General features: G+C 66.5%; 44 protein-coding genes (1 of these 44 cut by a window edge). 15 read left to right on the top strand and 29 right to left on the bottom strand.

The window, feature by feature from the left end; genetic code table 11:
- The 6 genes from lgt to A5699_RS27105 form a co-directional block, all read right to left on the bottom strand.
- The coding region (gene lgt, locus A5699_RS27130; protein ID WP_067776683.1) for a prolipoprotein diacylglyceryl transferase at positions 1–1,396 on the bottom strand (1,396 nt) is incomplete at its 3' end.
- Positions 1,393–2,181 carry a tryptophan synthase subunit alpha gene (gene trpA / locus A5699_RS27125; protein ID WP_067776630.1) on the bottom strand — a complete coding sequence of 263 codons (789 nt, stop codon included), beginning with the start codon at positions 2,179–2,181 and terminating at the stop codon, positions 1,393–1,395. The genes lgt and trpA, both read right to left, overlap by 4 nt.
- On the bottom strand, positions 2,178–3,443 hold the full coding sequence (gene trpB, locus A5699_RS27120) for a tryptophan synthase subunit beta (RefSeq protein ID WP_067776627.1): 1,266 nt from the start codon (positions 3,441–3,443) through the stop codon (positions 2,178–2,180). Before trpB ends, trpA begins: the two co-directional genes overlap by 4 nt.
- 37 nt (positions 3,444–3,480) lie before the next feature.
- Positions 3,481–4,299 carry an indole-3-glycerol phosphate synthase TrpC gene (trpC, locus tag A5699_RS27115; RefSeq protein ID WP_067776624.1) on the bottom strand — a complete coding sequence of 273 codons (819 nt, stop codon included), beginning with the start codon at positions 4,297–4,299 and terminating at the stop codon, positions 3,481–3,483.
- 93 nt (positions 4,300–4,392) lie between these two features.
- Positions 4,393–4,992, bottom strand: a complete 600-nt coding sequence (locus A5699_RS27110; RefSeq protein ID WP_067776621.1) for a TIGR02234 family membrane protein — start codon at positions 4,990–4,992, stop codon at positions 4,393–4,395.
- Complete coding sequence (locus A5699_RS27105) at positions 4,989–6,518, bottom strand: anthranilate synthase component I (RefSeq protein ID WP_067776618.1); 1,530 nt, start codon at positions 6,516–6,518, stop codon at positions 4,989–4,991. Before A5699_RS27105 ends, A5699_RS27110 begins: the two co-directional genes overlap by 4 nt.
- Positions 6,519–6,589: 71 nt before the next feature.
- Here A5699_RS27105 and A5699_RS27100 point away from each other — a divergent pair, with 71 nt between their 5' ends.
- Positions 6,590–7,045, top strand: coding sequence for a peroxiredoxin (locus tag A5699_RS27100; RefSeq protein ID WP_197508413.1), 456 nt, complete (start codon positions 6,590–6,592; stop codon positions 7,043–7,045).
- Here A5699_RS27100 and A5699_RS27095 read toward each other — a convergent pair.
- Positions 7,032–8,690 (bottom strand): 2-isopropylmalate synthase, encoded by a 1,659-nt coding sequence (locus A5699_RS27095; protein WP_067776680.1) that lies wholly within the window; start codon positions 8,688–8,690, stop codon positions 7,032–7,034. The two genes, A5699_RS27100 and A5699_RS27095, sit on opposite strands and share 14 nt — an antisense overlap.
- 248 nt (positions 8,691–8,938) lie before the next feature.
- Between A5699_RS27095 and A5699_RS27090 the strand changes: the two genes are divergently transcribed.
- Complete coding sequence (locus A5699_RS27090) at positions 8,939–9,610, top strand: FadR/GntR family transcriptional regulator (RefSeq protein ID WP_067776612.1); 672 nt, start codon at positions 8,939–8,941, stop codon at positions 9,608–9,610.
- A complete protein-coding gene (locus tag A5699_RS27085; protein WP_067776608.1) occupies positions 9,607–10,404 on the top strand; it encodes an ABC transporter ATP-binding protein in 798 nt (265 codons plus the stop codon). The genes A5699_RS27090 and A5699_RS27085 overlap by 4 nt, the downstream gene beginning before the upstream one ends.
- A gap of 7 nt (positions 10,405–10,411) precedes the next feature.
- Here A5699_RS27085 and A5699_RS27080 read toward each other — a convergent pair whose 3' ends face one another.
- Both A5699_RS27080 and A5699_RS27075 read right to left on the bottom strand, forming a co-directional pair.
- On the bottom strand, positions 10,412–11,410 hold the full coding sequence (locus A5699_RS27080; RefSeq protein ID WP_067776605.1) for a hypothetical protein: 999 nt from the start codon (positions 11,408–11,410) through the stop codon (positions 10,412–10,414).
- Entirely contained in the window at positions 11,400–13,022 is a 1,623-nt protein-coding gene (locus tag A5699_RS27075) for an N-6 DNA methylase (RefSeq protein ID WP_231965852.1), read from the bottom strand. The genes A5699_RS27080 and A5699_RS27075 overlap by 11 nt, the downstream gene beginning before the upstream one ends.
- A 562-nt stretch (positions 13,023–13,584) precedes the next feature.
- On the opposite strand from A5699_RS27075, the gene A5699_RS29415 reads away from it, so the two are divergent.
- Both A5699_RS29415 and A5699_RS29410 read left to right on the top strand, forming a co-directional pair.
- Positions 13,585–13,725 carry a hypothetical protein gene (locus A5699_RS29415; RefSeq protein WP_157561472.1) on the top strand — a complete coding sequence of 47 codons (141 nt, stop codon included), beginning with the start codon at positions 13,585–13,587 and terminating at the stop codon, positions 13,723–13,725.
- 182 nt (positions 13,726–13,907) lie between these two features.
- Positions 13,908–15,233: a hypothetical protein gene (locus tag A5699_RS29410; protein ID WP_157561471.1), complete on the top strand. Its 1,326-nt coding sequence runs from the start codon at positions 13,908–13,910 to the stop codon at positions 15,231–15,233.
- A gap of 128 nt (positions 15,234–15,361) precedes the next feature.
- Here A5699_RS29410 and hisI read toward each other — a convergent pair whose 3' ends face one another.
- The 8 genes from hisI to hisD are packed head-to-tail and all read right to left on the bottom strand — an operon-like array spanning position 15,362 to position 21,761.
- Complete coding sequence (hisI, locus tag A5699_RS27070; protein ID WP_067776599.1) at positions 15,362–15,709, bottom strand: phosphoribosyl-AMP cyclohydrolase; 348 nt, start codon at positions 15,707–15,709, stop codon at positions 15,362–15,364.
- Positions 15,706–16,491, bottom strand: coding sequence for an imidazole glycerol phosphate synthase subunit HisF (gene hisF, locus A5699_RS27065; RefSeq protein WP_067776596.1), 786 nt, complete (start codon positions 16,489–16,491; stop codon positions 15,706–15,708). Before hisF ends, hisI begins: the two co-directional genes overlap by 4 nt.
- Positions 16,488–17,318, bottom strand: a complete 831-nt coding sequence (locus tag A5699_RS27060; protein ID WP_157561474.1) for an inositol monophosphatase — start codon at positions 17,316–17,318, stop codon at positions 16,488–16,490. Before A5699_RS27060 ends, hisF begins: the two co-directional genes overlap by 4 nt.
- The gene (gene priA, locus A5699_RS27055; protein WP_067776593.1) at positions 17,315–18,049 is read right to left on the bottom strand and encodes a bifunctional 1-(5-phosphoribosyl)-5-((5-phosphoribosylamino)methylideneamino)imidazole-4-carboxamide isomerase/phosphoribosylanthranilate isomerase PriA; all 735 of its coding nucleotides are present in this window, start codon (positions 18,047–18,049) and stop codon (positions 17,315–17,317) included. The genes A5699_RS27060 and priA overlap by 4 nt, the downstream gene beginning before the upstream one ends.
- Positions 18,046–18,663, bottom strand: coding sequence for an imidazole glycerol phosphate synthase subunit HisH (gene hisH, locus A5699_RS27050; protein WP_067776590.1), 618 nt, complete (start codon positions 18,661–18,663; stop codon positions 18,046–18,048). The genes priA and hisH overlap by 4 nt, the downstream gene beginning before the upstream one ends.
- A complete protein-coding gene (gene hisB / locus A5699_RS27045; RefSeq protein WP_064958646.1) occupies positions 18,660–19,268 on the bottom strand; it encodes an imidazoleglycerol-phosphate dehydratase HisB in 609 nt (202 codons plus the stop codon). Before hisB ends, hisH begins: the two co-directional genes overlap by 4 nt.
- Positions 19,265–20,404 (bottom strand): histidinol-phosphate transaminase, encoded by a 1,140-nt coding sequence (locus A5699_RS27040; RefSeq protein WP_067776674.1) that lies wholly within the window; start codon positions 20,402–20,404, stop codon positions 19,265–19,267. The genes hisB and A5699_RS27040 overlap by 4 nt, the downstream gene beginning before the upstream one ends.
- 28 nt (positions 20,405–20,432) lie before the next feature.
- A complete protein-coding gene (gene hisD / locus A5699_RS27035; RefSeq protein WP_067776587.1) occupies positions 20,433–21,761 on the bottom strand; it encodes a histidinol dehydrogenase in 1,329 nt (442 codons plus the stop codon).
- Positions 21,762–21,865: 104 nt separating this feature from the next.
- Between hisD and A5699_RS27030 the strand changes: the two genes are divergently transcribed.
- On the top strand, positions 21,866–22,276 hold the full coding sequence (locus A5699_RS27030) for a nitroreductase family deazaflavin-dependent oxidoreductase (RefSeq protein WP_067776671.1): 411 nt from the start codon (positions 21,866–21,868) through the stop codon (positions 22,274–22,276).
- Positions 22,277–22,297: 21 nt separating this feature from the next.
- Positions 22,298–22,933, top strand: coding sequence for a homoserine/homoserine lactone efflux protein (rhtB, locus tag A5699_RS27025; RefSeq protein WP_067776584.1), 636 nt, complete (start codon positions 22,298–22,300; stop codon positions 22,931–22,933).
- A 94-nt stretch (positions 22,934–23,027) separates the two neighbouring features.
- On the opposite strand, the gene nadC is transcribed toward rhtB, so the two are convergent.
- From nadC to nadA, 3 genes are read right to left on the bottom strand one after another with little or no spacing between them, the layout of a single operon-like run.
- A complete protein-coding gene (gene nadC / locus A5699_RS27020; protein ID WP_067776668.1) occupies positions 23,028–23,885 on the bottom strand; it encodes a carboxylating nicotinate-nucleotide diphosphorylase in 858 nt (285 codons plus the stop codon).
- Positions 23,885–25,459: an L-aspartate oxidase gene (locus A5699_RS27015; protein ID WP_067776581.1), complete on the bottom strand. Its 1,575-nt coding sequence runs from the start codon at positions 25,457–25,459 to the stop codon at positions 23,885–23,887. Before A5699_RS27015 ends, nadC begins: the two co-directional genes overlap by 1 nt.
- Positions 25,456–26,514 (bottom strand): quinolinate synthase NadA, encoded by a 1,059-nt coding sequence (gene nadA / locus A5699_RS27010; protein ID WP_067776578.1) that lies wholly within the window; start codon positions 26,512–26,514, stop codon positions 25,456–25,458. Before nadA ends, A5699_RS27015 begins: the two co-directional genes overlap by 4 nt.
- A 31-nt stretch (positions 26,515–26,545) precedes the next feature.
- Here nadA and A5699_RS27005 point away from each other — a divergent pair, with 31 nt between their 5' ends.
- Together A5699_RS27005 and A5699_RS27000 are read left to right on the top strand one after the other, a co-directional pair.
- A complete protein-coding gene (locus A5699_RS27005) occupies positions 26,546–27,238 on the top strand; it encodes an NUDIX domain-containing protein (protein ID WP_067776575.1) in 693 nt (230 codons plus the stop codon).
- Positions 27,239–27,280: 42 nt separating this feature from the next.
- A complete protein-coding gene (locus tag A5699_RS27000; protein ID WP_067776572.1) occupies positions 27,281–28,612 on the top strand; it encodes a lipase family protein in 1,332 nt (443 codons plus the stop codon).
- On the opposite strand, the gene A5699_RS26995 is transcribed toward A5699_RS27000, so the two are convergent.
- From A5699_RS26995 to bioB, 3 genes are read right to left on the bottom strand one after another with little or no spacing between them, the layout of a single operon-like run.
- On the bottom strand, positions 28,578–29,216 hold the full coding sequence (locus A5699_RS26995; RefSeq protein WP_067776569.1) for a DUF2567 domain-containing protein: 639 nt from the start codon (positions 29,214–29,216) through the stop codon (positions 28,578–28,580). The genes A5699_RS27000 and A5699_RS26995 overlap by 35 nt on opposite strands.
- A complete protein-coding gene (locus A5699_RS26990) occupies positions 29,213–29,458 on the bottom strand; it encodes a hypothetical protein (RefSeq protein ID WP_067776665.1) in 246 nt (81 codons plus the stop codon). The genes A5699_RS26995 and A5699_RS26990 overlap by 4 nt, the downstream gene beginning before the upstream one ends.
- Before the next feature lie 25 nt (positions 29,459–29,483).
- Positions 29,484–30,491 (bottom strand): biotin synthase BioB, encoded by a 1,008-nt coding sequence (gene bioB / locus A5699_RS26985; RefSeq protein ID WP_067776566.1) that lies wholly within the window; start codon positions 30,489–30,491, stop codon positions 29,484–29,486.
- Positions 30,492–30,636: 145 nt separating this feature from the next.
- Here bioB and A5699_RS26980 point away from each other — a divergent pair, with 145 nt between their 5' ends.
- Positions 30,637–31,254: a TetR family transcriptional regulator gene (locus tag A5699_RS26980; RefSeq protein ID WP_067776563.1), complete on the top strand. Its 618-nt coding sequence runs from the start codon at positions 30,637–30,639 to the stop codon at positions 31,252–31,254.
- A gap of 10 nt (positions 31,255–31,264) precedes the next feature.
- Here A5699_RS26980 and A5699_RS26975 read toward each other — a convergent pair whose 3' ends face one another.
- The 4 genes from A5699_RS26975 to A5699_RS26960 are packed head-to-tail and all read right to left on the bottom strand — an operon-like array spanning position 31,265 to position 34,942.
- On the bottom strand, positions 31,265–31,774 hold the full coding sequence (locus A5699_RS26975; RefSeq protein ID WP_067776560.1) for a 2'-5' RNA ligase family protein: 510 nt from the start codon (positions 31,772–31,774) through the stop codon (positions 31,265–31,267).
- Between the two features lies 1 nt (position 31,775).
- The gene (gene bioD / locus A5699_RS26970) at positions 31,776–32,453 is read right to left on the bottom strand and encodes a dethiobiotin synthase (protein ID WP_067776557.1); all 678 of its coding nucleotides are present in this window, start codon (positions 32,451–32,453) and stop codon (positions 31,776–31,778) included.
- Positions 32,450–33,598 (bottom strand): 8-amino-7-oxononanoate synthase, encoded by a 1,149-nt coding sequence (locus tag A5699_RS26965; RefSeq protein ID WP_067776554.1) that lies wholly within the window; start codon positions 33,596–33,598, stop codon positions 32,450–32,452. The genes bioD and A5699_RS26965 overlap by 4 nt, the downstream gene beginning before the upstream one ends.
- Before the next feature lie 45 nt (positions 33,599–33,643).
- Positions 33,644–34,942, bottom strand: coding sequence for an adenosylmethionine--8-amino-7-oxononanoate transaminase (locus A5699_RS26960; RefSeq protein ID WP_067776552.1), 1,299 nt, complete (start codon positions 34,940–34,942; stop codon positions 33,644–33,646).
- A gap of 91 nt (positions 34,943–35,033) precedes the next feature.
- Here A5699_RS26960 and A5699_RS26955 point away from each other — a divergent pair, with 91 nt between their 5' ends.
- Genes A5699_RS26955 through treZ form a run of 4 tightly spaced genes read left to right on the top strand, consistent with a single transcriptional unit; the run spans position 35,034 to position 43,375 of the window.
- The gene (locus A5699_RS26955; protein ID WP_067776549.1) at positions 35,034–37,199 is read left to right on the top strand and encodes an acyltransferase family protein; all 2,166 of its coding nucleotides are present in this window, start codon (positions 35,034–35,036) and stop codon (positions 37,197–37,199) included.
- 3 nt (positions 37,200–37,202) lie between these two features.
- Positions 37,203–39,371, top strand: a complete 2,169-nt coding sequence (gene glgX, locus A5699_RS26950; protein ID WP_067776546.1) for a glycogen debranching protein GlgX — start codon at positions 37,203–37,205, stop codon at positions 39,369–39,371.
- Position 39,372: 1 nt separating this feature from the next.
- Entirely contained in the window at positions 39,373–41,640 is a 2,268-nt protein-coding gene (gene treY / locus A5699_RS26945; RefSeq protein WP_067776543.1) for a malto-oligosyltrehalose synthase, read from the top strand.
- The gene (gene treZ / locus A5699_RS26940; protein ID WP_067776540.1) at positions 41,633–43,375 is read left to right on the top strand and encodes a malto-oligosyltrehalose trehalohydrolase; all 1,743 of its coding nucleotides are present in this window, start codon (positions 41,633–41,635) and stop codon (positions 43,373–43,375) included. The genes treY and treZ overlap by 8 nt, the downstream gene beginning before the upstream one ends.
- Positions 43,376–43,421: 46 nt before the next feature.
- Here the strand turns inward: treZ and A5699_RS26935 are convergent, their stop codons facing one another.
- Entirely contained in the window at positions 43,422–43,850 is a 429-nt protein-coding gene (locus A5699_RS26935; protein WP_197508410.1) for a helix-turn-helix domain-containing protein, read from the bottom strand.
- Positions 43,851–43,963: 113 nt separating this feature from the next.
- Between A5699_RS26935 and A5699_RS26930 the strand changes: the two genes are divergently transcribed.
- Positions 43,964–45,118: an MFS transporter gene (locus A5699_RS26930; RefSeq protein WP_231965851.1), complete on the top strand. Its 1,155-nt coding sequence runs from the start codon at positions 43,964–43,966 to the stop codon at positions 45,116–45,118.
- A 29-nt stretch (positions 45,119–45,147) separates the two neighbouring features.
- On the opposite strand, the gene ilvA is transcribed toward A5699_RS26930, so the two are convergent.
- Positions 45,148–45,843: the 3' portion of a threonine ammonia-lyase IlvA gene (gene ilvA / locus A5699_RS26925; protein WP_067776534.1), read on the bottom strand. 597 nt of this gene lie beyond the right edge of the window; the window shows 696 of its 1,293 coding nt (coding positions 598–1,293); its start codon lies beyond the right edge, outside the window; it ends in the stop codon at positions 45,148–45,150.

The following is a 45,843-nucleotide window of genomic DNA, read 5'->3' as shown; positions in this document are numbered from 1 at the left end:
CGCCGCCGGCTTCGGCTTCAGCCGACTCGTCAGCACCTTCGTCGACCGCGTCCTCGCCAGCAGCGGCCGGCTCGTCCGATTCGCCGACGGCTTCGGCCTCGGCCTCGACCGCTTCGTCAGCGGGCTCATCGACGCCGTCCTGATCGTCGGGCTCCCCGTCCTCCTGGGCGGGCTGTTCCTCAGCGGTCTCGTCTTCGACGGCCTCTGCGGCTTCTTCCTCTGCCTCGTCTGACGCGTCGCCGGCTTCGGCTTCAGTTCCGGGCTCGCCGGCCTCATCAGCAGGCTCTGCGGACTCGTCCTCGTCGGGCTCGGTCGAGATCGCCTTCAGTTCGATCGCGGCGGCGGCTTCGGCCCCGTCGTCTTCACTGGCACCGACCTCGTCAGGATGCATGTGGTCGGCATCTTCGGCGTTCTCGTCGTCATCGTCCTGGCCGGCGACCGTCGCAGCGGCCACTACACCTGTGGTGGCCGCCGCGGCAACGAGCTCCTTGCCGAGCTCATCTACCGCCGCTTCGGCCTCTTCGTCTTCATCGCGCTTACCCGCCAAGGTCGCCGGGTCTTCCCGACCCTTGGTGGCCAGCATGATGTAGATGATTGCGCCGATGAAAACGAACGTCGAGGTGAAGGTATTGACCCGGATCCCGGCGAATTCGGTGGCCGGGTCACTGCGCATCAGTTCGACGAGGAAACGGCCCGCACAGTAGCCGGCCACGTAGAGCGCGAACAGCCGTCCGTGGCCGAGATTGAACCTACGGTCAGCCCAGATCAGCAGAGCGAAAACCAGGAGGTTCCAGAGCAACTCGTAAAGGAATGTGGGATGGACCACCCGCAGCACCTCACCGGTGGAAACCCCGTTGAGATAGTCGACGTTGCCGGCTGCATTGACGCGCTGATAGATCTCCAGACCCCACGGCAGCGTGGTGTCTCCGCCGTAGAGCTCCTGGTTGAAGTAGTTGCCGAGCCGGCCGATGGCCTGGGCCAGGATGATTCCAGGTGCAATCGCATCGCCGAAGGCAGGCAGCGGGATACCGCGGGTTCGGCAGCCGATCCAGGCGCCGACACCGCCCAACGCGACGGCGCCCCAGATACCCAAACCGCCTTCCCATACCTGGAATGCCGCGCCGAGTCCCTTGCCGCCGGGACCGAAGTAGGTCGGCCAGTCCGTCAGGACGTGATAGAGCCGGCCGCCGACGAGTCCGAAAGGCACCGCCCACAAGGCGATGTCATAGATGACGCCGGCTTCACCGCCCCGCGCTTGCCAACGTCGGTCGCCGATGATCAGCGCGGCGACGATGCCGACGATGATGCACAGCGCGTATGCGCGGATCGGCACCGGGCCCAGATGCCAGACGCCCTGTGACGGGCTGGGCAAATACGCGAGCACGGTAGTGGTCAAGCTGAGATCCTCTGCCTAACGCCGTTGGCCAGTTCCTCGGTGAGGCGACGCACCGCATCCAGTCCGTCGCTGAGGGCCGACACCAGAGCCGACCCGACGATCACGCCGTCGGCGTATGCACCGATCTCGGCTGCCTGCTGTCCCGACCGCACACCGAGTCCGACCCCGACCGGGATGTCGGACACTTCTTTGACGCGGCGCACCAGTTCTGGGGCCGCGTTCGAGACAACGTCACGGGCCCCGGTCACGCCCATGGTGGAGGCGGCGTAGATGAAACCTCGCGACGCCTTCACCGTGGCCGCGAGCCGCTCCGGCGTCGAGGACGGGGCGACGAGGAAGATCCGGTCGAGGCCGTGAGCCTCGGACGCCGCGATCCAATCGTCGGCCTCCTCGGGGATCAGATCGGGTGTGATCAAGCCGTAGCCACCGGCCGAGGCCAGATCGCGGGCGAATGCGTCAACACCCTTGCGCAACACCGGGTTCCAGTAGGTCATCACCACCGCGCGACCGCCGGCATTGCTGATCGCCTCGACCGCGGTCAGGGTGTCACGCACCCGTACCCCGCCGGCCAGCGCAGCCTCAGCGGCAGCGGCGATGGTCGGTCCGTCCATCCCGGGGTCCGAGTACGGCACGCCGACTTCCACCAGATCGCAACCGGATTCGACCATTGCCGTCATCGCGGCGATCGACGTCTGCACATCGGGAAAACCCGTCGGCAAGTAGCCGATCAGTGCGGCGCGGCCTTCGGCCCGGCAGCCGTCGAACAACTCTGCAAGCCGGCTCATTCGGCGCTCCCCTCGTCGAGCAGTCCGAACCACTTGGCCGCCGTCGCGACGTCTTTGTCACCGCGTCCGGACAAGTTGACCACGATGATCGAGCCGCTGCCGAGTTCTTTACCGAGTTTGAGTGCTCCGGCCACCGCGTGGGCCGATTCGATCGCCGGAATGATGCCCTCGCAGCGACACAGCAGGGAGAAGGCGTCCATGGCCTCGGTGTCGGTGACCGGGCGGTACTCCGCGCGGCCGGTGTCCTTGAGGAAGGCATGTTCCGGGCCGACACCCGGGTAGTCCAATCCTGCTGAGATGGAATGCGATTCGATCGTCTGACCGTCCTCGTCCTGCAGCAGATAGGAGAACGATCCCTGGAAGGCACCCGGCGAGCCACCGGCGAAGGTTGCGGCGTGGCGCCCGGTCTCGACACCGTCACCTGCGGCCTCGAAACCGACCAACCGCACCGCTGGATCGTCGATGAAGGCGTGGAAAACGCCGATGGCATTCGAGCCGCCACCGACACATGCGGTCACCGCGTCCGGGAGCCGGCCGGCCTGGTCGAGAACCTGTGCCCGTGCCTCCATGCCGATGATGCGCTGGAAATCGCGAACCATGAGCGGGAACGGATGCGGGCCCGCCGCCGTCCCGAAGCAGTAATAGGTGTTGTCGGCGTTGGTGACCCAGTCGCGGAACGCCTCGTTGATCGCGTCCTTGAGGGTCTTGGACCCGGCCTCGACCGAGACCACCGTGGCCCCGAGCAACCGCATCCGCGCGACGTTGAGCGCCTGGCGGGCGGTGTCCACCGCGCCCATGTAGATGATGCATTCGAGGCCGAGCAGCGCACACGCGGTCGCGGTGGCCACGCCGTGCTGACCGGCGCCGGTCTCGGCGATGACGCGGGTTTTACCCATCTGGCGGGCCAGCAGGGCCTGCCCGAGGACGTTGTTGATCTTGTGCGAACCGGTGTGGTTCAGGTCTTCCCGTTTGAGGAAAAGCCGCGCGCCGCCGGCATGCTCGGACAGCCGGGTCGCCTCGTACAGCGGAGAGGGCCTGCCGCTGTAGTGCCGCTGCAACCGGTCGAGCTCATCGAGGAACGTCTGATCACCACGGGACTTCTCGTATGCCGAAGTGACTTCCTCGATCACCGCCATCAGCGCCTCGGGAACCAATCGGCCACCGTAGGCACCGAAGTGACCCCGAGCGTCGGGATCGTGAACGGTGGGCTCGGCAACGCCTGCGCTGGACCGGGGCAACTCAGGCCCCGAGAGATCCGCCATCAAAATGCCTTTTCGTGCAAGCGGCTCACTGCCTGGTTCAGCGAGCCGGTTTCGGGCAGGACGGGTGTGTGCCGGCGGTAACCAGGTCGGCGACCGCGGTGCGGGGATCGCCGCTGGTGACAAGCCCCTCACCGACCAACACAGCATCAGCACCCGCGCCGGCGTACGCCAGCAGATCAGCGGTTCCACGGACGCCGGACTCCGCGACGCGGATGACATTGCTCGGCAAGCCAGGAGCGATACGGCCGAAGCAGTTGCGGTCGACGTTCAGCGTCTTGAGGTCCCGGGCATTGACGCCGATCACGGTGGCCCCGGCGCTCAGGGCGCGGTCGGCCTCCTCCTCGGTGTGCACCTCCACAAGTGCCGTCATGCCAAGGGATTCCGTGCGCTCCAGCAGTGATTCGAGCACCGACTGCTCCAACGCGGCCACAATCAGCAACAACATGTCGGCGCCGTGCGCTCGCGCCTCGTGGATCTGGTAGGGCTTGACGATAAAGTCCTTGCGCAGCACCGGAATTGACACTGCGGCCCGCACCGCGTCCAGGTCGGCCAGGGAGCCGTTGAACCTGCGCTGCTCGGTGAGCACGCTGATCACCCGCGCGCCGCCGGCCTCGTACGCCTGTGCCAACTCGGCCGGGTCGGCGATATTGGCCAATTCACCCCGCGACGGGCTGGCTCGCTTCACCTCTGCGATGACGGCAATTCCCGGTTCCCGCAACGCCGCCATCACGTTGAGCGGAGGGGGTGCGTCCTGGGCCCGCGCCTTGATGTCAGCCAGGCTGATCACGGCCTCGCGGGCGGCTACGTCGGCGCGGACTCCCTCGATGATGGAGTCGAGCACTGTGGCCGAACTCATCGCCCGTCGGTTCCTTTCTGGTGCCTCCGGGCCGGTCCCGGTTGCCCTCCCTCGAAGGGTAGCCGTCGCCACTCCTTCAGCTTTCACCGGCCCTTATTGTCTCGAATCACTGCCGTCGCCGGTCGGATCTTGCCCTTCGTCGAGCGCATCCCACAGCATTCGCTCCGACATCGGCTCGTCACCGTCGTCGCGCTTGACCGCATCGCGCCGTGCGGCCGGCGTGGCGTAGCGGCCCGCAACCCCACGTTTGGCGCTGTTGGCGGACCGCATCAGCAACACCGCACCTGCCAGCGCACACACCGCGGCGACCAGGGTCAGCACCGCCCCGCCATACGAACGGGTTGTCCCGGTGAGCTCAGCGACCGGGACGAAGGCCAGGTCAGCGGCTCGAACCGCGACATCTTTGACCACCCACAAACTGATTGCCAGGTACCCCATGCCGGCACTGGCCACGGCGATCAGCAGGGCCAGCAACCGCAGGGGCCAGCCGCGCACGGCCAGCGCGGCGACGGCTGCCGCCAGCACCAGCAACGCCAGCGGAATCAGCGCCGTCGACCACGACGCGCCCGTCAGCGTGGACGTTTTGGGTTGGCCGAGGCCGTCAAACGAGCGCACTTCGACCCAGGTCATCCGAGACGCCACCCACAGCAGCACGGCTGACACGACGAAGAGTCCCTGCGCCGCCCGCGTCACGGTTCGGCCAATGTGTCGGCGGCAGCAATGGCGTTGAGCACGGCTTTGGCCTTGTTCGCCGACTCGTTGTACTCGTAGGGGCCGTTGGAGTCGGCCACGACTCCCCCGCCGGCCTGCACGTAGGCCGTGCCGTTGCGCATCAGCGCGGTGCGGATGGCGATGGCGAAGTCCGCGTTGCCGGCGAAATCGAGGTAACCGAGCACTCCGCCGTAGAGGCCGCGTCGAGTCTTCTCGACCTCCTCGATCAGCTCCATCGCCCGCACCTTGGGCGCCCCGGACAGGGTGCCCGCCGGGAAGCAGGCGGTAACCGCGTCCAAGGCGGTCTTGTCCGCGGCGAGCTCACCGGTCACGGTCGACACCAGGTGCATCACGTGGCTGTACCGCTCGATGTGGCTGTAGTCCTCGACGCGGACTGTGCCGGGGCGGCATACCCGGCCCAGATCGTTGCGCCCCAGGTCGACCAGCATCAGATGCTCGGCGCGTTCCTTGTCGTCGGCCAGCAGCTCCTTTTCGAGCAGCACGTCTTCTTCCTCGGTGGCACCGCGCCAGCGGGTCCCGGCAATCGGGTGGGTTGTCGCCCGACCGTCTTTCACCGTGACCAACGCCTCGGGACTGGAGCCGACCACCGAGAAATCCAGCCCTCCCTCGGCGTCGGGGACGTTGAGCAGGTACATGTACGGGCTGGGGTTGGTCACCCGCAGCATGCGGTACACGTCCAGCGGATCGGCAGCGGTATCCATCTCGAACCGCTGTGACGGCACCACCTGGAAGGCTTCGCCTGCTTCGATATCGCCGACGAGCTTTTCGACGATTGCGGTGTACTCCTCGACGGTGCGCTGGGCCCGATGCTCGGGGGCCGGCCGGCTGAAGGTCGCCACTGCCGACGGCAGCGGCTGCCCCAGCGCTGCGGTCATCACATCGAGGCGTCGCACCGCATCCTCATAGGCCTCGTCGACGCGTTCGTCGGTGCCGTTCCAGTTCACCGCGTTGGCGATCAGGGTGATGGTGCCCTCGTGGTGGTCGACCGCGGCAATGTCGGTGGCCAACAGCAGCACCATGTCCGGCAGGCCAAGATCGTCGACCGCCAACTCCGGCAGGCGTTCCAGCCGACGCACCATGTCGTAGGCGAAGTACCCGACCAAACCCGAGGACAGCGGCGGCAGATCTGGCACCGCCTCGGTCTGCAGCAGCTCCAGGGTGGCTCGCAAGGCGGCCAACGGCTCCCCTCCGCTGGGCGCGTCTTTGGGGGCGGTCCCCAGCCACACGGCTTCGTCGCCGCGCACCGTGAGCGCCGAGGGCGAGCCGGCACCGATGAACGACCACCGCGACCACGACCGGCCGTTCTCGGCCGATTCCAGCAGGAACGTGCCCGGGCGGTTGGCGGCAAGCTTGCGATACGCCGACAGCGGTGTCTCACTGTCGGCCAGCACCTTGCGGGTCACCGGGACCACGCGATGCCCGGCGGCCAGCGCCCGGAAATCCTCCCGTGACGTGGTGCGGGTGAGGCTGTCGGGGGTGGTTTGCACAGACCAATCCTCCCAGATGGACCGAGCAGCACTGGCATGCAGACGGCGTAGCGTGAGCGACCATGACACAGATCAGGACGGGTGACACCGCTCCCGAGTTCGAACTCCCGGACCAGACCGGCACGATCCGCAGCCTGACCAGCCTGCTGGCCGACGGACCGGTCGTGCTGTTCTTCTATCCGGCGGCCATGACTCCCGGATGCACCAAGGAGGCATGTCACTTCCGCGATCTGGCCGGCGAGTTCGCCGCGGCCGGTGCGAACCGGGTCGGCATCAGCACCGACCCGGTCGCCAAGCAGGCGAAATTCGCCGACATCCAGAACTTCGACTATCCGTTGCTCTCGGATGCCGAGGGCACGGTGGCCGCCCAGTTCGGCGTCAAGCGTGGCCTGCTCGGCAAGCTCATGCCGGTCAAGCGGACCACCTTCGTCATCGACACCGACCGCACCGTCCTGGCGGTGATCTCCAGCGAGATCAGCATGGACACCCACGCCGACAAGGCGCTGGAAGTGCTCAAGGCGCGTTGACCGCCCGCAGCACCGCCGCCATCGACGCCGCGAGTACCGAATCGCTGCGACCGCACGCCCATCCGGTGCGAACTCCCGATCGATACTCCAGATAGCTGACGGCAGTGCTGCCGACGGATTGTTGGGTCAGGCTCAACACCTGCACCGGATGGCCGATCTCGGCCAGTGCCGCGCACAGCGCGTCGACCGGACCGATGCCGCGGTGGCTGCTGGTGGTGGTGCGACCGTCGCAGACCAAGGTCAGGTCGGTCACCGCCGCCGCGCCGTCACCACCGGTGTGCCAGTCCTTGAGTTGCACCGGGCCGGACGGATCCAGGTAGGCCGCCTCGAACAGGTCGAACAGTTCTGCGGCAGTCACCTCCGCACCGCTTTCATCCGTGTGGGCCTGGACGTGACGGGCGAAATCGATCTGCAGCCGACGCGGCAGGTCCAGCCCGTACTCGGTGGCCAGCAGATAGGCGATGCCACCCTTGCCCGATTGGGAATTCACCCGGATCACCGCATCGTAGGTGCGGCCGATGTCGGCCGGGTCGATCGGCAGATACGGTACTCGCCAATCGATTTCGTTCTCCGGTTGACCGGTGGCGACGGCCCTTGCTCGATGTTCGGCGAAGCCCTTCTTGATCGCATCCTGGTGCGTCCCGGAGAACGCCGTGTGCACCATGTCCCCGACATACGGGTGCCGTTCGTGGATCGGCATGCGGGTGCAATAGCTCACGGTTCGCGCGATCTCGTCGATGTCGGAGAAGTCGATCATCGGATCCACGCCCTGGGCATGCAGATTCAGCGCCAGGGTGGCGATGTCGACGTTGCCGGTGCGTTCGCCGTTGCCGAACACGCAGCCCTCCACCCGCTGCGCACCGGCCAGCACGGCGAGCTCCGCGCAGGCGATGCCGGTGCCCCGGTCGTTGTGCGGATGTACCGACAGGATGACGCTGTCGCGGCGGGACACGTTGCGGTGCATGTATTCGATCTGATCGGCGTAGACGTTGGGGGTGGCGATCTCGACCGTGGCCGGCAGGTTCAGGATGACGGGGTGGTCGGGGCTGGCCTGCCATAGCTCGGTCACCGCGTCGCACAACTCCAGCACGTAGTCGGGCTCGGTGAGGTTGAACACCTCCGGGGAGAACTCGAACCGCACATTCGGGATGCCGTCGGTGAACTCGAGGACGTCACGGGCGCCGGCATAGATGAGCTGGCTCAGCTCGCCCCTGTCCTTGCCCAGCACAATGTCGCGCCAGGTAGGCGCGGTGGCGGTGTACATGTGGATGACGACGTCGTTGCCGATGCCGCGTACCGAGCCCACGGTCCGTTCGATCAGGTCGCGACGCGCCGGGACGAACACCACGATGGTGACGTCCGGCGGGGCGATGTCGGACTCAACCAGCAGGCGGACGAAGTCGAAGTCGGTCTGCGAGGCGGACGGGTAGCCCACCTCGATCTCCTTGTAGCCCATGGCCACCAGCAGCTCGAAGAACCGGCGCTTGCGGGCGGGGTCCATCGGCTCGGCCAGCGCCTGGTTGCCGTCGCGCAGGTCCACCGGCACCCACAGGGGTGCGGCTTCGATCCGGGCGGTGGGCCAATGACGTTGAACCAGTGGAACTTCGACGCGCTCGTAGACGCTGGTGTAGCGGTGCGACGGCATTTGCGAATGCCGCTGCCGGTTCCACGTCGGTGCGGTGGCCGGGATTTCCCCCGCCGGGGTGCTGATGGTGGGAAATGCAGAAGTGCTCATGTGAGGGTGCCTTCGGTCGGATTGGAGTTCGACCGGCGCGACACAGCCCCACGGCAGGGGGCCGGTCGATTCAGGCCCCGCCGCGGCGGCTAAGCAGGAGGACGCGCGTCATGATGGTTAGACTGTACACAACTCCTCAGACAAGTAGATAGGTTTCGATGACCTCCCAAGTTCAGCGTCACCCGCTGGCCGCCCAGACGGCCCAGCTTCTGCTGGCCCGAATTCGACAGGGCGAATGGCCGCTGGGCCATCGGCTTCCCGGCGAGACGACCCTGGCCGCGCAGCTCGGCGTCGGCCGTTCCACCTTGCGCGAAGCCATCCGTGAACTGTCCGGCAAAGGCGTGCTCGAAAGTCGTCAGGGCGCCGGGGTGTTCGTGACGGCGCTGGACGCCACCGAAGACTGGGACACCGTGCTGCGCCGGGCGACCATCGTCTCGGTGATCGAGGCCCGCATCGCCATCGAGGCCGAGGCCGCCGCATTGGCCGCGAATCGCCGCACGCCCGCCGATATGCGCGCGATCCGCCGCACGCTGGCCGCCCGCGGTGTGGTGGGTCAATCGGTACCCGATCATGTGGATGCGGACATGGCGTTTCACCGCACAGTGATCGCCGCCGCCCATAACGAGGTACTGATCCAGCTGTTCGACGCGTTCCTGCCGCGGCTGCGGTTGGCGATGATCGACATGCTCAGGATCCGGCCGATTGCCTCCGAGCCGTGCGATCACGAGCTCCATCAGCGGTTGGCCGAGGCGATCGTCGACCGCGATCCCGAGGCCGCCGCGGCGGCCAGCAGAACCCATCTGAGCTCGTTGAAGGAGTCTTTCGCATGACCCCGGTCCTCGACATCGCCGATGTGACCTTCCGCCGCGACGGCAAACAGATCATCGACGGCATCTCGCTGACGGTGCAGTCCGGTGAGCACTGGGCGCTGCTTGGCCCCAACGGCGCCGGCAAGAGCACGCTGCTGGGTTTCTGTGCAGCGGTGACGTTTCCGACGTCGGGTACCGTGCACGTGCTCGGCGGCCAGATGGGTCGCACCGATCTGGCCGTGCTGCGCCGCTCGATCGGGCACGTGAATCCCCGGCACCGCCTGCAGTACCCACTCACCGTCCGCGAGGTGGTGCTCACCGGGATCACCGCCACCATCGACATCGCGGCGCACTGGACGCCGACGGCCGAGCAGGTGCGCCGAGCCGACGACCTGATCGACACCGTGGGACTGTCCGCGCGGGCCGACGCGATCTGGCCGACGCTATCCCAGGGGGAACGAGGCCGCACCCTCATCGCGCGCGCTCTGATCTCCGACCCTCAGCTGCTGTTGCTCGACGAGCCGACCACCGGCCTGGACGTGGCCGCCCGTGAGCAACTGTTGGAAACTCTTGACACCCTGGATGATTCACATCCGGAGATGGCCTCGATCCTGGTCACCCATCACCTCGAGGAGCTGCCCACGACCACCACGCACGCGCTGTTGATCGCCCACGGCCGCACCGTGGCCAGCGGACCGGCCCGCGATGTCGTCACCACCGACCACGTCAGTGAGGCGTTCGACCATCCCGTGGTGGTGGGCTATCACGACGGGCGGTGGAGCGCACGGGCCAAGGCCAGCTCGCGGGTCTTGTAGTCGTCGCTCAGGCTTCGGCCGGGGTGTTGCGACGCCGGCGGGCCTCACGGTGCCGGGTCACCGGCGTGGTGTCGATGACGCGGTTGACCATCGTCGCCAGAAAGCGCGACGGCTGCAATTCCGGCGGCACCGTGTCATGGCGGATGGCGATGTCGGGTAGTGCGGCCATCGCTTCGTCGACAGCTGCGGTGGCGACATCCACGATCTCGAAAAGAGCGTCGGGCTCGGCCTTTTCGATGCTGTCCACCTCTTCGTCCGCCGCTTCGGCGGGCCTGTCGAGGTCGTAGTCGATCATCACCAGGGCCACGGCGTGATAGGCGTCGTCCTCGGTGCCGAGCTTGCCCAGCAGGTCGATGAGCCATTCGGCCTTGTCCGGTTCGGTGCTGAGGATCGTCGAACGCAGGCCGTAGACAAACCCGAGAGCGGCCATCGGGTGACGCAGCCGCAGGTTCTTGGCGTCGCCGTAGCTTTCCTCGACCCGGTTGGCGGCGTTCTTGCCGAAGCTGGAATCCATCCGCTTGGTGCTGATGAGCAATTCCGGACCGGTGTCCCAGTCCGACATCACCACGTCGACCTGCTTCATATAGTGCTTGCCCAGTACGCTGGCACTTGACGCGGCAACGCCTTTCATCGACCGGCGCAGCCGTTGCTCGATCAACTGGCGTTCCTTCTGTGGCAGCGCTTCGAGAAGGTTGGCGATGGCGCTGGGCATGATGCGCGGATCGGTGGCTCGCGGCCAGACCGCGTCCGGGTCGAAACCGGCCCGCCGCAACTCGTAGGCCAGCCACACATCCAACGCCAGTGCCGGAACCCCGGTGGTCGACGGCGCATCGAGATACAACGGCACGCCGAGTAGCTTGCGCAACACCCGGAAGTCGGGAACGAAGCTCAGCTCCCCCGCAGTGCGTACCCAGGGATTGGTGTGCGTGCCCTCCGGCGCCGCGTCGGCCACGATGCGGTCGAAGATGGCCCACGCGGTGGCCTTGGTCGAGGGTTCAGCGGGCACGCCGAGACCTTACCGTCCGCCGCGTCGCCAACGAATCGCGCGCCGTCCGAACGGGTTCCAGGGCGACGTGGTGCGCCAGGCTCAACGCGTCATCGACGATGTGGGTCGCCTCGAGTAGTTGGCCGCGCTCCAACAGCACCCCGACGCGCCGGCGTACGGCTCGCAATTCATCGGCGCGAGCGGCCACCAGCTCGGGTGACGGAACCAACCAGCGGTCGGCCTCACGCGGTTCGATCTTGAGAATTCCGCCGCCGTAGGAGCGGCCGACGATCTCGGCGTGCAGAACCGTCACCGAATTCAACGCGGCCAATCCCAATAGGTCGCGACCCACGGAGCGCACGTCGTCCTGCAGATACACGCCGTGCACCGAGTTGAGGTGGTGTGCCTTGGCCCGATTGCTGACCAACCGCGGGGTGTCGGCATTCATACACGTCAGCAGCAGGTCGGCCGGCCGTACCAGCGGCACCAGATACCACGGCTGACGCACCCGGCACTTGTAGGCCAGATGCACCCCGGCGGCGTGCCCGGCGTCGATGTAGCGCTGTGCGGGTGCTGACGGGGTGCCGGCCGGCCGGAACAGGTGAATGGAGCGGCCGTCCTCCCCCAGCTTCATCAGCTGCTCGGTGGTCAGCGTCAGGCCACGAAGGTGCGCACTGCCCGGCGGGGACAGCGGTAGCAGATCGGTGCGCCGCAGCCCCAGTTCTCGTACGCGATCTGGGGACAGCGCGAAGAAGCTGTTGTTGCCCGTGACCATACCCAGCGTGGTGTCACCCCAGGTCTCCAGCGTGGTGAACTGCCCGCTGTCGTGCAGACCGTGGAGCGCATCCACCGGTGCGTTGCCGATCAGGCCGCTGACCCATTTGTCGGCGGGATCGCGGGGCGACCAACGACGTTGCGCCAGTTCAGATGTCAGGGAGTCAGCATTGCGGGCCCGGTGAATGACGGCGTGACCGGTCGGCCCGCCGCCGTAGCCGTCGGCCAGGAGCAGGACGACGTCGGCCTCGGCCTCGGGGAACACCTGCTCGTCGAACATCACCAACTCGACGCTGGCGAACCGGTCGAAGAGGAACTTGCGCACGGCCGCCGCATAGTTGACGCTCAGCAGTTCGGCCGGCAGTACGAGGGCCAAACGCCCGCCCGGCTTGAGGAACAGCGCGGCATGCACGGTAAACGCGGCCCAGCTCGAGGCCAGCCCAGACAGGGTGACGCCCGCCTTGAGTGCGGCACAGCGCGACTGCGCCCGGGTGGCACCCCGGAACTCCTGGTAGCGGATGTAGGGCGGGTTGCCGATCACGGCGGTGTACTCGGCCCGCGGGTCGATTGTGAAGAAGTCGGCCGTCCTGATGCGGGCCGTGCCGCCGGCGGCGGCAACGCGCTTGCGCGCGGTGGTGGCGCTGGCCGCATGAAGTTCCACCCCGTCGACCCTTGGCAGGTCAGTCCCCAATTCGGCCAGCCGGGTGACCGCCTCGACCACGAACGCCGCCTCCCCGGCCGCAGGTTCGAAGACCTCATCGTCAGCGGACCGGATTGCCCACCGGGTCAGATACCGCGTGATCTCGGGCGGGGTGAAAAACGCACCGCGCGCTTTGCGGGTCGCGGCGGTGTCAGTCACCCCGTCATTGTTGCCGATGACACCGACAAGTTCAGACACCGCAACGCCCGATAGCGGGTGATACAGACAGGCTCAACTCAGAACCATGGTTCGTCGGGGACGGCGTCTAATGCGGGTGAGGGTTTCCAGGTCGCGGGGAGGTTCTCGGGTTCGGGTGGTAGTAGTTTGATTCACGGCGAACTGGCTGGAACTGAGGTCGTGACCGTTGAACAGGAGCTCGCCGCAGCGTGTGATCGAGTTTCAGCGGATCGGCGTGCCATCGATGCTGGTAGGGCATGGTGAAACGACTTGCCACAGGAGTAACTGGTTGCGGTCTACATATCCACGGCGTAGCATGCACTGCGACGGGCCCAACGGGTCGACTGTCTTGCTCTCGGTTCTTCTCCTGCGGCTTCTCCGCATCTACCGCTAATCGCTGGCGTCTCGTCGCCTTTGGCTAGTTTTCCACAGCTGAATATCTTGCGTCTGACAGTTGGCGGCCTGCGACATTTGCATCCGGCTTCTTGCGTTCACTCCTCCCGGTGTCGACTCGGTAAACCCTTGAGTCGAAAGGTTGAGGTGGATGAGCAAACGCCTTCTGGCTGCGACAGCAGTCACACTGGCGCTTCTGATCGCGTTCGTGGTGGACCCTGCATTGGTCCCGCACGTTCTGATCGCTCTCTTCATCTTTGCTGTGCAGGAGTTCCTGCACACAGATGACTGACGAGCTCGAACAGTTCGTGGAGCGCGATAACCAATGACGATCGGTCCTCTGACCGTCATCGGCGTTACAGAAAGCCCTCCTACGGCTTACACCCTCAGCAGGCTGGCGGTGTGAGCTAGGACACTGCAAAGAGCCGCCCCGTCTTTGAGTCGGGGCGGCTCTCCGCGGTTTAAAGTGCGTGAATGGAAAACCTGGTGTTGGTGGAACTGTCCCGCGCCTTCGCGGGTAGCGAACTTGGACTGGTCGAGGCGGCACAGCAGTCACTCACCCCAGCACCCAAGATTGTGGTTGTTGGATTAGAACCCCAGCGCGAGCTCCTCAACAGCCCGGACATTACTTTCGAAGTGACCGATGGCTACGACGCAAATGTGCAGCAAGCGGTCGCCAAAGCTATCAGTGAATACGGTGAGGGACGGACATGCACGGTCTATTCCTTTCATCCCGAGATCTCGAGCGGTCGATCTCCGATATTGGAGCCACTCTCAAATCAAGTAACCTTTACGCAGGCGGGAAAACTACTTTCACCAAGCTCCAAGCCTGCCTACCCAGACCCAAGAGACGCCTTCGAATGGCCCGAAGAGTTGATGTCATTAGACGATGCGCTGGTCGCACTTCAATCAGTTCTCAGTAGCAACAACGCGGATCAGAGACCTGTTCTAAAGACTTACATTCGTCCGTGGCTTAATCTCAAAGACCCGCGATTCAATCCAGAAAACCGGCACCCGGGCGTGGACTCGCCGCGTTTGATGACGCGGCTGCTTCACCATGCAAAACTCAGGGGAATTATCCAAGTGATTGGCGCAGAACCCCGCGTTAGCGTGCGACTTCTGCAGCATGTAGAACGAACGGTAACTCCGACTTCGATCCGTGACCATTCATCCGACAGTGAAAGACTTGCATCGAAGGAATCGCGAGGATCGCGCTCTGAACAGTTCCAAACGATCCTTCTGCAAACCGTAGGTTTGTTCCCCGACGTGCGTGAACTACTCCTGGATCACATAGAAACCACTCAGAAAGCGCAAGCAGGTAAAGCAACAGCTGGTCAGGTCATAAAGCAAGCCATCAAATTGACTCTAGAAGCATCGCCTGATGCCTTTCCTCGTAAGAATAACGATGACCTACCTAAGGATAAGTACCCTTGGCGTAAGGTCGAGGGATTCGCCCTGAATATTCTGGCGAGAGCAGGATTGATTGTAGATGCCGATGGCCAGACGTTGGCGAATGCCAGCCCATGGGCGATTAGATCAGGCTATTTTAGTCACTTCCCGCCAGAATGGAAGACTCTAGTTGACGCGGAACTAGTGTATGAACTAGTTGCTGCGCAAGCGGGCGTTAGTTGGAATGATGGCGAAGATCTGGCAGGTGCGCTTTGGTGTGCGCGCGACGAAGACTACATTCATCGGGTAGATGCAGCTATTGACCACTTATTCGCCGAAAATCGAGTGGTGATGGCGAAGGCTGGCCAAGAACTTCAGGTCAATCGCGACGAGGGGCGGCATCGAGCGTAGCGGCCGTCTGGCAGGTGCCAGCCGCTCGCGGCCCTTCTAAGTCCCGGCTCGGCAGGGCACAACGGTCCTCTGAGGTAGGTCGCAGACTGGCTACAGACCGATACTCCGACGACTACAGCCACACCCAGTCAGCCCTCGGACAGCAACACGTCCGCGTCGAAGCAAGTGTGCGCACCGGTGTGGCAGGCGGCACCGGTCTGGTCGACCTCCAGCAACACCGTGTCGCCGTCGCAGTCCAGCCGCACCGAGTGCACATATTGCGTGTGCCCGGAGGTCAGGCCCTTGACCCACTGCTCGCCGCGGGAGCGCGAAAAATAGGTGGCCTCACGGGTTTCCAGAGTGCGGGCCAGCGCGTCGTCGTCCATCCAGGCGACCATCAGCACCTGGCCGGTGGACCGCTCCTGTGCCACGGCGCTGAACAGTCCGTCGGCGGTGCGCTTCAACCGCGCCGCAATCGCCGGGTCAAGAGCGCTCATCGGACCGTGATCCCTTCCGCCGCCATCGCCGCCTTCACCTGGCCGATGGTCAGCTCCCGGAAATGAAACACACTGGCGGCCAGCACCGCATCCGCACCGGCCTGCACGGCGGGCGCGAAATCGGCCACCGCTCCGGCACCACCGCTGGCAATCACCGGAACCCCCACGGCGGCACGGACCGCCCGCAACATCGGCAGGTCGAAACCGGCCTTGGTGCCGTCCCGGTCCATCGAGTTCAGCAGGATCTCCCCGACGCCGAGTTCAGCGCCGCGGATGGCCCATTCGATCGCATCCAGCCCGGTTCCGCGGCGACCACCGTGGGTGGTCACCTCCCACCCCGACAGGGTGGGAGCATCACCGGCCGGCACGGTTCGCGCGTCGACACTGAGCACGATGCACTGTGAACCGAACTGCCGGGCCAGCTCGGCCAACAGTTCCGGGCGCGCGATCGCGGCGGTGTTGACCGACACCTTGTCGGCGCCGGCGCGCAACAGCATGTCGACGTCGTCGACGGAACGCACCCCACCACCGACGGTCAGCGGGATGAACACCTGCTCGGCGGTGCGCTTGACCACCTCGAGCATCGTGGACCGGCCCGACGAGGATGCGGTGACGTCGAGGAAGGTCAGCTCGTCGGCGCCTTCGGCGTCGTAAGCGGCCGCCAGCTCGACGGGATCACCCGCGTCGCGCAGGTTCTCGAAGTTGACCCCCTTGACCACCCGGCCGGCGTCGACGTCGAGGCACGGGATCACCCTCGTCGCAACGTCACTGATGGTGCTCACAGATAGTCCTCCGGATTGCCTGCGGATTTCACGATTTCCAGCATGCGTTCGTGCACACCGGGCGCAGCGGCCAAGGCTGACTTGGATTCGGCCGTCCACGGGTCACCGGCCAGATCGGTCACGATGCCCCCGGCGGCGCGCACCAGCGCCACGCCGGCGGCGTGGTCCCAGATGTGATGGCCGAAACTGATCGCCCCGCCCAGGATTCCGGCGGCCACGTAGGCCAGGTCGACGCCGGTGGCCCCGTGCATCCGCACCCGTGAGCAGACTCGGCTGAGATTCGACAGCACCTCGACCCGGTAGCGGCCGGGGAACCGGCCGCGAGAGTCGATGTTGAAGGTCTGGATTCCGACGATCGAGTCGGTCAACGTCGGCGACCCCAGCGGCGGCAGCGCGGTTCCGTTGTCCCGCACCGGTCCCCCGGCCAGCGCCGAATACCGCTGTCCGGTGAAGGGCAACCAGGTCAGGCCGGCCACCGGCTCGCCATCGGCCAACAGTCCGAGCAGAATGGCAGCCATCGGCGACCCTGCCGCGTAGTTGAACGTGCCGTCGATCGGGTCGAGCACCCACACCAGCGGCGAATCGATCGGCTCGCCGCCGAATTCCTCACCGTGGACGCCGATCCCGGTAGCCTCGGTCAGCGCTCGTACGACCTGCCGCTCGATCGCGAGATCGACTTCGGTGGCGAAGTCGTTGCCCTGCTTGGCGACCGCGGAATCGGCCCGGTGCCCGGCAATGAACGGCACCGACGCGGCGTCGAGAATCTCAGTCGCCGCATCGACCAGCGCGGCCAGCTTCGACGGGTCCAGGGCGCCCACCTCTCTTATCCGCTGACCGCAGCCAGTGCCTGCGGCAGAGTGAATCGTCCGGCATACAGCGCTTTTCCGACGATCGCACCTTCCACGCCGTGCCCGGTCAGGGTGGCGATCGCCTGAAGATCGTCGAGGCTCGACACTCCGCCCGAGGCGATCACCGGGGCGTTGGTGCGGTCGGCGACCGCTGCCAGAAGTTCCAGGTTTGGCCCGGTGAGGGTGCCGTCCTTGGTGACGTCGGTGACGACGTAACGCGAACACCCTTCGCGGTCAAGGCGATCCAAGACTTCCCACAGATCACCGCCATCGGTTTCCCACCCACGGCCCCGCAAGCGCCAGCTGCCGTTCTCGAACTGCACGTCGAGACCGACGGCCACGCGGTCGCCATATTCGGCGATGGCACCCCGGCACCACTCGGGGCTCTCCAGCGCGGCGGTGCCGATGTTGACGCGGGCGCAGCCGGTGTCCATGGCGGCCTTCAGCGAGTCGTCGTCGCGGATGCCGCCGGACAACTCCACTTTCACGTCGAGTTTGCCGACCACCTCGGCCAGCAATTCTCGGTTGGAGCCGCGACCGAACGCGGCGTCCAGATCGACCAGGTGGACCCACTCGGCGCCGTCACGCTGCCACGTCTGCGCTGCTTCCAGCGCCGAGCCGTAATCGGTCTCGCTGCCGGCCTTGCCCTGCACCAGGCGCACCGCCTTGCCGTCCACCACGTCGACGGCCGGCAAAAGAATCAAACTCACAGTCCCTCAACCCAATTCGCGAGAAGCGTCGCACCGGCGTCGCCACTCTTCTCCGGATGAAATTGCGTGGCCGACAACGCGCCGTCTTCGACGGCGGCGATGAACGGCACGTGGTGCGTCGCCCAGGTCACCAGCGCGTCCGGATTACCGGACCACTCCTGCGCGGCGTACGAGTGCACGAAATAAAAGCGGGTGTCGGCGTCGAGGCCCTTGAACAGCGTGCTGCCGTTCGGTGCCTCGACGACGTTCCAGCCCATGTGCGGGATCACCGGGGCGTCGAGTCGGGTCACCGATCCGGGCCATTGCCCACAACCGGTGGACTCCACGCCGAACTCCACCCCGCGGGTGAACAGGATCTGCATCCCGACACAGACGCCCAGCACCGGCCGCTCGTGCTGCAATCGGTTGGCGATGATCTTCTCGCCGCCGATCGCCCGCAGCCCCGTCATGCATGCCTCGAACGCTCCGACGCCCGGCACCACCAGTCCGTCGGCGTCGGCAGCCGCCGCCGGATCTGCGGTCACCTCCACATCGGCGCCGGTACGTTCCAGCGCGCGCTGGGCCGAGCGCAGATTGCCCGACCCATAGTCCAATACGACGACTTTCTTGGTCACAACGTCCCTTTGGTCGACGGGACGCCGGTGACGCGAGCGTCGTATTCCACGGCCTGGCGCAGTGCGCGGGCCACTGCTTTGTACTGCGCCTCGGTGATGTGGTGCGGGTCGCGGCCGTACAGCGTCCGTACGTGTAATGCGATGCGGGCGTTGAACGCCAGCGATTCGAACACATGCCGGTTGATCACCGTGTGGTACGGCGCGCTGGAACCGGCAATGGTGAATTCCACCATGAACTCGGGCTCGCCGGTGTGCACGAAGTAGGGCCGGCCGGACACGTCGACAGCTGCATGCGCCAGCGACTCGTCCATCGGAATGAACGCATCACCGAAGCGGCGGATGCCCTTCTTGTCGCCGAGGGCCTCCCCCAGCGCCTGGCCCAGCACGATCGCGGTGTCCTCGATCGTGTGGTGACCCTCGATTTCGATGTCGCCCTTGGCGTGCACCGTGAGATCGAAGCTGGCGTGGGTGCCCAGCGCGGTCAGCATGTGGTCGAAGAACGGGACGCCGGTGTCGATGTCGACGACACCGGTGCCGTCGAGGTCGATCTCGACGGTGATGTCGGATTCCCTGGTCTTACGTTCGACTTTCGCGCGACGGGTCACGATGCTCCTACCGGGCTGTTGGCGGGCTGAAGTTCGGTGGCGGCCAGATCGGCGCTGGCGGCCAGGAATGGGTCGTTCTCCTCGGCCAGCCCGATCGTGGTGCGCAGGAAGCCGGGGATGCCGACGTCGCGGATCAGGATTCCCTTGTCCAGGTAGCGTTGCCACGTCGCGGGTGCATCGGTGAACTCGCCGAACAGCACGAAATTCGCGTCGCTGGGGATCACTCGATAGCCCAGGCGGGTCAATTCGGCGCTCACCCGGTCGCGTTCGGCAGCCAGGGTCGCCACGCTCCCCAGGGTGTCATCGGCATGACGCAGTGCCGCACACGCGGCCGCCTGGGTGAGGATCGACAAGTGATACGGCAGGCGCACCAACAGCAGCGCATCGATCACCGCAGGCGCGGCCGCCAGGTAACCGAGCCGACCGCCGGCGAACGCGAAGGCCTTGCTCATCGTGCGGGTGACAATCAACTTGGCCGGGAACTCGTCGATCAAAGTCACCGCGCTGGGCTGCGACGAGAACTCGCCGTAGGCCTCGTCGACGATCAGGATGCCGCCTGGCATGGCTTGCAACAGCCGGCGCAGGTCCTCGATCGAAACACTCTGTCCGGACGGGTTGTTGGGGCTGGCGACGAACACGACGTCGGGGCTGCGCTCCGTCACGGCGGCCACGGCCACGTTCATGTCAAGCCCGAAATCCGCGGCGCGAGCCGCCTGCAACCACTCTGTCTGGGTGCCGTCGGAGATGATCGGGTGCATCGAGTACGACGGCACGAACCCGATCGCAGTGCGTCCCGGCCCCCCGAAGGCCTGCAACAACTGCTGCAGAATCTCGTTCGAACCGTTTGCCGCCCACAGGTTGTCGACGGTGAGCGGCACCCCGGTGGCTGCGGTGAGGTAGGCGGCCAGATCGGTGCGCAACTGAACCGAATCCCGGTCGGGATAACGGTGAAGCTCGGCCGCGGCCTCGCGGACCGACGCGGCGACGTCGTCGATCAGGGCCTGGGTCGGCGGGTGCGGGTTCTCGTTGGTATTGAGCCGCACCGGAACCACCAATTGCGGTGCGCCATAAGGCGACTTCCCGCGCAGGTTGTCGCGCAGCGGCAGATCGGCCAGCGTCACATCCCGTGCGCTCATGATCGCCTGTTCTTCGCGCAAGCGCTCATCACCGTTCGAACCTCCGTCGTACCGCCTCGCCGTGCGAGGGCAGGTTTTCCGCCTTGGACAGCGTGATCACGTGTCCGGACACGTCTTTGAGCGCAGCCTCGTCGTATTCCACGACGTGGATGCCACGGAGGAACGTCTGCACGGACAGGCCGCTGGAGTGCCGCGCGCAGCCCGCGGTCGGCAACACGTGGTTGGAGCCGGCACAGTAGTCACCCAGGCTGACCGGCGACCAAGCGCCGACGAAAATGGCGCCGGCCGAACGAATCCGGTCGGCCACACCGGGCGCGTCCTCAGTCTGGATCTCCAGGTGCTCGGCGGCGTAGGCGTTGACCACGCGCACGCCGGCCTCGATGTCGTCGACGAGCACGATCGCGGACTGCTTGCCCGAGAGCGCTGCGCGGACTCGGTCGACATGCACCGTGGTCTCCAGCTGGCGCGTGAGCTCGCGGTCGGTGGCCTCGGCGAGCGCCTCACTGTCGGTGACCAGCACGCTGGCCGCCATCTCGTCGTGCTCGGCCTGGCTGATCAGATCCGCGGCGACGTGCACCGGATCGGCCGTGTCGTCGGCCAGGATCGCGATCTCGGTGGGCCCGGCCTCGGCGTCGATACCGACCTGCGAGCGGCAGATGCGCTTGGCGGCGGTCACGTAGATGTTGCCGGGGCCGGTGATCATGTCGACCGGAGCCAGCTCCGCGCCATCGGTGTCCGTACCGCCGTAGGCCAGCAGTGCCACCGCCTGGGCGCCACCGACGGCCCAGACCTCGTCGACGCCGAGCAGCGCTGCGGCAGCCAGGATGGTCGGGTGCGGCAGCCCGTCAAACTCCGCCTGCGGCGGGCTCGCGATCACCAGTGAATCGACACCGGCGGTCTGAGCCGGCACCACGTTCATCACCACGCTCGACGGGTAGACGGCGTTGCCGCCCGGTACATAGAGCCCGACCCGCTCGACGGGCACCCAACGTTCGGTGACGGTGGCGCCGGGCGCCAGCGTGGTGGTCGTGTCGGTCCGCCGTTGATCGGCGTGCACCGCGCGAGCCCGGTCGATGGAGACCTGCAGCGCGGTACGCACGTCGGGATCGAGTTCGGCCAGGGCCGCGGCGAGCCGCGCCCCAGGCACCCGCACGGTTTCGGGACGAATACCGTCGAACGAATGGCCGTAGTCGAGGGCAGCCTTCGCGCCGTGCTCGGCGACGGCCTCCACGATCGGGCGGACCTTGGGCACCACTGCGTCCACGTCGACCCCGCCGCGAGGCAGCGCAGTTCGCAACTGCGCAGCGTTCAGCACGCGGTTACGCAGGTCGATACGGGACATCTGAAACTCGGCCATCGGTTCAATTGTCCCTGATCAGTCCAGTTGATAAAAATCCGTCGTCGGTTGCCGCCGGCACGACCCGCCGTAAGGTGGTTCCAGCCTGCCGAATGGAGCCCCAGATGTCCGCAAACGACCACCCGAACAACGCTCCCGGCGTACCGATGCTCGTGCCGCCGGCGCTCGAGCGGTTCCAGATCAAGTACATCAACCCGCTGGTGAAACCCTTCTCGAAGCGACTGCCGGGATTCACCGTGATCAAGCATCGGGGCCGTACCTCCGGTACGCCGTACGAGACGATCGTGACCAGCTACCGCAAGGGCAATGTGTTCGCGGTGACGCTCCTGCACGGCAAGACCAACTGGGTGAAGAACGTGCTCGCCGCCGGTGAGGCGGACGTGCACCTGTTCCGTGACGACATCAAGATCACCAATCCGCGGGTGCTGCCGGCGGGCACCGACGATCCAACGCTCCCCCGGATCCCCCGCAACGCGGCCCGCCGGATGGGCGTCTTCGTCGCAGATATCGTTTGACACGGTCGCCAGACTGCACCTATGACCTGGCAGATCTGGCTCGCGTTTCTCGGCGCGTCGATCGTCATCAGCTTGTCCCCCGGCGCCGGGGCGATTCAGTCGATGGCTACCGGCCTGACCCATGGCGTACGCCGTGGGTCATGGAGCGTGCTCGGACTCCAGTTCGGGCTACTCGCACAACTGCTGCTGGTCGCCGTCGGCCTGGGAGCCGTGGTCGCGAAGTCGATGCTGGCCTTCCACATCGTCAAGTGGATCGGTGTGGCGTACCTGATCTATCTGGCGATCCAGCAGTGGCGCAGCGCCTCGCAGGATCTGCGCGACCGGATGGGCGGCACGGGTGAACGCGGCCGACTGTCCCTGGTGATGCGCGGATTCCTGGTGAACACGACCAACCCCAAAGGCTTGGTGTTCCTCGTCGCGGTCCTGCCGCAGTTCGTGGTGCCGACGGCGCCGTTGCTGCCGCAGTACCTGGCGATCGGAGCGACCATGGTGGTCGTCGACGTGGTCGTGATGAGTCTCTACACCGGCCTGGCGGCGCGGTTGCTCAATTGGCTGCAGACACCGCGTCAGCAGACGATGCTCGGCCGGGTGTTCTCCGGGCTGTTCGCCACAGCTGCGGTGGTGTTGTCGTTGGTCCGCCGCGGCGCGACCGCCTAGCCACCCGTCGTAGCCTCCAGCGCCTTCTGGATGATCGGTGCTGCCGTTTCCATCGCAGTCTGCAGCGGACGTGCTCAGGCCGCGCCGCAGCGGATTAAGTGTCCAGGCCGATATCGAGCACTCGTACCGAATGGGTGAGCGCCCCGATCGCCAGGTAATCCACCCCGGTGCCGGCGTAGTCGGCCGCGCTGTCCAGCGACAGGCCGCCCGAGGATTCCAGCAGCGTCTTGGGTGAACGGGTATCGCGGCGCTGCACCGCGATCTGGGTCTGCCACACCGGGAAGTTGTCCAGCAGCACCAGTTCCACGTCGGCCCCGAGCACCTCGTCGAGTTGTTCGAGGGAGTCCACCTCGACCTCGCAGGGCAGATCGGGCGCCTCGGCCCGGACCGCCTTGAGCGCGGCGAGCACCGACCCTGCGGCAGCCACGTGGTTGTCCTTGATCAAGGCGGCGTCACCGAGTCCCATCCGATGGTTGACGCCACCGCCGACGCGCACCGCGTACTTCTGTAAGGCGCGCAGACCCGGAAGCGTCTTGCGGGTGTCGCGGATCTTGGCGTGGGTGCCGGACACCGCATCCACCCAGGCGGCGGTCGCGGTGGCGATTCCCGAGAGATGACACATCAGGTTGAGCAGGGTGCGTTCGGCGGTGAGTAGACCTCGTGTCGGGGCCTCGACAGACAGGATCGTCGAACGGGCGTCCAGCCGGGCACCGTCCTGGACGCGGTCGATCACGCGGTATCCGTCGGCGCCGAGCACCTCGTCGAGCACCAGCAACGCGATGTCCACCCCGGCGATCACGCCGGGCTCCCGGTTGACCACTGCGGCGGTGGTCATCGCCGCGGCGTCTACGGTGGCGATCGTCGTCACGTCGGGGCCGTACCGCAGGTCTTCCTCGACTGCGCGGGCGATAGTGGCCCGAGCCTCGGCCAGTTCGGTTTCGGAAAGCGCCATCAGCACACCGCCGTCGGGGTGTCGAGGGCAAGACGGCCGGCTGCGGCACGAACTGTCACGGGATGCTCCTGAGCGGGATCGGTTTCGGGGTGGTCGCCGCGGTGGTGGCAGCCACGGCTTTCGGTGCGGGCCTGGGCTGCGACGGCGATGGCGCCTGCGGTCGCGGTCAGTGCGGCGTCCTCGAACTCCTGGCGACCCGCAGGCCGCACGGGTCGCGCCTCGGCGAGGATGTCACCGAGCCGGCCCAGACCGTCACCGTGACGAACCACCGACGCGTGCGCGGACATCGCGCGCTGCAAGACATTTCGATCGAGTGCATCGCGCCGATGCTCCTGCGGCGTCTGGGCCCGGACGGTACCGGCCACACCGGCATGCTCAGCTGCCTCGACACCGGCTCGACCGCCGACAACCAGCCCTTCCAGCAGACTGTTGGAGGCCAACCGGTTGGCCCCGTGCATGCCGGTGCGGGCCACTTCTCCCGCGGCGAACAGCCCGGACAGTTCGGTGCGTCCGTGCACGTCGGTGACCACTCCACCGCAGCTGTAGTGCGCGCCGGGAACCACCGGGATAGGTTGCCGGGTGGGGTCGACCCCGGCCGCCGCGCAGGCCGCTGCGACGGTGGGAAACCGGTCGGCGAACCGGTTGACCGCACGCGCGTCCAGATATACGCACCGGTCGCCGGTTGCACTCAATCGGGCGTTGATGGCCGCCGCGACCACATCGCGTGGGGCCAAGTCGCCCATCGGGTGCACGCCGTCGGTCACCGAATCACCGTGTGCATCAACGAGTATCGCGCCTTCACCGCGAAGCGCTTCGGTGATGAGCGGACGTCGCCCGGCACCGCCCTCGGCATACAGCATGGTCGGATGGAACTGGACGAACTCGATGTCACGGACCGGCACACCGGCCCACAACGCCAAAGCAATGCCGTCCCCGGTCGATCCGCCGGGATTGGTGGTGGCCGCATAGGCATGACCGAGGCCGCCGGTGGCGAGGATCACCGACGGTGCGTGCACGATGCCCAGGCCGTCCTCATTGCGGACCAGGACCCCGTTCACCGCTGAGTCATCACGCAGGATCTGCAGGGCCACATGGTTGCGGCGGATGTCGAGGGTGGCGGTGGCAACGTCGAGAGCGCGCTGCACCTCCGCGCCGGTGGCATCCCCGCCGGCATGAATGATGCGGCGCCGGCTGTGCCCACCCTCGCGGGTCAACGCCCACCGGCCGGGGGCGGCCTCGTCGAACCTGGCGCCATCGGCAACCAGATCGGCCACCGCGTCGTAGCCGGCCGCAACGATCGACCGCACGGCGTCGGGATCGCACAGCCCACCGCCGGCGGCGATCGTGTCGGCAACGTGTGCGTCCACGGAATCGTCGGTGTCGGGCAGCACCACGGCGATCCCACCCTGGGCGTGGAACGTGGCCGTCTCACGTGCCTTGCTCAGCACCACCACACGACGGCCACGCCGCTGCGCCGCCAACGCGGCGACCAGACCGGCCACCCCGGTCCCTACGACGACGACGTCAGCCGGCTGTTGCCACAGCGTCGAACCGCCGCACGCGAAGGTGGTCACTCCCCGCCGCCGGGCTGACCAATCGCAATCATCCGCTGCACGCTGGCACGACCCAGGCGGGCGGTCTCGGGATCGACATGCACCTCGTCGGCACCTTCGATCAGACTGCGCAAGAGCGCAGCCGGGGTGATCATCTTCATGAACGTGCACGAGGCCCGGTCATTGACCGCCAGGAAGTCGACTTCGGGTGCGGCCCGGCGCAATTGGTGCAGCATGCCGACCTCGGTCGCAACCAGAACCTGCCGGGCCCGGGTCTCGCGGGCCGCGTCGAGCATGCCTCCGGTGGACAGGATCTTCACCCGCTCCTCGGGCACAGCGCCTTCGCCGGCCAGATACAGCGCAGAGGTGGCACACCCGCATTCCGGGTGCACGAACAGTTCAGCGTCGGGGTGTGACCGCGCCTGGTCGGCGAGCTCGTCGCCGTTGATGCCGGCGTGCACGTGGCACTCCCCTGCCCACACGTGCAGGTTCTTGCGGCCGGTGACGCGCCGGACATGTGCGCCGAGGAACTGATCCGGGCAGAACAACACCTCGCGGTCCTCGGGGATCGAGGCCACCACCTCGACGGCATTGGACGAGGTGCAGCAGATGTCGGTCAGCGCCTTCACCGCGGCGGTGGTGTTGACGTAGGAAACGACGACCGCACCGGGGTGCTCATCCTTCCAGGCCTGCAGCTCGTCGGCGGTGATCGAGTCGGCCAGCGAGCAACCGGCGCGCTGATCCGGGATCAGGACGGTCTTGTCCGGGCTGAGGATCTTGGCCGTCTCGGCCATGAAGTGCACGCCACAGAACACGATGGTGTCCTCGGGCGCCTCCGCGGCGATGCGCGAGAGCGCCAGCGAATCGCCGACGTGGTCGGCGATGTCCTGGATCGCCGGCAGCTGATAGTTGTGCGCCAGCAGCGTCGCCCCGCGCAGGTCGACCAGTCGACGAATCTCAGCGGCCCACTTCTCGTCGCCGTCGACACCGGAATAACCGTCGGGACCATCGACGATCTGACCCGCCAGGCCCCCCGCGAGGGTGTCATCGATAGCGGTCACGTCGACCTCCTCCATTCCGTCAGGTTTTCGACTTATAATCGAAAACATGCCACATGGTAACACCGCGCACGAAGTCCTTGCCGCCGTGTTCCAGGTTCGCGACGTCGACTCCCGCCACCCCAGCCTCAACGTGCTGCTCTGGCAACGCGCCCTCGATCCCGAACAGGGAAAATGGTCCCTGCCGGGTGGACGACTGGACGACGACGAGGACTTGACGACCTCGGTTCGTCGACAGCTGGCCGAAAAGGTCGATCTCCGTGAGTTGGCCCACCTCGAACAACTGGCGGTGTTCTCCGACCCGCGGCGGGTTCCGGGCACACGAACCATCGCGTCGACCTTCCTGGGGCTCGTGCCCTCCCCCGCCACCCCGGCACTGCCCTCGGACACCCGATGGCACCCTGTCAATGACCTGCCGGAAATGGCCTTCGACCACGCCCCGATGGTCGAACACGCGCGCAACCGACTGGTCGCCAAACTCTCCTATACCAACATCGGATTCGCCTTGGCACCAAAGGAATTCGCCATCTCCACCCTTCGGGACATCTATAGCGCCGCGCTCGACTACCAAGTCGACGCGACCAACCTGCAGCGGGTCCTGGAACGCCGCAAGGTCATCACCCGCACCGGCACCACAGCGCGATCCGGCCGCAGCGGCGGCCGGCCGGCGGCGCTGTACCGCTTCACCGACTCCCGTTACCGCGTCACCGACGAGTTCGCCGCGTTGCGGCCGCCCGGGTGAGTCGACTGGATTCTTAGACCCTTCTTAAGTAAGAATGCCGGGATGGACTTGGGCAGTGCGGCCAGCATCTCCGCCGCCGAATGGATCGGTCGAGCACCACACGAGGAACTCGACCGCACGGCGCGACCCGACCTGCCCCACGACGACGACTTCTACGTACCGCCCGCGGGCTTCCAGCACGCCGAGCCAGGCACCGTGCTGCGCAGCCGCGACGTCGAACTGGCCTTCCTGGGGCTGATCCCGCAACGCCTCCACGCCACGCAACTGCTGTACCGCACCACTGACCGCAACGGCATTCCAGAGGCCGCCGTCACCACGGTGATCGTCCCGCCCGACGCCGTACCGGATTGTCCGATCGTGTCCTACCAGTGCGCCATCGACGCCATCACCGGCCGCTGCTTCCCTTCCTATGCGCTTCGCCGTCACGCCAAGGCCACCGGCTCCCTGGCCCAGCTGGAACTTCTGCTGATCTCCGCCGCGCTGGCGGAGGGCTGGGCGGTGTCCGTGCCTGATCATGAAGGCATCAACGGTATGTGGGGCGCGCCGTACGAACCCGGCTATCGGGTACTCGACGGTTTACGGGCGGCACTCAACACCGAGCGGTTGGCGTTGTCGCGCTCCGCCCGCATCGGGCTCTGGGGCTACTCGGGCGGCGGACTGGCCAGCGCCTGGGCCGCCGAGATGGCCGGCAGTTACGCCCCGGAACTCAATATCGTCGGCGCCGTCCTTGGCTCGCCCGTCGGTGACCTCGGGAACACCTTCCGCCGTCTCAACGGCACCATCTTCTCGGGACTGCCGGCCCTGGTCGTGGCCGCCCTCGCCGACATCTATCCCAACCTCAACCAGGTGGTCACCGACCATGCCACCGCCGAGGGCCGCAAACTCTTGGACCGGCTGCACCGGATGACCACGGTGCAAGCCCTGGTGCGGATGTTCCGGACCGACATGGGTGACCTCGTCGACATGCCCCTGGACGAGATCCTCGACACCCCCGAGGTCAGCGAGGTCTTCCACGACACCAAACTCGGCGTGGCCACCCCGGTTCCGCCCGTGCTGATCGTGCAGGCCGTGCACGACGAGATCATCTCCGTCGACGACATCGACACCCTCGCCGATACCTACCTGGCCGGCGGCGCCGACGTGACGTACCACCGCGACATGTTCAGCGAACACCTGTTGCTGCACCCGATGTCGGCTCCCATGGCGCTGCGCTGGCTGACCGACCGGTTCGCCGACCGTCCACTCACCGCAAACATCGTGCGGTCCAAATGGCCGACGCTGCTCAACCCGATGACCTACATGGGCATGGCGAGCCTGGCCGGAATCACCGCGAAGGTCGCTATGGGCCGGAGGATCGGACGGCGTCCGCTCTGACCGGCGGCGGCAAACGCGTTTCCTGGGGCGGCCAGGCGCCCAAATCATCACGCACCGTCGATACCGCGATCAGCGCATAGACCATCGCCGCCATCGCCGCCGGAAAAAGGAAGGTGCCGGCGGCCTGCAGCGGCGAATCGCCGAAGAAAACCGACGCGGCCTCGACGACATAGTGGACGCGATGTTCGGGACTGACCGGTGCTCCCGCGATGTCCAACGAGCCGAACCGCACATGGGCCAGCGCGGTTCCGACCGCGGCTGCCACTCCGGTGGCCAACGCACACCCGACGGTCAACGCGCCAACCAGCAGTGGACCGCGATGCGCGGTCCACTGCCACACCGCCACCGCCGCCACGACTGCCAGCACGACGAGCAGACCGACGAACATGAACGCCGCGGTGAAGAAATGGTCGGCCTCACCGCCCAGGTAGGCGTGCACCCGCTCGCCGCTGCGCGACAAGGCCACCACGCCGTGTACCGCGGGCGCCAACCATGCCCACAGGGCACCGAGAAGACCACCGGCAACTGCCAACACAGCCATGACGAGAAGCGCCGCGCGCCCGCGCGAAAGCCGCGGGGCGCCGGCCTCGCCCGAAAGGTTCATCGCCTGGTATCCAGGTCCGTCGAATCCACCTGTCCATGCCTCGAACACTTGGCCCACCATCCGGTGGGGCGCACCTGGACAATCATCCGGCGGCCACATTCGGCGCAGAAGCGCGGCGGTTCCAGGCCGAGCTGCGCCGCAGTGGGCAGCGCTGCTCCGTTCGCCGCGTCGGCCTGGACCCCGGTGTAGACGTTGTAGAGGCCGGCGCCGACGGGCGCGGGCAGAGCCGGCGTTGCTGCCATCTCGGAGATCACCACACCCGTAGTTCTACAGGCTGGCGTTGAGAGCCTTGATCGGCATCTGCAGATCGTCGAGCAGTTCCAGGTCCGACTCGGCCGGCCGTCCCAGCGTGGTCAGGTAGTTGCCGACGATGACGGCGTTGATGCCGCCCAGGATGCCCTGCTTGGCACCGAGGTCACCGAGGGTGATCTCGCGGCCACCGGCGAAACGCAGCATCGTGCGCGGGAGCGCGAGGCGGAATGCCGCGACGGCCTTGAGCGCCTCGGAAGCGGGCAGCACCTCGAGATCGCCGAACGGCGTGCCCGGGCGCGGGTTGAGGAAGTTCAACGGCACCTCGTGTGGATTCAACTCGGCCAGATTGGCGGCGAACTCGGCCCGCTGCTCCAGCGTCTCCCCCATGCCGAGGATGCCGCCGCAACACACCTCCATGCCGGCCTCGCGGACCATCTCCAGGGTGCCCCAGCGCTCTTCCCAGGTGTGCGTGGTGACCACATTGGGGAAGAAGGACTGCGCCGTCTCCAGGTTGTGGTTGTAGCGGTGCACGCCCATGTCCTTGAGGCGGTCCACCTGCTCCTGGGTCAGCATGCCCAGTGAGCAGGCGATCTGGATGTCGACCTCGTTACGGATCGCTTCGATGCCGGCGGCGACCTGGGCCAGCAGGCGCTCGTCGGGCCCGCGCACCGCCGCGACGATGCAGAACTCGGTGGCACCGGTCTTGGCGGTCTGCTTGGCGGCCTCGACCAGGCTCGGGATATCCAGCCAGGCGCTACGCACCGGGGACGCGAACAGACCCGACTGCGAGCAGAAGTGGCAGTCCTCCGGGCAGCCGCCGGTCTTGAGGCTGATGATGCCCTCGACCTCGACCTCGGGGCCACACCACTTCATCCGGACCTCATGGGCCAGGGCGAGCAGCTCCTCGAGCTTGTCGTCGGGCAGCTGCAGCACCTGCAACGTCTGGTCCTTGTCGAGGCCCACGCCCCGCTCCAGAACCTGCTCACGTGCTACGCCCAACACATCTACGGCCGCCTGCGTCACCGAATGTCCTCCTGTGGATCATGTGGCCGGTCGGGCCGACACTTGAACACGTCGGCGGTGCCGACACTTGAACACGTCGGCGGTGCCGACACTTGAACACGTCGGCGAGCCGACAATTGAACACCGTTCAGGCTAGGGTAACGGTGTGCAACTCCACAAACCCGACGTGGTGGATGCGGCGACGGCCATCCTCGACAACTACGGCATCGCCGACCTGACGATGCGGCGCCTGGGGCGTGAGCTCAATGTCAGCCCCGGCGCGCTGTACTGGCATTTCGCCAACAAGCAGGAGCTGCTCGGCGCCGTCGCCGACCGCATCCTGCAACCCGTACGAGCCGAGTCCACCGCGACGGCCTGGCCGGGACAGATCCAGCAGACCTGCGTGGCGTTGCGCGACGCACTGCTGTCACACACCGACGGCGCCGAGCTGGTCTCCTCCAGCTTCGCGGCCGGCCAGTCCGAGATCGCCACCGAGATCGTCGCGCAGTTGGCCGGGGCGGCCCAGCGGGCCGGAGTATCCTCGCCCGACGACGAGTTGGCCGCTCGCACGGTGCTCTATTACGTGCTCGGATTCACCGCAGATGAGCAGTCTCGACTGCAGTGGGACGCCGCGGGCGCGCTCACCGACGAGCAGTCGGTGCTCAACCGGGACACCTCGCGGCAGTTCGCCTTCGGTCTGCAGCTACTCGTCGACGGGTTGGCGGTGCGCGCCGCCAGCACACTGAGCTCCGGACACGACGTTCCCCAGCACAGCCAGGATTGACCACGGCGAGTCAGCCGATCAGGTGCTCGAGGCGCTTGTCGCCGTCCCAATGCCGTAGCCCGGTCACGTGGCCGGTGATTTCCGCCGGCCGTCCCGCGATCCGCACGGCGGTGGTCAGCCTGGCCGGAGCGATCCGTCGGGCGAGCGTCACATGTGGGGTCCACTGCCCCGGTTCGGCGTGCGGCATCGGGGCTGGATCCATGAACGGCAGACAGAGTCGGTAAACATCGGCCTGTATGCCGAGCAGCTCCTCGGTCGGGATCAACAGCCGCGCCAGCACTCCGGCGGAACGTCCGAAGACGAGAGTCGCGCCCAAGCTGCATTTCAGCGGAAATCGATCGGTGAGCGCCTGCAGCGCATCGTCAGCCTGCGAGTCGATGCGCTGGCTGACGGTCAGAGTTGCGTGTGGCCGGCTGGCCGGTGCCTGGCTGGGAATATCGGCCTCGCGCAACGCATCCCAGATCCCGCGAACCGCAACTTCGGTGTCCGGGTCGAAGACCAGCTCGACAGAGTGCACCACGTCAGATCAGGCCGGCCAGCCAGTCGGGGTCAAAGGCGTCCGCGCACAGTTTCTCGAACTGCGCAGCGCTTGCACCGCCGGTGCCTGACGGCAATACCGCACGCACGGGCGCCAACCCGGCCAGCGCCTCCCGGTTCCCGGACTCGGCGATGCCGGGATGCTCCGGCCAGGCGCCGATCACCAGCCCAGCACAGGTAATCCCTTGCCCAGCAAGGGATTCCAACGTCAAAGCGGTGTGGTTGAGGGTTCCCAACCCTGGCGAAACCACCACCAGGACGGCCGCAGCAAGCTCGGCCGCCAGATCGCGCACCGTGACGCCGTCGGCCCCCAGCTCGACGAGCAGACCGCCGGCCCCTTCCACCAGGGTCAGCCCACCGGCAATCTGCGCGTCCCGGACAGCGGCCACCAGGTCGGAGCGCGTCGGCAACGGCAGCCCGGCCCGATGCGCCGCGGCCACCGGGGCCAGCGGCTCGGGGTAGCGCCATCCGCCGTGCAGGTTGGTCACGCCAGACAGCCGTCCCACCTCGCCGAGGTCGTTGTCACCGTCGATGGTTCCGGTCTGCACCGGTTTGCAGACTGCGACGTCCACGCCGGCCAGCCGCGCCGCACAGGCCAAGGCCGCGGTCGTCACCGTCTTCCCGACGCCGGTGTCGGTTCCGGTGACAACCAGAGTGCTCACGAGCGAGCCTCTGCCAGCACCTCGGTCAGCACCTGCCGCGCCAGCCTCATCTCGTCCGAGGTCAACGAGGCCCGGGCAGTCAGACGCAACCGCGACGTACCTGCAGGAACCGTCGGCGGTCGGAAGCAGCCCACCCGCATACCGCGGTCCAGGCAGGCCGCGGCGGCGGCCACGGCAACCTCGGGCGCGCCGAGGATCACCGAGACGACCGCAGAGTCCGGTACCGCCGTCACCCCGGAAATCCGGGCGAGTTCGGCGGCATGGTCGAGCACGGCGCCCGCCCGCTGCGGTTCGGCGACCAACACGCGCAGCGCCGCCCAGGCCGCACCGACGGCGGCGGGCGCCAGGCCGGTGTCGAAGATGAACGGCCGCGCCGCATCGATCAGGTGGGCACGCACCGCTGCGGGGCCGAGCACCACGCCGCCCTGGCTACCCAACGCCTTCGACAACGTCGTGGTCATCACGACATCCGGCGCGCCCGCCAACCCCGCCTCGTACAGCAGACCCTGACCGCCCACACCCCGCACGCCGAGCCCGTGTGCCTCGTCCACGAGCAAGAGCGCGCCGTGCCGACGGCAGACCTCGTGCAGCTCACGCAGCGGGGCCAGCACCCCGTCGGCACTGAACACCGACTCGGTCAACACCACCGCACGCTCTTCGGTGCGCGCGGACAGCGCGGCCTCGACCGCCTCGATGTCGCGGTGCGGGGTGACGGTCACGCGAGCGCGTGACAGCCGGCAGGCGTCGACCAGGGACGCGTGGGTAAGGGCGTCCGAGACCAGCAGCGAGCCGGGGCCCGACAACGCGACGACAGCGCCCAGGTTGGCGGTGTAGCCCGACGAGAAGACCAGGGCCGACTCGGCGCCGACGAACGTCGCCAGGGCGTCCTCGAACCCCTCGTGCAGCTCGGTGTTTCCGGTGACCAGCCGCGAACCACCCGCCCCTGCGCCCCAGGTGCGCAGCGCTTCGACGCCACCTTCGAGGACATCGGGATGCTGCGACAGCCCGAGATAGTCGTTGGACGCCAGGTCCAATTCGGTGGCCACAGCGGGGCGGGTGCGCAGTTCGCGTCGCAGCCCGGCATGACGGCGCTGTTGCTCGACATCGGCCAGCCACGCCAGCGGGGAAAGATCAGTGCGCGTCACGGTGCTCCTTCGGTGCCGGTGCCGGTGCCGACAGTTGAACACCGTTCAGGTTAGTGCACGGGCGACGCCGACCATTCCCGCGGTGATCTGGTCGACCTCCTGCGGGGTGCAGATGAACGGCGGCATCGCGTAGATCAACTTGCCGAACGGACGCAGCCAGACGCGATGACGCAAGGCCGCCAGGGTGGCCACCTTCATGTCCACGGGCTCGCACATCTCGATCACGCCGATGGCCCCGAGCACCCGCACGTCGGCAACGCCCGGCAGATCGCGCGCCGGCTCCAGGCCGCGGCGCAGGCCCGTCTCGATGGCGGCCACCCGGGACTGCCAGTCGTCGCCGATCAGCAGTTCGACCGCGGCGACGCCGACGGCACAGGCCAATGCGTTGGCCATGAACGTCGGGCCGTGCATGAGTGCGCCGGGCTCCCCCGCGCTGATCGTGCCGGCGATCCGGGTGGTGCACAGCGTGGCGGCCAGAGTGATGTAGCCACCGGTCAGGGCCTTGCCGACACACATGATGTCCGGGGTGACGCCGGCGTGCTCGGCCGCGAAAAGCTTTCCGGTGCGACCGAATCCGGTGGCGATCTCGTCGAAGATCAGCAGCACATCGTGGCGATCGCAGATGGCACGCAGGTCGCACAGATAGCGCGGGTCGTGAAACCGCATTCCCCCGGCGCCCTGGACCACGGGTTCGACGATCACCGCGGCAAGCTCGTCGGCATGCGCGGCCAACTGGCGTTCGAAGGCGTCGATGTAGGACGACTGATAGTCGGCGGGCACCGGCGGCGCGAACTCCTGGGCTACCAGCACGTCGGTCCACAGCGCATGCATCCCGCCATCGGGATCGCACACGCTCATCGGGGTGAAGGTGTCGCCGTGGTAGCCGCCGCGCCAGGTCATCAGGCGATGCTTGGCGCCGCGGCCCAGGCTGCGCCAATACTGCAACGCCATTTTGACGGCCACCTCGACCGAGACCGAACCGGAATCGCTGAAGAAGACGGTCTCCAGACCCGCCGGGGTCAACTCCACCAGCAGCTGCGCCAGGCGCGCGGCCGGTTCGTGCGTCAGGCCACCGAACATCACGTGATTCATGGTCGCGAGTTGGTCGGCGATCGCCCGGTCCAGCACCGGATGCCCGTGCCCGTGCACGGCCGTCCACCAGGACGCCATCGCGTCGAGCACCTCGATTCGGGCGCCGTCGCCAGGGTCGATCACAGTCAGCCACGCACCTTTGGCACCGACTGCCACCACCGGCTGAAGTACCTGCGCGCCCATGGCGCTGTAGGGATGCCAGATGTGGGCCGCGTCGATGGCATTGATCTGCGCTGGTGTCAGCTCAGCCACAGTCGGGCAGCCTAGCGCTTTGCTCACACACTGGGACGCACGCATCCGAAATATGAGCAGCGGGCCGATGTTAGGTAAATTGGCCTCGATCATGAGAACCCTTGACGCCCCCCGGACGGAGCCCGGCACCGAATCCGGTTCCGATTCGCGCGCCGTGATGGGGTCTCGCACATCGGGTTTCTACCGCCACGATCTCGACGGACTGCGTGGTATCGCGATTGCCTTGGTGGCGGTTTTCCACATCTGGTTCGGTCGAGTTTCCGGTGGTGTCGACGTTTTCCTTGCGTTGTCCGGCTTTTTCTTCGGCGGAAAGATCCTGCGCATCGCACTCAATCCGGACGTGCCGCTGAGGCCACTGCCGGAATTGGTCCGGCTGGTGCGGCGCCTGCTGCCCGCCTTGGTCGTGGTGCTTGCCGCGGCCGCGGTGCTGACCATCCTTGTGCAGCCCGAGACCCGCTGGGAAACGTTTGCTGACCAAAGCCTGTCAAGCCTGGGCTACTACCAGAACTGGGAACTGGCCAACACCGCCGCCGACTACCTTCGCGCCGGTGAGGCGGTCAGCCCGCTGCAGCACATCTGGTCCATGTCGGTCCAAGGGCAGTTCTATGTGGCGTTCCTGGCGGTGGTTTTCGGGTTCGCTTTCCTGGGACGCCGGCTGTTCGGACGCCACCTGCGGGCGGCGTTCATTGTGTTACTCGGCGCCCTGACCATCGCCTCGTTCGTGTACGCGATCATCGCTCACAACACCGACCAGGCCACGGCGTACTACAACAGCTTCGCGCGAGGATGGGAGCTGCTCGTGGGCGCCCTCGCCGGTGCGCTGGTGCCTGCCGTGCGATGGCCGATGTGGCTGCGGACCGTCCTGGCCACCGTGTCGCTGGCCGCGATCCTGTCGTGCGGATGGTTGATCGACGGCGTCAAGGAATTCCCGGGCCCGTGGACGCTCGTCCCGGTCGGGGCCACGATCATCTTCATCCTCTCCGCCGCCAACCGCGACCCAGAGACCGAGAGACTGCCGGCTCCCAACCGGATGTTGGCCACCAAGCCGTTCGTGTCACTGGGTTCGATGGCCTACTCGCTGTACCTGTGGCACTGGCCGCTGCTGATCTTCTGGCTGTCTTACTCGGGCCACGCCCACGCCAACTTCCTCGAGGGCACGGTCGTGCTGTTGATCTCCGGAGTGCTGGCCTGGCTCACCACGCGCTACATCGAGGATCCGCTGCGGCCGCAGAAGGCGAAGGCCACCACCACGGCCCCGGCCGTTCAGGTCCCGATCCGGGTCCGGCTGCGCCGACCCACCATTGTTCTGGGTTCCATCGTCGGTCTCCTGGGTGTGGCCCTGACCGCCACCTCGTTCACCTGGCGCGAGCACGTCACCGTTCAGCGCGCCAACGGCAAAGAACTGTCCGGGCTCTCGGCCCGTGATTACCCGGGAGCGCGCGCCTTGACCGAACACGCGCGGGTACCAAAGCTGCCGATGCGCCCGACGGTGCTCGAGGCCAAGGACGACCTTCCGGTCTCCACGACGGACGGTTGTATCAGCGACTTCGGCAACACCGACGTGATCAACTGCACCTACGGTGACAAGGACGCGACACGCACCATCGCCGTGGCAGGTGGTTCGCACGCCGAGCACTGGATCACCGCGCTGGATCTGCTGGGCCGGCTGCACGATTTCAAGGTGGTCACCTACCTCAAAATGGGTTGTCCGCTGACCACCGAGGAGACACCGCTGGTGATGGGCGACAATCGCCCGTATCCGAAGTGTCACCAGTGGAATGAAAAGGTGATGGCGAAGCTCATCGCCGATCGCCCGGACTATGTGTTCACCACCTCCACCCGCCCGTGGAACATCAAGCCCGGCGATGTGATGCCCGGGACCTATATCGGGATCTGGGAAGCGTTCGCGCAGAACAACATCCCGGTGCTGGCCATGCGCGACACGCCCTGGCTCACCCGAAACGGCAAGCCCTACTTCCCCTACGACTGCCTGGCCAACGGTGGTGATTCCGTCTCGTGCGGCATCGAGCGGTCGAAGGTGCTGTCCGACCACAACCCGACGCTCGACTTCATCGGGAGGTTCCCGGGGCTCAAGCCGCTCGACATGAGCGATGCGGTGTGCCGCAAGGACTATTGCCGGGTGGTTGAGGGAAATGTCTTGCTGTACCACGATTCCCATCACCTGTCGACGACCTACATGCGCACGATGACGGGTGAGCTGGGCCGTCAGATGGCGGCGGCCACCGGTTGGTGGTGAGCCATGCTGCCGTCCTCTTCGGTTCCGTCCGGACCAGTACCCACGCCGATATCGATGGTGTGGCCCGGTGAGGCCTACCCGCTGGGGGCAACCTATGACGGTGCGGGCACCAACTTCTCGCTGTTCTCCGAGGTCGCCGAACGCGTCGAGCTGTGCCTGATCGCCAAGGACGGTTCCGAGAACCGGATCAACCTCGAAGAGGTCGACGGCTACGTGTGGCATGCCTACCTACCCACGGTGACCCCGGGGCAGCGCTACGGCTACCGGGTGTACGGCCCCTGGGACCCGGGCGCCGGTCACCGGTGTGACCCCAGCAAGCTCCTGCTGGACCCGTACGGAAAGTCGTTTCACGGCGACTTCGATTTCAGCCAGGCCCTGTTCTCCTATGACATGTCGGCCGAACCGGCGGGCACCGGAACGCCGCCGCGGATCGACTCGCTGGGCCACACCATGACCAGCGTGGTGATCAACCCGTTCTTCCAATGGGGCTCCGACCGGGCACCCAAGACCCCGTATCACGACACTGTGATCTACGAGGCGCACGTCAAAGGGATGACCCAGACGCACCCGGGAATCCCCGAGGAGCTGCGTGGCACGTATGCCGGTCTGAGCCATCCGGTGGTCATCGAGCATCTTCAATCGCTGAACATCACCGCGATCGAGCTGATGCCGGTACACCAGTTCATGCACGATCACCGGCTGCTGGACCTCGGGCTGAGGAACTACTGGGGCTACAACACGGTCGGCTTCTTCGCCCCGCATTTCCAGTACGCGGCCACCAGACATGCCGGCGGCGCGGTCGCCGAGTTCAAGACCATGGTCAAGGCCTTCCACGACGCGGGTATCGAGGTGATCCTCGACGTGGTCTACAACCACACCGCCGAAGGCAACCATCTCGGTCCGACCATCAACTTCCGCGGCATCGACAACGCCGCCTACTACCGGTTGCTGGACGGCCAGCCCGAGTACTACAAGGACTTCACCGGCACGGGCAACAGCCTCAACGCCCGGCATCCGCACACGCTGCAGTTGATCATGGACTCCTTGCGCTATTGGGTGTTGGAGATGCATGTCGACGGTTTCCGGTTCGACCTGGCCTCTACCCTGGCCCGCGAGTTCTACGACGTGGACCGGCTTTCGGCGTTCTTCGATCTGGTCCAACAGGATCCGGTGATCAGCCAGGTCAAGTTGATCGCCGAACCGTGGGATATCGGCGAGGGCGGCTATCAGGTCGGCAACTTCCCGGGTTTGTGGACCGAGTGGAACGGGAAATATCGCGACACTGTGCGTGACTATTGGCGGGGCGAGCCCGCAACCCTCGGCGAGTTCGCGTCCCGGCTGACCGGGTCGTCGGACCTCTACGAGGCGACCGGCCGCCGGCCCAGCGCCAGCATCAACTTCGTCACCTGCCATGACGGGTTCACGCTCAACGATCTCGTGTCCTACAACGAGAAGCACAACGAGGCCAACGGTGAAGACAACCGCGACGGCGAGAGCCACAACCGGTCGTGGAACTGCGGTGTCGAGGGACCGACGGACGATCCGGACATCCTGGCACTGCGCGCCAAGCAGATGCGCAATATCATCGGGACATTGATGCTCTCGCAAGGAACTCCGATGATCGCCCATGGCGACGAGATCGGCCGAACCCAGTTGGGTAACAACAACGTCTACTGCCAGGATTCCGAACTGTCCTGGATGGACTGGTCGTTGCTGGAGACCAACGCCGACCACCTGGAGTTCACCCGCAAGGTCCTGGCATTCCGCAAACGCCATCCGGCTTTTCGGCGCCGCCGGTTCTTCGAGGGCAAACCGATCCGCAGCGGCGATCAGGTCCGCGACATCGCCTGGCTCACCCCGGCCGGCACCGAGATGACCCCACAGGACTGGGGCGCCGGCTTGGGCACCTGCGTGGCGGTGTTTCTCAACGGCGACTCGATCCCGGCTCCGAACGCCCGCGGTGAACGCGTGGTCGACGACACGTTCCTGTTGTGCTTCAACGCCAATGACCACGAGCAGGATTTCGTCACCCCCGACGGTGAATACGCGACCGAGTGGACGGCCGACATCGACACGGCCAGCCCGACCGGAGATTCGGACCTGGTGGTCGCGGCCGGCGACACCATCTCGTTGCAAGCCCGTTCACTTCTCGTCTTGCGTAAGACGGCCTGACATGCCGCGCCCGATCGTCTCGACGTATCGGCTCCAGATGCGCGCGGATTGCTGCACGTTCGACGATGCGGTGAACCTGCTGGACTATCTCGACCAGCTCGGCGTCTCACACCTGTACCTGTCACCCATCCTGACCGCGGCACCCGGGTCCACACACGGCTATGACGTCACCGACCCGACGACGGTGTCGGCCGATCTCGGTGGCCCGGACGGCCTGCGCCGACTCTCCGAAGCCGCCCGGGCCAGGGACATCGGCCTCGTCGTCGACATCGTGCCCAATCACGTCGGCGTCGCCCACCCCGAGCAGAACCCGTGGTGGTGGGACCTGCTGCAAAACGGTCGTGGCTCGCGGTATGCCGATTACTTCGACATCGACTGGAATCTTGCCGACGGCCGGATTGTGTTGCCGGTCCTGGGTTCCGACGATGATGTCGCCGATCTCACCGTCGACGGCGACGTCCTGCGCCTGGGGGATCTGGTCTTCCCCATCGCGCCGGGGACCGGCGAAGGTCCCGGAAGGCACGTGCACGACCGTCAGCATTACCGGCTGACGGGGTGGCGCAACGGGGTCTGTGGCTACCGCCGGTTCTTCTCGATCACGTCGCTGGCTGCGTTGCGCCAGGAGGACCGGGCGGTGTTCGACGCCAGCCATGTCGAGGTCAGACGCTGGTTCGACGAGGGACTGGTGGACGGTCTACGCATCGACCATCCGGACGGGTTGTCCGATCCGGCGGGGTATCTGCGGTGGCTGCGCGAGTTGACCGGTCCGGAGGCCTGGATCGTGGTGGAGAAGATCCTGGCCACCGACGAGAGCCTTGATGCGTCGCTGCCGGTCGACGGCACCACCGGATACGACGCGCTGCGCGAAATCGGCGGGATCTTCGTCGATCCGGCCGGGAAGGATGTGCTCACCGCCCTGAGCGGTGCTCGTGATCCACACGACGAATGCACACTCAAATCAGCGACCGTCACCGATACCCTCTCCAGCGAACTCAACCGACTGTGCCGGGTCATCTCGGCCGTGACCGCACAGCACGAACCACAACTTCCGACCGCCGTGGCGGCCCTGGCCGGCCGGATCGGTGTCTACCGAAGTGACTACCCGGCGCTGGCCCCGATCCTCCCCGTGGCATTGGCTGAAACCGCCTCTGCCGCGCCCGAACTCGCCGATGCACTGACAGCCCTTTCCGTGGCCATGTCCACCAGCGCCGAGGTGGTGTCACGCTTCAACCAACTGTGCGGAGCCGCGACCGCCAAAGCGGTCGAGGACTGCCTGTTCTACCGCGACGCCAGGCTCGTATCGCTCAACGAGGTCGGCGGTGCCCCGGATCTGTTCGGTGTCACCCCCGCCGAGTTCCATCAACGGAACTCCACGCGGGCACACGCTTGGCCGTCGACCATGACCACGCTGTCGACACACGACACGAAACGTGGCGAGGATGTCCGCGCTCGCATCGGGCTGCTGTCCCAGGTGCCGGAAACCTGGACGGATTCGGTTCAGCGATGGACCACGCTGACCGCTCCCCCCGACCGTGCCACCGCACTGTTCCTGTGGCAGAACATTTTCGGGGTGTGGCCCGTGGATGGCATTGTCACCGAACAGCTTCGCGACCGGCTGCACGCCTACACCGAGAAAGCGATCCGCGAGGCGGCCATCCACGCGTCCTGGCACGACCCCCGCGCCGACTTCGAGGACGAGGTGCACGCCTGGCTGGACCGGATACTCGACGGACCGGTGGCCGCCGAGATGACGGCGCTGGTGAGCCGACTTGAGGTGCACGCCGGAAACGACAGCCTCGGCCAGAAACTCGTCCAGCTCACCGCCCCCGGCGTCCCGGACGTCTACCAGGGCACCGAGACCACCGAGGACAGCCTGGTGGACCCCGACAACCGCCGCCCGGTCGACTACCCGTCGTTGCGGGCTTCCCTGGAGCGTGGGGACGATCCGAAACAGCGGGTGACCACCTCGGCACTGAAGTTGCGCCGCGCGCGTCCGCAGACCTTCCTGGCCGGTGCCTACCTTCCCCTGGCGGCCACCGGCAGCGCGGCCCGGCATCTGGTGGCCTTCGGCCGCGGTGAGGATGTCGTGGTGGCGGTGAGCCGGTGGACCGTGAGCCTCGCCGAAACCGGCTGGGGCGACACGGTACTGCCGTTGCCCGACGGCCGGTGGACAGATCGCCTCAGCGGCCGAACCTGGTCGGGCCGGGTTGAGGTCGCCGAGCTGCTCTCCGACTCGCCCGTCGCACTGCTGGAGAGAGCCGATGACTGAGTTCGCGGTGTGGGCACCCAAACCGGAACGGGTGCGCGTCGACGTCGACGGGACGCTGCACGAGATGACCCGCTCCGGCGATGGCTGGTGGCGCGCCGAGGTCCCCAGCCGCGCCGACGCCCGCTACGGGTTCGTGCTCGACGACAACCCGAAGGTCCTGCCCGACCCACGCTCGCCACGCCAGCCCGACGGTGTGCACGAACGCTCGCAGCTCTGGCAGCCCGCGGCGGACGCCTGGACGGACCAGGACTGGGCCGGAAAATCGATCTCCGGTGATGTGATCTACGAACTGCACATCGGAACCTTCACGCCCGCAGGCACATTCGACGCCGCGATCGAAAAACTGGATCACCTGGTGGATCTCGGTATCGGCTTCGTGGAGTTGATGCCGGTCAACGCCTTCAGCGGCACCCACGGCTGGGGTTACGACGGCGTGCTCTGGTATGCCGTCCACGAACCCTACGGCGGTCCCGACGGCCTGGTCCGCTTCGTGGATGCCTGCCATGCCCGTGGCCTCGGGGTGCTCATCGACGCGGTGTTCAACCACCTCGGACCGTCGGGGAACTATCTCCCGCGATTCGGGCCGTATCTGTCGGCCGGTAGCAATCCGTGGGGCAGCTCGATCAATTTGTCGGACGCCGATGCCGACGAGGTGCGCAGTTACATCATCGAGTGTGCGTTGCGCTGGATGCGCGAATTCCATGTCGACGGTTTGCGCCTCGATGCGGTGCACGCGCTGATGGACAACACCGCGATCCACCTGCTCGAGGAGCTTGCCGCCGACACCGACGCGCTGGCCGAAGAACTCGGCAGGCCGCTGTCGTTGATCGCCGAGAGCGACCTCAACGACCCCCGCCTGATCACCGACCGCGACCGCGGTGGATACGGACTGACCGCGCAGTGGGACGACGACATCCACCACGCCATCCACACCGCGGTGTCGGGTGAACGGCAGGGCTACTACGCCGATTTCGGGTCGCTGGCCACGTTGGCGCAGACCTTGAAGCACGGATACTTCCACGCCGGCACGTATTCCTCGTTCCGCCATCGCAGACATGGCCGCCCGTTGGACACGGCCACCATCCCGGCGACCCGGTTGCTCGCCTACACCCTTACCCACGACCAGGTGGGAAATCGTGCGGTCGGAGACCGACCGTCACAGGTTCTGACGTTCGGCCAACTCGCGGTCAAAGCCGCGTTGGCCCTCGGTTCGCCTTATACGGCAATGCTTTTCATGGGAGAGGAGTGGGGATCCTCCTCACCGTTCCAGTTCTTCAGTTCGCATCCGGAACCGGAACTGGCCCGCGCCACCGCCGAAGGCCGTAAGGCCGAGTTCGCCGAGCACGGCTGGGACGCCGACGAGATCCCCGACCCGCAAGATCCGGCGACATTCCAGCGCTCCAAGTTGAACTGGGACGAGGTCAGCGAAGGCGAGCACGGTCGGCTGCACCGGACCTACCGCGAGCTGATCGCGTTGCGCCGCAACGAACCCGATCTCGCCGATCCGTGGCTGGACCACCTGACCATCGACTTCGACGAGGACCAGCGCTGGATCGTGCTGCGTCGAGGCGCGGTGTCCATCGCCTGCAACCTCGGCACTGATCCGGTGTCGGTTCCGGTGACCGGTGAACTGGTCGCGGCCTGGGATGCGCCGGAGGTCGGGGAAGACGCCACGGCCGTGCCCGGGCATTCGTTCGCCGTTCTGCGCGGCGTCCGGCGGTCTGCCGACGGCTGATACAGCCGCAGCTGCCGCGAAGGTGGTCAAGACCCGTTGCGGGCGTTCAACGATTCTTCAGCACAGATGTCGTGTCGAGTCCGACCGGTGCACCGCGCGCACCGATGGGTCGTAGTTCGGGAACCGGCTGCCCGCGCTCATCGATCAAGACCGAATGCGCCTCGTCCGCAGCGAACGCGTGCCGCTCACCCCATTGACGAAGCGCAAGTACGACCGTGAAGAGATCACGTCCGGCCGCAGTCAGCGTGTACACCTGCCGCCGGCCGGACGGCGCCGTCTCTCGATGGAGAATGCCCCGTTCCACGAGGCGGCGCAGCCGGTCGGTGAGGATGTTGCGGGCAATGCCGGTTCGCTGCTGGAAGTCGGTGAACGCCCGCGCGCCGTCCATGGCGTCACGGACGATGAGCAGACTCCAGCGATCCCCGATCAGGTCGAGAGTGCGTGCCACCGGACACGGGGGGTCGGTCCAGGTCATGTCGTCGCAGCGGACCGTCGAATCCCTCATCACACCCCCATAAGAGTTGCTGATTGAAACCATTCTGCCGTAGCGTTCAATGAGTTGCAATATGCAACCAATTGAAGGTGGTGGTGAAACTGACCCTTGGTATGCGGATGCTCTTCGCTGCCGTATGCGCAGTGGCCGTTTCCACGGTCTATGCCGCGCAGCCGGTACTGACCCAGATCGGCGGTGAACTCGGCGTGCCGGAGGCCGAGCTCGGCTGGATCGTCACAGCCGGACAGCTCGGATATCTCGTGGGATTGATCCTGCTGGTTCCGTTCGGTGACGTGTTCGACCGTCGTCGGCTCATCAGTGCGCATCTGGCGCTGGCCGCCGTCGGCGTCACCGTAGCCGCGGTGGCGCCCGGCACCTGGCTACTGCTGACCGGATTGGCAATCGCCGGGTTGTTCGCGGTCGTCGTCCAGACCACTGTCGCCTATGCTGCAGCCCTGTCCACACCCGCCGAACGCGGCCGGACCCTCGGCGTGGTGACCTCCGGTGTCGTCGTCGGCATCCTCGGCGCGCGCGTGGCCGAGGGGGCTCTGGCCACAGCGTGGGGGTGGCGCAGCATCTACGCCGGACTCGCCCTGGCTCTGGTCGTGCTGGCAGCCGCGGGCGCGCGACTGCTGCCGCCCGACCCACGAATCCACCAGAGCACCTATCCACAGGTGCTGGCATCGTTTGGCCGGCTGTTCGGCGAACCTCTGTTCATCTCGCGCGGACTGATCGCGTTCTTCCTGTTCGCCTCCTTCGGCACGCTGTGGAGCGGCCTGGCTTTGCCGCTCACAGCTGGTCCGTGGCACCTGAGCACAGCACAGATCGGACTGTTCGGCATTGCGGGCCTCGCCGGCGCGCTGAGCGCCGCGCGGGCGGGACGCTGGGCCGATACCGGACTCGCCGGCGCCGTCACCGGCGGGGCACTCGGGCTCCTGGTCGCGTCGTGGCTGGCCATCGGACAGGCCTGTTGGTCGCTGGTCCTCGTCGTCGCGGGTGTGATCGTGCTCGATTTCGCCGTGCAGGCAGCGCATGTGTGCAATCAGCATGCGCTCACCACGACCTACCCACACCGCACCAGCAGCGTCATCGGCGGCTACATGTTCTTCTATTCGCTGGGCTCGGCTGCGGGCGCAACCGCGACGACCGCGGTGTACTCGGTCGCGGGATGGATCGGATCGAGCATCCTCGGCGCGACCTTCGCGGCCTGCGCACTCGTCGTGTGGTCAGTCAGCCGATCCGCGGTCTGACCGTGATGACGGTGGCCGCGAGGGCCGGCTCAGGTCAGATAGCGGTACGTGGGTGATCCCGGTTCGAGCAATTCGACGTGGATGTCGGAGCCCGCCATGCGGGCCAGCAGGCCTTCGAGATCCGTCGCCGCACTCAGCTCGACGCCGCAGAACGCCTCACCGGTCTCGCGGTTGTTGCGTTTGACGTACTCGAACAACGTAATGTCGTCGCCCGGGCCCAGCACCTCGTCGAGGAACCGGCGCAGCGCCCCGGGCTCCTGGGGAAAGTCGACCAGGAAGTAGTGCTTGAGCCCCAGATGCACCAACGAGCGTTCGACCACCTCGCTGTAGCGCGAGACGTCGTTGTTCCCGCCCGAGATCAGGCATACCACCGTCGATCCCGGCTCGATGTCGGCCTCCAACAACGCCGCCACCGACAACGCGCCCGCCGGTTCGGCGATGATCCCGTCGTTCTGGTACAGGTCGAGCATCGTGGTACACACCGCACCCTCGTCGACCGTGGTGAGCGTGACCATGTCTCCAGCCGCGGCCAGGGCGGCATACGGCAGCGCCCCGGCGCGGGCCACCGCCGCGCCGTCGACGAACTGATCGACGTTCTCGAGCGTCACCGGAGCACCCTCGGCCAGTGCGGCGATCATGGACGCCGCACCCGCGGGTTCGACCCCGAGGATCGAGGTATCCGAGGCGCGCTCCGCCAGATAGGTGGTGATGCCTGCGATACAACC

The sequence above is a fragment of the Mycobacterium sp. E802 genome (assembly GCF_001666875.1).
Classification (GTDB): Bacteria; Actinomycetota; Actinomycetes; order Mycobacteriales; family Mycobacteriaceae; genus Mycobacterium.
Note: the sequence above shows the minus strand (reverse complement) of the source record. Positions and strands in the feature narration are given on the sequence as shown.

Bases quoted from the DNA above. Each gene is read 5' to 3' on its own strand.
- trpA (WP_067776630.1), bottom strand. From the start codon at position 2,181: ATGAGCCGGCTTGCAGAGTTGTTCGACGGCTGCCGGGCCGAAGGCCGC.
- treY (WP_067776543.1), top strand. From the start codon at position 39,373: ATGCCGCGCCCGATCGTCTCGACGTATCGGCTCCAGATGCGCGCGGAT.
- trpC (WP_067776624.1), bottom strand. From the start codon at position 4,299: ATGAGTTCGGCCACAGTGCTCGACTCCATCATCGAGGGAGTCCGCGCC.
- A5699_RS26935 (WP_197508410.1), bottom strand. From the start codon at position 43,850: ATGACCTGGACCGACCCCCCGTGTCCGGTGGCACGCACTCTCGACCTG.
- A5699_RS27005 (WP_067776575.1), top strand. From the start codon at position 26,546: ATGCCACATGGTAACACCGCGCACGAAGTCCTTGCCGCCGTGTTCCAG.
- A5699_RS26990 (WP_067776665.1), bottom strand. From the start codon at position 29,458: ATGGCAGCAACGCCGGCTCTGCCCGCGCCCGTCGGCGCCGGCCTCTAC.
- hisI (WP_067776599.1), bottom strand. From the start codon at position 15,709: ATGAGCGCTCTTGACCCGGCGATTGCGGCGCGGTTGAAGCGCACCGCC.
- glgX (WP_067776546.1), top strand. From the start codon at position 37,203: ATGCTGCCGTCCTCTTCGGTTCCGTCCGGACCAGTACCCACGCCGATA.
- A5699_RS27085 (WP_067776608.1), top strand. From the start codon at position 9,607: ATGACCCCGGTCCTCGACATCGCCGATGTGACCTTCCGCCGCGACGGC.
- hisD (WP_067776587.1), bottom strand. From the start codon at position 21,761: ATGGCCGAGTTTCAGATGTCCCGTATCGACCTGCGTAACCGCGTGCTG.
- A5699_RS29410 (WP_157561471.1), top strand. From the start codon at position 13,908: ATGGAAAACCTGGTGTTGGTGGAACTGTCCCGCGCCTTCGCGGGTAGC.
- A5699_RS27040 (WP_067776674.1), bottom strand. From the start codon at position 20,404: ATGAGCGCACGGGATGTGACGCTGGCCGATCTGCCGCTGCGCGACAAC.
- trpB (WP_067776627.1), bottom strand. From the start codon at position 3,443: ATGGCGGATCTCTCGGGGCCTGAGTTGCCCCGGTCCAGCGCAGGCGTT.
- A5699_RS27090 (WP_067776612.1), top strand. From the start codon at position 8,939: ATGACCTCCCAAGTTCAGCGTCACCCGCTGGCCGCCCAGACGGCCCAG.
- A5699_RS29415 (WP_157561472.1), top strand. From the start codon at position 13,585: ATGAGCAAACGCCTTCTGGCTGCGACAGCAGTCACACTGGCGCTTCTG.
- treZ (WP_067776540.1), top strand. From the start codon at position 41,633: ATGACTGAGTTCGCGGTGTGGGCACCCAAACCGGAACGGGTGCGCGTC.
- A5699_RS27030 (WP_067776671.1), top strand. From the start codon at position 21,866: ATGTCCGCAAACGACCACCCGAACAACGCTCCCGGCGTACCGATGCTC.
- A5699_RS26995 (WP_067776569.1), bottom strand. From the start codon at position 29,216: ATGAACCTTTCGGGCGAGGCCGGCGCCCCGCGGCTTTCGCGCGGGCGC.
- rhtB (WP_067776584.1), top strand. From the start codon at position 22,298: ATGACCTGGCAGATCTGGCTCGCGTTTCTCGGCGCGTCGATCGTCATC.
- A5699_RS27095 (WP_067776680.1), bottom strand. From the start codon at position 8,690: ATGCCGTCGCACCGCTACACCAGCGTCTACGAGCGCGTCGAAGTTCCA.
- A5699_RS27000 (WP_067776572.1), top strand. From the start codon at position 27,281: ATGGACTTGGGCAGTGCGGCCAGCATCTCCGCCGCCGAATGGATCGGT.
- A5699_RS26955 (WP_067776549.1), top strand. From the start codon at position 35,034: ATGAGAACCCTTGACGCCCCCCGGACGGAGCCCGGCACCGAATCCGGT.
- nadA (WP_067776578.1), bottom strand. From the start codon at position 26,514: ATGGAGGAGGTCGACGTGACCGCTATCGATGACACCCTCGCGGGGGGC.
- nadC (WP_067776668.1), bottom strand. From the start codon at position 23,885: ATGGCGCTTTCCGAAACCGAACTGGCCGAGGCTCGGGCCACTATCGCC.